Origin of the sequence: Stenotrophomonas mexicanensis (genome assembly GCF_032911605.1) — a bacterium.
GTDB lineage: Bacteria > Pseudomonadota > Gammaproteobacteria > Xanthomonadales > Xanthomonadaceae > Stenotrophomonas > Stenotrophomonas maltophilia_A.
Window position 1 is genome coordinate 1 of sequence record NZ_JAWJTG010000009.1, and the last position, 55,836, is coordinate 55,836.

Annotated in this window: 55 protein-coding genes (1 of these 55 only partly in view); 15 read left to right on the plus strand and 40 right to left on the minus strand. The window is 66.0% G+C overall.

The genetic code is table 11. The features are described from left to right. Nucleotides 1–153: 153 nt before the first annotated feature. The 16 genes from R1L06_RS06020 to R1L06_RS06095 form a co-directional block, all read right to left on the minus strand. Nucleotides 154–972 carry a carboxylesterase family protein gene (locus R1L06_RS06020; RefSeq protein WP_317217197.1) on the minus strand — a complete coding sequence of 273 codons (819 nt, stop codon included), beginning with the start codon at nt 970–972 and terminating at the stop codon, nt 154–156. Nucleotides 973–1,042: 70 nt separating this feature from the next. Then, nucleotides 1,043–1,309: a hypothetical protein gene (locus R1L06_RS06025; RefSeq protein ID WP_010483664.1), complete on the minus strand. Its 267-nt coding sequence runs from the start codon at nt 1,307–1,309 to the stop codon at nt 1,043–1,045. Between the two features lie 59 nt (nt 1,310–1,368). Beyond that, a complete protein-coding gene (gene mgtE / locus R1L06_RS06030; RefSeq protein ID WP_010483662.1) occupies nt 1,369–2,730 on the minus strand; it encodes a magnesium transporter in 1,362 nt (453 codons plus the stop codon). Between the two features lie 194 nt (nt 2,731–2,924). Then, nucleotides 2,925–4,694, minus strand: coding sequence for a phosphoenolpyruvate--protein phosphotransferase (gene ptsP / locus R1L06_RS06035; protein WP_100437450.1), 1,770 nt, complete (start codon nt 4,692–4,694; stop codon nt 2,925–2,927). A gap of 2 nt (nt 4,695–4,696) precedes the next feature. Next, complete coding sequence (locus R1L06_RS06040; RefSeq protein WP_005408385.1) at nt 4,697–4,966, minus strand: HPr family phosphocarrier protein; 270 nt, start codon at nt 4,964–4,966, stop codon at nt 4,697–4,699. Further along, the gene (locus tag R1L06_RS06045) at nt 4,959–5,351 is read right to left on the minus strand and encodes a PTS sugar transporter subunit IIA (RefSeq protein WP_049462131.1); all 393 of its coding nucleotides are present in this window, start codon (nt 5,349–5,351) and stop codon (nt 4,959–4,961) included. The genes R1L06_RS06040 and R1L06_RS06045 overlap by 8 nt, the downstream gene beginning before the upstream one ends. A gap of 393 nt (nt 5,352–5,744) precedes the next feature. Then, on the minus strand, nt 5,745–6,629 hold the full coding sequence (gene rapZ / locus R1L06_RS06050) for an RNase adapter RapZ (RefSeq protein ID WP_182267363.1): 885 nt from the start codon (nt 6,627–6,629) through the stop codon (nt 5,745–5,747). A 27-nt stretch (nt 6,630–6,656) separates the two neighbouring features. Then, nucleotides 6,657–7,607 carry an HPr(Ser) kinase/phosphatase gene (hprK, locus tag R1L06_RS06055; RefSeq protein WP_005408388.1) on the minus strand — a complete coding sequence of 317 codons (951 nt, stop codon included), beginning with the start codon at nt 7,605–7,607 and terminating at the stop codon, nt 6,657–6,659. Then, complete coding sequence (locus R1L06_RS06060; protein ID WP_032130191.1) at nt 7,604–8,056, minus strand: PTS sugar transporter subunit IIA; 453 nt, start codon at nt 8,054–8,056, stop codon at nt 7,604–7,606. Before R1L06_RS06060 ends, hprK begins: the two co-directional genes overlap by 4 nt. A 21-nt stretch (nt 8,057–8,077) precedes the next feature. After that, the gene (gene hpf, locus R1L06_RS06065) at nt 8,078–8,395 is read right to left on the minus strand and encodes a ribosome hibernation-promoting factor, HPF/YfiA family (RefSeq protein ID WP_004147311.1); all 318 of its coding nucleotides are present in this window, start codon (nt 8,393–8,395) and stop codon (nt 8,078–8,080) included. 58 nt (nt 8,396–8,453) lie between these two features. Beyond that, nucleotides 8,454–9,878, minus strand: coding sequence for an RNA polymerase factor sigma-54 (locus tag R1L06_RS06070; RefSeq protein ID WP_317217198.1), 1,425 nt, complete (start codon nt 9,876–9,878; stop codon nt 8,454–8,456). A 40-nt stretch (nt 9,879–9,918) separates the two neighbouring features. Continuing rightward, nucleotides 9,919–10,638 (minus strand): LPS export ABC transporter ATP-binding protein, encoded by a 720-nt coding sequence (gene lptB / locus R1L06_RS06075; RefSeq protein WP_049400688.1) that lies wholly within the window; start codon nt 10,636–10,638, stop codon nt 9,919–9,921. Then, entirely contained in the window at nt 10,638–11,189 is a 552-nt protein-coding gene (gene lptA / locus R1L06_RS06080) for a lipopolysaccharide transport periplasmic protein LptA (RefSeq protein WP_071228063.1), read from the minus strand. The genes lptB and lptA overlap by 1 nt, the downstream gene beginning before the upstream one ends. A 104-nt stretch (nt 11,190–11,293) precedes the next feature. After that, nucleotides 11,294–11,869 (minus strand): LPS export ABC transporter periplasmic protein LptC, encoded by a 576-nt coding sequence (lptC, locus tag R1L06_RS06085; protein WP_049462883.1) that lies wholly within the window; start codon nt 11,867–11,869, stop codon nt 11,294–11,296. Beyond that, nucleotides 11,866–12,414 (minus strand): KdsC family phosphatase, encoded by a 549-nt coding sequence (locus tag R1L06_RS06090; protein ID WP_049398160.1) that lies wholly within the window; start codon nt 12,412–12,414, stop codon nt 11,866–11,868. Before R1L06_RS06090 ends, lptC begins: the two co-directional genes overlap by 4 nt. Nucleotides 12,415–12,480: 66 nt before the next feature. Further along, entirely contained in the window at nt 12,481–13,482 is a 1,002-nt protein-coding gene (locus R1L06_RS06095) for a KpsF/GutQ family sugar-phosphate isomerase (RefSeq protein ID WP_317217199.1), read from the minus strand. A gap of 54 nt (nt 13,483–13,536) precedes the next feature. On the opposite strand from R1L06_RS06095, the gene R1L06_RS06100 reads away from it, so the two are divergent. Genes R1L06_RS06100 through R1L06_RS06110 form a run of 3 tightly spaced genes read left to right on the plus strand, consistent with a single transcriptional unit; the run spans nt 13,537 to nt 15,386 of the window. After that, nucleotides 13,537–13,767: a BolA family protein gene (locus R1L06_RS06100; RefSeq protein ID WP_021202589.1), complete on the plus strand. Its 231-nt coding sequence runs from the start codon at nt 13,537–13,539 to the stop codon at nt 13,765–13,767. A 21-nt stretch (nt 13,768–13,788) separates the two neighbouring features. After that, nucleotides 13,789–15,060 carry a UDP-N-acetylglucosamine 1-carboxyvinyltransferase gene (gene murA, locus R1L06_RS06105; protein ID WP_049462885.1) on the plus strand — a complete coding sequence of 424 codons (1,272 nt, stop codon included), beginning with the start codon at nt 13,789–13,791 and terminating at the stop codon, nt 15,058–15,060. Beyond that, nucleotides 15,057–15,386: a hypothetical protein gene (locus tag R1L06_RS06110; RefSeq protein WP_032130368.1), complete on the plus strand. Its 330-nt coding sequence runs from the start codon at nt 15,057–15,059 to the stop codon at nt 15,384–15,386. Before murA ends, R1L06_RS06110 begins: the two co-directional genes overlap by 4 nt. Nucleotides 15,387–15,508: 122 nt before the next feature. Here the strand turns inward: R1L06_RS06110 and R1L06_RS06115 are convergent, their stop codons facing one another. The 7 genes from R1L06_RS06115 to purM form a co-directional block, all read right to left on the minus strand. Beyond that, complete coding sequence (locus tag R1L06_RS06115) at nt 15,509–16,192, minus strand: DUF3108 domain-containing protein (protein ID WP_010483632.1); 684 nt, start codon at nt 16,190–16,192, stop codon at nt 15,509–15,511. A 2-nt stretch (nt 16,193–16,194) separates the two neighbouring features. Next, on the minus strand, nt 16,195–17,019 hold the full coding sequence (locus R1L06_RS06120) for a DUF3108 domain-containing protein (RefSeq protein ID WP_049398164.1): 825 nt from the start codon (nt 17,017–17,019) through the stop codon (nt 16,195–16,197). A 67-nt stretch (nt 17,020–17,086) separates the two neighbouring features. Then, nucleotides 17,087–17,746, minus strand: coding sequence for a phosphoribosylglycinamide formyltransferase (gene purN / locus R1L06_RS06125; protein ID WP_049398165.1), 660 nt, complete (start codon nt 17,744–17,746; stop codon nt 17,087–17,089). Beyond that, entirely contained in the window at nt 17,743–18,405 is a 663-nt protein-coding gene (locus R1L06_RS06130) for a DUF2238 domain-containing protein (protein WP_049398166.1), read from the minus strand. The genes purN and R1L06_RS06130 overlap by 4 nt, the downstream gene beginning before the upstream one ends. A gap of 41 nt (nt 18,406–18,446) precedes the next feature. After that, entirely contained in the window at nt 18,447–18,869 is a 423-nt protein-coding gene (locus R1L06_RS06135) for a hypothetical protein (RefSeq protein WP_317217200.1), read from the minus strand. Then, nucleotides 18,866–19,354 carry a hypothetical protein gene (locus R1L06_RS06140; RefSeq protein ID WP_180838130.1) on the minus strand — a complete coding sequence of 163 codons (489 nt, stop codon included), beginning with the start codon at nt 19,352–19,354 and terminating at the stop codon, nt 18,866–18,868. The genes R1L06_RS06135 and R1L06_RS06140 overlap by 4 nt, the downstream gene beginning before the upstream one ends. Nucleotides 19,355–19,376: 22 nt before the next feature. After that, nucleotides 19,377–20,435 carry a phosphoribosylformylglycinamidine cyclo-ligase gene (gene purM / locus R1L06_RS06145; protein ID WP_049421530.1) on the minus strand — a complete coding sequence of 353 codons (1,059 nt, stop codon included), beginning with the start codon at nt 20,433–20,435 and terminating at the stop codon, nt 19,377–19,379. Nucleotides 20,436–20,534: 99 nt separating this feature from the next. Between purM and R1L06_RS06150 the strand changes: the two genes are divergently transcribed. Genes R1L06_RS06150 through hda form a run of 3 tightly spaced genes read left to right on the plus strand, consistent with a single transcriptional unit; the run spans nt 20,535 to nt 23,547 of the window. Continuing rightward, nucleotides 20,535–21,674: a DUF2066 domain-containing protein gene (locus R1L06_RS06150; RefSeq protein ID WP_032130361.1), complete on the plus strand. Its 1,140-nt coding sequence runs from the start codon at nt 20,535–20,537 to the stop codon at nt 21,672–21,674. Then, complete coding sequence (locus tag R1L06_RS06155) at nt 21,671–22,840, plus strand: AI-2E family transporter (RefSeq protein ID WP_317217201.1); 1,170 nt, start codon at nt 21,671–21,673, stop codon at nt 22,838–22,840. Before R1L06_RS06150 ends, R1L06_RS06155 begins: the two co-directional genes overlap by 4 nt. Then, a complete protein-coding gene (gene hda, locus R1L06_RS06160) occupies nt 22,840–23,547 on the plus strand; it encodes a DnaA regulatory inactivator Hda (RefSeq protein WP_032130359.1) in 708 nt (235 codons plus the stop codon). Before R1L06_RS06155 ends, hda begins: the two co-directional genes overlap by 1 nt. Nucleotides 23,548–24,172: 625 nt before the next feature. Here hda and murU read toward each other — a convergent pair. From murU to R1L06_RS06180, 4 genes are all read right to left on the minus strand, one after another. Then, nucleotides 24,173–24,883, minus strand: a complete 711-nt coding sequence (gene murU, locus R1L06_RS06165; RefSeq protein ID WP_125894169.1) for an N-acetylmuramate alpha-1-phosphate uridylyltransferase MurU — start codon at nt 24,881–24,883, stop codon at nt 24,173–24,175. After that, nucleotides 24,880–25,905 carry an aminoglycoside phosphotransferase family protein gene (locus R1L06_RS06170; RefSeq protein ID WP_317217202.1) on the minus strand — a complete coding sequence of 342 codons (1,026 nt, stop codon included), beginning with the start codon at nt 25,903–25,905 and terminating at the stop codon, nt 24,880–24,882. Before R1L06_RS06170 ends, murU begins: the two co-directional genes overlap by 4 nt. Nucleotides 25,906–25,969: 64 nt before the next feature. After that, complete coding sequence (locus R1L06_RS06175; protein ID WP_049398791.1) at nt 25,970–26,239, minus strand: GlsB/YeaQ/YmgE family stress response membrane protein; 270 nt, start codon at nt 26,237–26,239, stop codon at nt 25,970–25,972. A gap of 70 nt (nt 26,240–26,309) precedes the next feature. Next, nucleotides 26,310–27,803, minus strand: coding sequence for a M20 family metallopeptidase (locus tag R1L06_RS06180; RefSeq protein WP_285303072.1), 1,494 nt, complete (start codon nt 27,801–27,803; stop codon nt 26,310–26,312). A gap of 199 nt (nt 27,804–28,002) precedes the next feature. Between R1L06_RS06180 and R1L06_RS06185 the strand changes: the two genes are divergently transcribed. The 4 genes from R1L06_RS06185 (at nt 28,003) to R1L06_RS06200 (ending at nt 31,153) form a co-directional block, all read left to right on the plus strand. Then, nucleotides 28,003–28,329, plus strand: a complete 327-nt coding sequence (locus tag R1L06_RS06185) for a ComEA family DNA-binding protein (protein ID WP_012510302.1) — start codon at nt 28,003–28,005, stop codon at nt 28,327–28,329. 352 nt (nt 28,330–28,681) lie between these two features. Then, nucleotides 28,682–29,767 carry a L,D-transpeptidase gene (locus R1L06_RS06190; protein WP_317217203.1) on the plus strand — a complete coding sequence of 362 codons (1,086 nt, stop codon included), beginning with the start codon at nt 28,682–28,684 and terminating at the stop codon, nt 29,765–29,767. Between the two features lie 17 nt (nt 29,768–29,784). Beyond that, nucleotides 29,785–30,510, plus strand: a complete 726-nt coding sequence (locus R1L06_RS06195; protein WP_012510304.1) for a murein L,D-transpeptidase catalytic domain family protein — start codon at nt 29,785–29,787, stop codon at nt 30,508–30,510. A gap of 34 nt (nt 30,511–30,544) precedes the next feature. After that, entirely contained in the window at nt 30,545–31,153 is a 609-nt protein-coding gene (locus R1L06_RS06200) for a HutD/Ves family protein (RefSeq protein ID WP_317217204.1), read from the plus strand. 390 nt (nt 31,154–31,543) lie between these two features. On the opposite strand, the gene R1L06_RS06205 is transcribed toward R1L06_RS06200, so the two are convergent. The 11 genes from R1L06_RS06205 to R1L06_RS06255 all read right to left on the minus strand — a co-directional run bounded on the left by R1L06_RS06205 (nt 31,544) and on the right by R1L06_RS06255 (nt 44,200). Continuing rightward, nucleotides 31,544–33,148, minus strand: coding sequence for a sulfite reductase subunit alpha (locus R1L06_RS06205; protein WP_317217205.1), 1,605 nt, complete (start codon nt 33,146–33,148; stop codon nt 31,544–31,546). Next, nucleotides 33,145–34,116: an FAD:protein FMN transferase gene (locus R1L06_RS06210; RefSeq protein WP_317217206.1), complete on the minus strand. Its 972-nt coding sequence runs from the start codon at nt 34,114–34,116 to the stop codon at nt 33,145–33,147. The genes R1L06_RS06205 and R1L06_RS06210 overlap by 4 nt, the downstream gene beginning before the upstream one ends. 52 nt (nt 34,117–34,168) lie before the next feature. Next, nucleotides 34,169–34,972: a DUF4198 domain-containing protein gene (locus R1L06_RS06215; RefSeq protein ID WP_049398797.1), complete on the minus strand. Its 804-nt coding sequence runs from the start codon at nt 34,970–34,972 to the stop codon at nt 34,169–34,171. A 76-nt stretch (nt 34,973–35,048) separates the two neighbouring features. After that, entirely contained in the window at nt 35,049–35,567 is a 519-nt protein-coding gene (locus R1L06_RS06220) for a DUF2271 domain-containing protein (protein WP_004147429.1), read from the minus strand. Nucleotides 35,568–35,593: 26 nt separating this feature from the next. Beyond that, complete coding sequence (locus R1L06_RS06225; protein ID WP_032129249.1) at nt 35,594–36,232, minus strand: PepSY-associated TM helix domain-containing protein; 639 nt, start codon at nt 36,230–36,232, stop codon at nt 35,594–35,596. 209 nt (nt 36,233–36,441) lie between these two features. Then, complete coding sequence (locus R1L06_RS06230) at nt 36,442–38,862, minus strand: TonB-dependent receptor domain-containing protein (protein ID WP_317217207.1); 2,421 nt, start codon at nt 38,860–38,862, stop codon at nt 36,442–36,444. A 146-nt stretch (nt 38,863–39,008) separates the two neighbouring features. Next, nucleotides 39,009–39,410, minus strand: a complete 402-nt coding sequence (locus R1L06_RS06235; protein ID WP_049463139.1) for a hypothetical protein — start codon at nt 39,408–39,410, stop codon at nt 39,009–39,011. Between the two features lie 164 nt (nt 39,411–39,574). After that, nucleotides 39,575–40,252: a Fe2+-dependent dioxygenase gene (locus tag R1L06_RS06240; RefSeq protein WP_121503992.1), complete on the minus strand. Its 678-nt coding sequence runs from the start codon at nt 40,250–40,252 to the stop codon at nt 39,575–39,577. 48 nt (nt 40,253–40,300) lie between these two features. Next, complete coding sequence (locus R1L06_RS06245) at nt 40,301–42,625, minus strand: catecholate siderophore receptor Fiu (protein WP_197616150.1); 2,325 nt, start codon at nt 42,623–42,625, stop codon at nt 40,301–40,303. A 706-nt stretch (nt 42,626–43,331) separates the two neighbouring features. After that, complete coding sequence (locus R1L06_RS06250) at nt 43,332–43,664, minus strand: non-heme iron oxygenase ferredoxin subunit (protein WP_317217208.1); 333 nt, start codon at nt 43,662–43,664, stop codon at nt 43,332–43,334. After that, a complete protein-coding gene (locus tag R1L06_RS06255) occupies nt 43,661–44,200 on the minus strand; it encodes a GNAT family N-acetyltransferase (RefSeq protein ID WP_121503989.1) in 540 nt (179 codons plus the stop codon). The genes R1L06_RS06250 and R1L06_RS06255 overlap by 4 nt, the downstream gene beginning before the upstream one ends. 241 nt (nt 44,201–44,441) lie before the next feature. Between R1L06_RS06255 and R1L06_RS06260 the strand changes: the two genes are divergently transcribed. The 5 genes from R1L06_RS06260 (at nt 44,442) to R1L06_RS06280 (ending at nt 53,542) form a co-directional block, all read left to right on the plus strand. Further along, nucleotides 44,442–49,760, plus strand: a complete 5,319-nt coding sequence (locus tag R1L06_RS06260) for a wall-associated protein (protein ID WP_317217209.1) — start codon at nt 44,442–44,444, stop codon at nt 49,758–49,760. Between the two features lie 3 nt (nt 49,761–49,763). Beyond that, nucleotides 49,764–50,747 (plus strand): RHS repeat-associated core domain-containing protein, encoded by a 984-nt coding sequence (locus tag R1L06_RS06265; RefSeq protein WP_317217210.1) that lies wholly within the window; start codon nt 49,764–49,766, stop codon nt 50,745–50,747. 1,165 nt (nt 50,748–51,912) lie between these two features. Further along, the gene (locus tag R1L06_RS06270) at nt 51,913–52,419 is read left to right on the plus strand and encodes a hypothetical protein (RefSeq protein WP_152593517.1); all 507 of its coding nucleotides are present in this window, start codon (nt 51,913–51,915) and stop codon (nt 52,417–52,419) included. A 308-nt stretch (nt 52,420–52,727) separates the two neighbouring features. Continuing rightward, on the plus strand, nt 52,728–52,991 hold the full coding sequence (locus R1L06_RS06275; protein WP_317217211.1) for a hypothetical protein: 264 nt from the start codon (nt 52,728–52,730) through the stop codon (nt 52,989–52,991). Nucleotides 52,992–53,008: 17 nt separating this feature from the next. Continuing rightward, nucleotides 53,009–53,542 (plus strand): hypothetical protein, encoded by a 534-nt coding sequence (locus R1L06_RS06280; RefSeq protein ID WP_235202888.1) that lies wholly within the window; start codon nt 53,009–53,011, stop codon nt 53,540–53,542. A gap of 548 nt (nt 53,543–54,090) precedes the next feature. Here R1L06_RS06280 and R1L06_RS06285 read toward each other — a convergent pair. Then, nucleotides 54,091–55,347 (minus strand): cysteine desulfurase, encoded by a 1,257-nt coding sequence (locus R1L06_RS06285; RefSeq protein WP_005408431.1) that lies wholly within the window; start codon nt 55,345–55,347, stop codon nt 54,091–54,093. Beyond that, on the minus strand, nt 55,344–55,836 hold the end of the coding sequence (gene sufD / locus R1L06_RS06290; protein WP_317217212.1) for a Fe-S cluster assembly protein SufD. It continues 770 nt past the right edge of the window; the window shows 493 of its 1,263 coding nt (coding positions 771–1,263); its start codon lies off the right edge, out of view; the stop codon is at nt 55,344–55,346. The genes R1L06_RS06285 and sufD overlap by 4 nt, the downstream gene beginning before the upstream one ends.

Sequence of the window (55,836 nt, forward strand, 5' to 3'; positions counted from 1 at the left end):
CAGAGCAGTCAATGCCAACCGAGGTTGGCAACTACCAGAGCAGTCAATGCCAACCGAGGTTGGCAACTACCAGAGCAGTCAATGCCAACCAAGGTTGGCAACTACCAGAGCAGTCAATGCCAACCCAGGTTGGCAGCTACGAGAAACTGCGGTTCAGCGCTTCTGCGCGAACAGCCACGCCCACATTGCCGGGTCGGCGTAGGTAGCGTCCCAGGCATTGTGATTGCCTTCCGGGTACTCGGTGTAGCGCACATCGCGTCCGTTGGCGCTCTGGAATGCGGCATGCAGCCTGCGGTCGTCATCCGGAGGCACCACGTCGTCCAGCGCGCCGTGGAAGATCCAGATCGGCGTGTGCCGCAGGCGCTGCGCGATCACGGCATACGGATCGGTTTCCTGGACGACCTGCTCGACGAACAGGGTCGGACGCTTTGCGCGTGGTGCAAGTACTGCGCCGCACACGGGGACGATCGCGGCAAAGCGGCGAGGGTCGTCCAGGGCGATGTTCCAGCTGCCGTAGCCGCCCATCGACATGCCGGTCAGGTACTGCCGTGCCGGGTCGGCGCCGAATTCGGCGATCGTCGCGTCCAGCGCGGCAACGGCTGCACGGTTGTTGCGGCCGCTCCATTCCTCATGGCCCGGTACCTGTGGAAACACCACCAGGGCAGGGAAGTCGGGATGCTCGCGCAGATAAGGCCCCAGCCCGGCGTGGGTCTGCTTGATGCCATCGGCGCCGCGCTCGCCCGAACCGTGCAGGAACAGGATGACCGGGACGTTGGAGGTTGCGGGCGTCTGCCCACCAGGGCTGCGGGCCTGCAGGCCCGCGGGAATGAACACCTGGTAGTAAGCCGTGTGTCCATCCACCTTCACCGCACGTGCTTCGAAGCGGCCACGCGCGCTGTCCGGCAGCGAAGTGCAACCGCTCATCATCAGAAGGGCCAGCAGTGGCAACCAGCGCGACAGCAGACGGACCATGGGGTTTTCCGAAGCGGCGAGAACGCCTGCATCGTAGTCCGCCAACGTCGGCCCGGCATCATGCGCCGCGTCACTGCGGGCGCGGGAAGCTGGCGATGATGTCCAGCTGCTCCTGTGCCTCGGCATTGCCTTCGGCGGCTGCAGCCTGCACCTGCGCCATATCCGGGTGCAGCACCACCAGCAGCGGGTTCTCGCAGACCGGGCAGTCGTACTCGGTGGCGTCCTCGTCCAGCTCCATCTCCATGGCACGCGAGCTGCCCTTCCATTCGCAGGCCGGGCAGGTGTGCTGCTGGTCGCGCCAGCCGGGCTGGAAGTAGTTTTCTATCGTTGTTGCCATGGGTGTTCCCGTTGAGTGGGGTCCGAGCCCCGCTTGGCGGGGCCCGATCCTTGATGCGGTCAGTGCAGCAGCACCAGGGTGGCCAGGCCGAGGAAGGTGAAGAAGCCCATCGAGTCGGTCACGGCGGTCAGGAAGATGCCGCTGGCCAGCGCCGGGTCGAAGCCGAAGCGTTTCAGGGTCAGTGGCACCAGCACGCCGGCCAACGCGGCGAACAGCAGGTTGCAGGTCAGCGCGATGGCGATCACCGCCGACAGTCCGGGTGAATGGAACCAGGCCAATACGATCAGGCCCAGTACCGAGCCCAGCATCACGCCGTTCAACAAGGCGACCCGCACTTCCTTCCACAGCAGCGTGCGCGCGTTGGAGGCGCCCACCTGGCCCAGCGCCAGGCCGCGCACCATCAGCGCCAGCACCTGGGTGCCGGCGTTGCCTCCGAGGCCCGCAACGATCGGCATCAGCACCGCCAGCGCCACCAGCTTGTCGATGGTGCCCTCGAAGTGGCCGACCACGCTGGACGCCAGGAATGCCGTGCACAGATTGACCGACAGCCACATCAGGCGGCGGCGCATGGCGCGCCAGACCGGGCTGAAAAGATCTTCGTCCTCGTCCAGGCCGGCGGCGCCAAGCGCCTGGTGCTCGGCCTGTCCACGGATGATGTCGACCACGTCATCGATGGTGATGCGGCCGACCAGGATGTTGTTGTCGTCCACCACCGGCGCGGAGATCCAGTCATGGTCGGAGAACTGGCGGGCGACCTCCTGGTCGCTTTCGCCGACATCGATCGCCGGTTGCTCGTCGTCGATCAGGCGGTTGATCGGGGTGGTGTCCTCGTGGGTCACCAGTGCCGCCAGCGACACCCGGCCGAGGTATTGATGGCGACGGCTGACCACGAACAGATGATCGGTGTGGTCGGGTAGTTCGCCACGCAGGCGCAGGTAGCGCAGCACCACGTCAACGTTGACGTCGGCGCGCACGGTCACCACGTCCGGGTTCATCAGGCGGCCGGCGCTGTCCTCGGGGTAGGACAGCACCTGCTCCAGGCGCTCGCGGTTCTCGCGGTCCATCGACTTGAGGACTTCGTCGATGACCGTGTCCGGCAGATCCTCGACCAGGTCGGCCAGATCGTCGATGTCCAGGTCTTCGACCGCGGCGATGATCTCGTCCGGGTCCATGTCGGCGAGCAGGCTCTCGCGCACGTCGTCGCCGACGTGGACCAGCACCTCACCGTCATCTTCCGGATCGACCAGGCCCCAGACCACCTCGCGCTTGCCCGGCGGCAGCGATTCGAGCAGGTTGCCGATCTCGGCCGGGGCCAGGGTGTTGACCAGGCGGCGCACCGGGCCCAGCCGACCGCTGTCCAGTGCGTCGGACAGCATCCGCAGTTGGCGCGCAGTCTTGTCGTGGCGTACAGCTTCAGCCATCGCAGCTCCCGCGGGATAAGAAAAGCCGCGATCCCGGCAAGGATGCGGCAACAGGGGTGTTCAGCGCGTCATTATCGCAAGGGGATGTTTCAACGCATAGCCGCCGGGCGGTGGTAGTGCCGGCCGCTGGCCGGCAAGCGGCCCCATCGAAGGCCATGAGGTTGCCGGCCAGCGGCCGGCACTACCCTTGGCGCTCAGGGCGTATCCGCCACCAGCGCCAGCCAGCGCTCGATCGCGCGGCGGTCGCGTGCGGCCAGCAGCTTCGGCGCGCGCGCGCGCAGCGCGGCCAGGTCGGCCTCGCGGATCGCGCGGCGCACCTCCAGCAGTGTGCCGGGGTGCAGGCTGAATTCGCTCAGGCCCAGCGCCAGCAGCAGCGGAGTCATCCGTGCATCACCGGCCATCTCACCGCAGACCGCCACCGGAATGCGATGCCGCGCGCCGGTCTCGATCACCATCTGCAGCAACCGCAGCACGGCCGGATGCAGCGGCGAATACAGCTCGCCCAGTGCCTCGTTGTTGCGGTCAGCGGCCAGCAGGTACTGCACCAGGTCGTTGGTGCCGATCGACAGGAAGTCGACCAGGTCGATGAAGCTCTCCAGCGCCAACGCCGCAGCGGGCACCTCGATCATCGCCCCAAGCGGCACATGGTCGGACACCATGTGGCCTTCGCTGCGCAGCTGCTCGGTCAGCTTGAGCATGCGTCGGCGCACCGCCAGCAGTTCCTCGCGGGTGCTGACCATCGGCACCAGTACGCGCAGCTTGCCGTAGGCCGAGGCGCGCAGGATCGCGCGCAGCTGGGTGTCGGCCACCTTGGGCCGTGCCAGCGACAGGCGTACGCCGCGCAGTCCCAGGGCCGGGTTTTCTTCGTTGCTCAGGGTCAGGCCGGTGCGGTCGGCCTTGTCCGCGCCCAGATCGAGCGTGCGGATGGTGACCGGTCGCCCGCTCATGCCCAACGCGGCATCGCGGTAGGTCTGGAACTGTTCTTCTTCGTCCGGCAGCTCGTTGCGCTGCAGGAACAGGAATTCGGTGCGGTACAGGCCCAGCCCCTGCGCGCCCAGCGCATGCGCCTGGGTGACGTCCTCCAGCGATTCGGCATTGGCCAGCAGGGCGATGTCGACCTGGTCGCGGGTACGGCTGGGTTTGCTGCGCAGGCGGCCGAGCTCGCGCTGCTCGCGCGCATGTTCTTTCAGGCGCGCGCGGTAGTCGCGCAGGTTGTCGGCCTGCGGGTTGGCGGTGATGCTGCCGTCGGCGCCATCGATGATCAGCACGTCGCCATCGGCGATGCGGCTGAGCAGCTGCGGCACGTTGACGATCAAGGGCAGGTGCAGGCTGCGCGCCAGGATCGCACTGTGCGACAGCGCGCTGCCGGCGGCGGTGACGATGCCGACCACCCCCTGCGCCTGCAACTGGGCAAGCTCGGAGGGCGCGATGTTGTCGCAGACCAGGATTTCACCGGCCAGGCCTTTCATCACCGGCGGGCGTTCGGGCTGCAGGAAGGCGTGGATGCGGCCGATCACATGGTCGAGGTCGTCCATGCGGCTCTTCAGATAGGCATCGTCCATGCCATCGAAGACCTTGGCCAGGCGGTCACGCTGCAGGCGCAACGCATAGCCGGCGCTGTAGGGGCCGCTGCGGATCAGTTCGTCCAGCCCGAACAACAGCTCGGGGTCGTCCAGCAGCAGGGCATGCAGGTCGAGGAACTCGCCCACTTCCTGGTTCAGGGCGCCATGCAGGCGCTGCCGCAGTTCGTGCATTTCGGTGCGCGCGGCATCCACCGCGCGGTGCAGGCGGGCCAGCTCGGCCTCGACCTGATGGGCGGCGACGCGCTGCTCGGCCACTTCCAGCGCATGTGGCAGGCGCACCCGCGCCCGGCCCATCGCCGCGCCACGGGCAGCACCGTGCCCGGCCAGCAGCTGTACCGGCCGCTGGCCGGAAGGGACCTGGCCGGCGCGCGCGCGTGGCACGCTCAGCTGTCCTCGTCGAAGCGGCGTTCGAACAGGCCGACCACCGCTTCCATCGCGGCGGCTTCGTCCTCGCCGTTGATGCGCACCGTGACCGGGGTGCCCTGGCCGGCGGCCAGCAGCATCACGCCCATGATGCTCTTGGCGTTGATCTCACGGCCCTTGGCGGCCATGGTCACGTTGCAGCGGAACGGCGCCAGGGTCTGCACCAGCTTGGCGGTGGCCCGGGCGTGCAGGCCCAGGCGGTTGCTCACGGTGAGTTCTCGTTCAAGCATCGTCGACTATCGCTCCATTACGGGTACCCGCCGCGGCTGTGGCGGGCAGTTGATCCAGTCCCTGTTCCGGATAATTCATCACCCGCAGCAACATCGGCAGGCTCAGCGCCGACACCCGGCGAACCGGGGTCCCCAGCCGGGCCAGCTGCCCGGCAAGGTTGGCGGGGCTGGCGCCGTACAGGTCGGTCAGGATCAGCACGCCTTCACCATTGTCGACCCGCCGCAGAGCGGCCGAGGCGAGCGGGAGCAGGGCGTCCAGGTCTGCGTCGAACGGTACTTCGAAAGCTTCGGTTTTCAGCGGCAATTGCCGCAGGAGCCGGGTCGCCACGTCAAGCAGGGCGGTCCCGACCCCGGGATGTGTTACGAGGAGAATGCCACAGGTCATTACTGCACGTTAACAGGTCAAGGTGAATTGGCGATAGCAGCAGATGAGGGGCACTGTGTCCCGTATTCAGCGTTGCTCGGGTCGGAGCCCATTTCCGTTGGAAAAGGATCCGACCCCATCCGTTTTTCGATGCCTGACAGAGATTCATCCACGCATGGCGTGGATCTACTGTGTCGACCAAGGTCGACACCCACCAACAGCACACGGAATCTGTCAGAGGCGGGGCGGTGTGGGTCTGCAGGACCGTTGGCGCCATGGATGGCGCCATCGAGCCCCCATGGACGGGTTTACGGCGTGTCCTGCAGACCCACACCGCCCCGCCATCCCACGTAATCCCGCTCTTGCCGTTGACGTGGCCTCTGCGGGTGCCGGGCGCAGCCCGGCCGACCACCCTCAATCCTGTTCGCGGTGGTAGGTCGCCACGTCTTCCCAGCCCATCTCGCGGGCATGCCGGGCCAGGCGCTCGGCCAGGAACACCGAACGGTGCTTGCCGCCGGTGCAGCCGAAGGCCACGGTCACATAGCTGCGGGTGCCATCCCCCAGCTTCGGCAGCCAGGTATCGAGGAAATCCATCAGCTGGGTCAGGTAGCGCTGCACGTCCGGCTGCGCTTCCAGGTAGTCGCGCACGCCCGGTTCGCGGCCACTCAGCGCACGCAGATCCGGGTCCCAGTGTGGATTGGGCAGCACCCGCGCATCGAACACGAAGTCAGCCTCGGCCGGCACGCCGCGCTTGTAGGCGAACGATTCGAACAGCAGCGACAGGCCGGTGGCATGGTCCATCGTGAACTCGGTGATGATCCGCCGCCGCAGCTGATGCACGTTGAGGCTGCTGGTGTCGATCACCGCATCGGCCTCGCGGCGCAGCGGTGCGGTCAACTCGCGTTCGCGGGCGATGGCTTCGGGCAGCGACAGGCCCAGCTGGCTCAGCGGATGGCGGCGGCGGGTGTCGGCGTAGCGTTTGAGCACGGCCTCGTCGCTGGCCTCGAAGAACAGCACCTTCACTTCCACGCCGGCATCGGTGGCCAGCTGCCGCCAGTCGCCCAGCTGGCTCAGGTCGGCCTGGCCGCGCACGTCGATGCCTACGGCCAGGCGGCGTGGTGCGCTGCCGTCGTGGTTGGCCAGCAGGCTGCGCACGAAGTCGGGCAGCAGATTGATCGGCAGGTTGTCCGAGCAGTAGTAGTCCTGGTCCTCGAAGGTCTTCAGGGCGACGGATTTACCCGAGCCGGACAGGCCGCTGACGATGATCAGGGTCGGGGCGGAGGGGGTGACGGTGCTCATGGACAGGCTCTTCGAAGGACAGGGGAATCAGGGTGTTCGCCGTTCCAGCAGGTTGCTGTGGCGGGCGATGAACATGGCCGCCGGGTCGATGCCCTTGGTGCGCAGGATGTGCAGGCGGGTCGCGGCCTCGGTCAGCACGGCCAGGTTGCGGCCGGGCATCACCGGCAGGGTGATCAGCGGTACATCCAGGTCCAGCACATGGCGGGTGCCCGAGTCGCCGGTCAGGCGCTCGTAGCCATGCGGGGTGGGTTCGGTCATCGGCTTGGTCAGGTGGACGATCAGCCGAAGGTACTTGTTCTTCTTTACAGCCGTATCGCCGAACATCTCGCGCACGTTCAGCACGCCCAGGCCGCGCACTTCCAGCAGGTCCTGCAGCAGTTCGGGGCAGGTGCCATCGAGCACGTCGGGCGCGATCTGGGTGAATTCGGGCGCATCATCGGCGACCAGGCGGTGGCCGCGGCTGAGCAACTCCAGCGCCAGCTCGCTCTTGCCCGATCCGGCCTCTCCGGTGATCAGCACGCCGATGGAGTAGATCTCCATGAACACGCCATGCAGGATCACCCGCGGCGCCAGCGTACGCGCCAGGTGGTAGGACAGATGGTTGAGCAGTTCGTGGCCGCGCTTGGGCGACAGCCACAGCGGCGTGCCGGATTCGTCAGCAGCGGCGCGCAGGTCTTCCGGGCAGGCCTGGTTGCGGGTCAGCACCAGCGCCAGCGGGTGCGACTGCATGATCTTTTCGATGGTCTCCCAGCGCTGGCGCGGTTCCAGCGCATCCAGCCAGGACAGTTCCTCGGTACCCAGGATCTGCACCTTGTTGGGGTAGATCGCATTGAGGTAGCCGGCCAGCGACGGACGCCGCGAGACCGTGTTGCCGGCCTCCAGCTCGCGCTTCTCGCCGGACTTGCCGGCAGCCCAGCGCAGCCCCAGCCGCTCGCGCTGCTGTTCGAACAGTTCACGGGCGGTGATGCTGGTATTCATGCGGCACTCGCAGGTGGGGTCATGTCCAGCGCCTCGCGCAGCGCCCGGGCATCGCCCGCTTCGCGCAGGGCCTGGCGGATGTCGGGCGCCGAAAACAGCTCGGCCAGCTCGGACAGCAGCATCAGGTGCTGGTGGGTGTAGTGGGCGGGGACGGCCATGGCGAACACCAGGTCCACCGGCTCGTCGCCACCGAAGTCGACCGGGGTGGCCAACCGCAGCAGGGCGCCGCGGGGGCGGTCCAGGGTTGGCGCGCGGCCGTGGGGAATGGCGATGCCGTGACCGATCGCGGTGCTGCCCAGCGCTTCGCGCTGGCACAGGTTCAGATAGATCTGTTCGGCGTTGGCCTGGCGGCAGGCCAGCAACCCGGCGGCGGCCTGCAGGACGCTGTCGCGGTCGGTGGCCGTGCAGAGCTGGGTCTGCACGGCCGCCAGGAGGTCAGTCAGGGGCATGTCTGCGGGGAACGGTGGCGATCAGCCACCATTGTCGCCCACCGGCAGCGGTGCGTGCTGCTGTTTTTTCTCCTTGTGCTTGATCACCAGACGGTCAAGCTTGTCCGCAAGCAGGTCGATCGCGGCATACATGGTCTGGGCATTGGCCTCGGCGTGCAGGGTCTGGCCGGGAATGTTGAGGCTGGCGTCGACGTGGTGTTCGGTCTTCTGCAGCTTGAGGGTCACCCGCGCTTCGCAGTGCTGGTCGAAGTGTTTGCCGATCCGGGCCAGCTTCTCCTCTACATAGGACTGCAGGGCCGGGGTGACTTCGACATCTTTGCCAAACGTTTCGATGCGCATCGGGTTTCTCCTGTGTTCGGATGTGCCAATGAACCTCTCCGCCGGGCGCGGCGGCGCGTCAAGCGATTCTGACCCTTTCGTGCGAGGCGGAAATGTTCATGGCTTCACGATACTTCGCCACGGTGCGTCGCGCTACTGGAATTCCCGACGATTTGAGCAGGTCAGCCAGCTTGGCGTCAGAAAGCGGCTTGCGCGGGTTCTCGTCGTCGATCAGGCGCCGGATCATCGCCTGGATGGCCGTGCTGGACGCCTCGCCACCGCCCTCGGTATCGATGCCCGAGGCGAAGAAGGCGCGCAGCGGCAGGGTGCCGCGCGGGGTACGCACGTGCTTGCGGGCGATCGCGCGCGAGACCGTGGATTCGTGCAGGCCGAGCTCGGTGGCGATCTCGCGCAGGGTCAGTGGACGCAGCGCCTGCTCGCCGAATTCGAGGAAGCCGGCCTGCTGCAGGATCAGGCTGCGTACCACCCGCAGCAGGGTTTCGCCACGCTGCTGCAGCCCTTTCAGCAGCCAGCGCGCTTCCTGCAGCTGGGCACGCAGGTAGCCGGCATCGGCGTCGCCACAACGTCGGATCAGCTGTTCGTAGCCGCGGTGGATCACCACCTTCGGCCCGGCATGCGCGGCCAGCGCTGCGCGCCATACGCCGTTCTGCCGCCACACCACCACATCCGGCACCACGTAGGTGTCCTGCGACAGCGGTGCGATCTGCGTGCCCGGGCGCGGGTCCAGCGAGCGCAGCAGGGTGACTGCGGTCTCGACCTCGTCCAGGGGCTGTTTCAGTTCATGGGCCAGCCCGGCGACGCCGCTGCGCGGCAGCCGTTCCAGCGGGCCTGCGGCAATCTGTCGCGCCAGCACCAGGCCGGGCGTGTCACCGGCCAGCACATCCAGCTGCAGCAGCAGGCATTCGCCCAGCGTGCGTGCAGCCACACCGACCGGATCGAAACGCTGGATGCGATGCAGCACGGCGAGGATCTCGTCCTCGTCGGCGTGGATCGCCGGCAACAGGGTTTCGGCGATGGTGGCCAGCGGCTCGCGCAGGTAACCGTCGTCGTCCAGCGCATCGATCAGTGCGGCACCGATACTGCGATCACGCGAGGACAGATGCGACAGATGCAGCTGCCACAGCAGATGGTCGGCCAGTGTTTCGGTTTCGGCTACGCGCTCGGCGGCGCTGCCGTTGTCGTCGTCATCGTCGAAGCTGCCGCCGCTGCCGGCCGCGCTCCAGTCCAGTTCGGCCGGTGCCCAGTCGTCACCGGCATCGGTACGTTCTGCGGGCGCGTCACCGTCGTTGCCATCGCTGCCTTCGTTGCTGGCGCTGCTGCTGTCACTGCTGTCGGCCCAGTCCAGCAGCGGATTGCTTTCCACCGCCTGGGCGATCTCCAGCTCCAGCTCGGTGGTGGACATCTGCAGCAGCTTGATCGCCTGCTGCAACTGGGGCGTGAGCACCAGCTGCTGTCCCAACGATGTCTGCAGCCGAGTCTTCATGCCTGTGCCGAAAGGAAGGAGAGGGACCCGGCGCTTGCCGTCACAGCTTGAAGGAATCCCCAAGGTAGACGCGACGCACGTCGGCATTGTCCAGGATCGCTTCCGGCGAGCCCTGGGCCAGCACGCTGCCCTCAGCGAGAATATACGCGCGGTCGCAGATACCCAAGGTCTCGCGCACGTTGTGGTCGGTGATCAGCACGCCTATGCCACGCTGCTTGAGATGGGTGACGATGCGCTGGATCTCGCCGACGGAAATCGGGTCGACGCCGGCGAACGGTTCGTCGAGCAGGATCAGGCGCGGCTGCGCGGCCAGGGCACGGGCGATCTCGCAGCGGCGACGTTCGCCACCGGACAGGCTGGCGCCGAGCTGGTCGGCGACGTGGCCCAGCTGCAGTTCGTCGAGCAGGCTGTTCAATTCACGCTCGCGGCCAGCCGAATCCAGGCCCTCGCGCAGCTCCAGCACCAGGCGGATGTTGTCGGCCACGGTCAGCTTGCGGAACACCGACGGCTCCTGCGGCAGGTAACCCACGCCCTGCTTGGCCCGGGTATACATCGGGTCGCCGGTGATGTCCTTGCCGTCGAGCACGATGCTGCCAGCATCGGCGGCAACCAGGCCGACGATCATGTAGAAGCAGGTGGTCTTGCCGGCGCCGTTGGGGCCGAGCAGGCCGACCACTTCACCGGCGTCGAGGGTCAGCCCGAAGTCCTTGACGACTTCGCGTTGCTTGTACTTCTTGCGCAGGCCCTTGGCGACGAGCATTACTTCCTGCTCCCGGCCGGCTGTGCCGGCGTGGTGGCCTTGGGCTGTGCCGCAGGTGCGGCCGGGGTCTTGTTCTTCGGCGGGATGACGGTGCGCACGCGGCTGCCGTCACCACCGGAGTTCATTTCGCCGGTGCGGGTGTTGTAGATCATGCGCTGGCCGGCATTGGTGCCGCGCGCGCTGGTGACCTTGTAGTTGCCGGTCAGGGTGATGATCTCGGTCTTGATGTCGTAGTCGATGCGATCGGCCAGCGCGTCCATCCAGGTGCCATCATCGAGCTGCTGCTTCATCTTGGCCTGCTTGCCGGTGAACACCACACGCACCGCTTCGCCGTCCTTGAGGTAGATCTCGGCCTCGGACGAGCGCAGGTCCAGCGTGCCCTGGGTGATGATCACGCCCTGCGACAGCACGGTCTTGCCGTCGCCGGTGAGCGTGCCCGACTGGGCGCCGGAATCGATGTGCATGTCTTCGTTGCGGTCGGTGGACTTGGCGAAGGCGGCGCTGGGGACAAGAAGACCAAGCGCGAGTACGGCGGCAAAGGGAATCTTCATCGGGGTCCGTTCTACCGGTGGGGGCCTCCCGGGTGGACCGGGGGCGGGCGGGTGGGGCTGCCGGCCTTGCGCCTGTCCGGAGACGTCGCAGGCTGGCGGCGGAATCAGCGTTTGGGCGTGTAGCGGCCCTTGGACTGGCTGAGGAAATGATACGTGTTGTTCTTCGAATCCACTTCGAAGCCGACGCCGGACTGTTCCATGCCCGGGCGGGTCATGGTCACCAGGGCGTCGGTGCGGGCGCGGTTTTCCTTCGGGAACACGTCCAGATGGTCGGTGCGGAAGGTGGTCGGCACCGTGCCCGGGCCGACCGGGCTGTCGCCGGCGACATTGCCGCGCAGCTTCATCTCGTCGCCCTTGGCGCTGAGCCAGCCGGTTTCGGCACGCAGGGTCCAGTGCCTGCCATCCTTGTCCGGCATCTCGAACAACGGCGTGGCGATGTTGATGGTCTGGTCACCGCGCTGGCGTTCCAGCAACGGTGCGCGCAGCGTGGTCGATTCCTTGCCGTGCTCATCCAGGGCGACGATCTGGAAGTCGTGCAGGATGTAATCCACGCCCACTTCCTGGCCGCCACTGGCTGGCCCCTTGTCGCGGTTGCGCAGCGCCGCCCAGCTGCTCAGCAGGGCCGCCAGCAGCAGGCCGATGCCGAGCAGGGTGCGCCAGTTCACGGTCGGCAGGTTCATGCGCCGAACCTCGCCAGCACCGCATCCACATGCCCCTGCGCGGCCAGCAGGATGTCGCACAGCTCGCGCGCGGCGCCACGCCCGCCATCGGCACGGGTCTGCCAGTGCACGCGCTCGGCGATCCACGGATGGGCGTTGGCCGGCGCCACCGCCAGGCCGACCGCGCCCAGCGGCGCCAGGTCCGGCAGGTCATCGCCCATGAAGGCCACCTGTTCCAGGCCGATGCCATGCTGCGCGCACAGCGCCTGCACGCTGGCCAGCTTGTCGCCCACGGCGATCTGGGTGTCGATGCCGAGGTCGGCGCCGCGCTTGAGCGCGGACTGGCTGTTGCGCGCGGTGATCAGCACGGGGTGGATGCCGTGCTGCTGCAGCAGTTTCAGGCCCAGGCCATCCTGCACGAAGTACGCCTTGCTCTCGTTGCCGTCCTTGTCGTAGTACAGCCGACCGTCGGTGAGGGTGCCGTCCACGTCGAAGCAGGCCAGGCGGATACGGGCCGCGGCGGCATGCAGGTGGGCAGGGAAGGCGGGCAGGGGGGACCAGGGCATCAGGGCGGCAGGCTCGGTGGGTTCGGGTGGGGCAGTACAGACTGAATGGGGTCTACGGACTGTCGGTTAAACCACCCGGGCCCGCAACAGGTCATGAATGTTCAGGGCGCCGACCGCACGGCCCTGGCCATCGACCACGATCAGGCCGGTGATCTTGTGGGTCTCCATCAGCCGGGCCGCCTCCACCGCCAGCTGGTCGGCGCCGATGGTGCGTGGGTTGCGGGTCATCACATCGGCGATCTTCGCCGTGCGTACGTCCAGCGCGCTGTCCAGCGCACGGCGCAGGTCGCCGTCGGTGAACAGGCCGATCAGCACGCCGTCCGCGTCGACCACGGCGGTCATCCCGAGCCGTTTGCGGCTCATCTCCATCAGCGCTTCACTGAGACTGGCGCCGGCGCCCACGCTGGGCAGGTCGTCGCCGGTGTGCATCACGTCGGTGATGTGCAGCAGCAGGCGGCGGCCGAGGCTGCCGGCCGGGTGTGAACGGGCGAAATCGTCGGCGGTGAAGCCGCGTGCGTCGAGCAGGGCCACGGCCAGCGCGTCGCCCATCGCCAGCGAGGCGGTGGTGCTGGAGGTCGGCGCCAGCGCCAGCGGGCAAGCCTCGGCCGGCACGCTCACGTCCAGGTGGATGTTGGCGGCGGTGGCCAGGCTGGACTGTGGGCGCCCGGTCATGGAAATCAGCACGTTGCCCTGGCGCTTGAGCACCGGCAGCAGCATCAGCACCTCGTCTGACTCGCCCGAATAGGACAGGGCCAGCACCACGTCGTCCTCGGTGATCATGCCCAGATCGCCGTGGCCGGCTTCACCCGGGTGCACGTAGAACGCCGGCGTACCGGTGGACGCCAGGGTGGCGGCGATCTTGCGGGCGATGTGCCCGGACTTGCCCATGCCGGTGGCGACCACCCGGCCGCGGCTGCCCAGGATCGCCTGGCAGGCCTGCTGGAACGCCTCGCCGAGGCGGTCGGCCACGGCGTCCAGCGCCTGCCGCTCGATCTCGAAGACGCGGCGGCCGCTGGCGACCAGGCCGGCAGGGTCGACGGAACGGGGGGGCAACAGGGATTCGGCCATGCGGACGCCACGCAGCGGAAGTAGAATGGAGGCACATTTTATTAGGAAAGCCCGTTGGACGCCGACACCATCCGCAATCTGATCGAAACCGGCCTGCCCGGCGCCCGCGCCGACGTGCGGGGCGACGATGGCGTGCATTTCGAAGCGACCGTGGTCTGCGAGGCCTTCGCCGGCAAGATGCCGCTGGCCCGCCACCGCATGGTGTATGCCACGCTGGGCGACCTGATGGGCGGCGCGATCCACGCGCTGGCGCTGAAAACCGTGACCCCGGCCGAAGCCGGCTGAACCGCAGAAGATCCCGAATACATGGCCAAGATCGTTGTGACCGGCGGCGCTGCGCTGCACGGTGAAGTGAGCATCTCCGGCGCCAAGAACGCCGTCCTCCCCATTCTCTGCGCGACCCTGCTGGCCGATGCGCCGGTGGAGATCACCAACGTGCCGCACCTGCACGACGTGGTCACCACGGTGAAGCTGCTGGGCGAGCTGGGCGCCAAGGTCACCATCGACCAGGGCACGCTGTCGCGCGGCAGTGCGATCGTGGTCGACCCGCGTTCGGTCAACCAGCACGTGGCACCGTACGAGCTGGTCAAGACCATGCGCGCCTCGATCCTGGTGCTGGGCCCGCTGCTGGCCCGCTTCGGCGCGGCCGAAGTATCGCTGCCGGGCGGCTGCGCGATCGGTTCGCGTCCCGTTGACCAGCACATCAAGGGCCTGCAGGCGCTGGGTGCCGAGATCGTGGTCGAGAACGGCTTCATCAAGGCCACCGCCAAGCGGCTGAAGGGGGGGCACTTCACCTTCGACATGGTCAGCGTCACCGGCACCGAGAACGTGCTGATGGGCGCGGTGCTGGCCGAAGGCACCACCATCCTCGACAACTGCGCGATGGAACCGGAAGTGACCGATCTGGCGCACTGCCTGATCGCGCTGGGCGCGAAAATCGAAGGCCTGGGCACTGCCCGCCTGGTGATCGAAGGCGTCGAGCGCCTGTCCGGTGGCCGCCACGAAGTGCTGCCCGACCGTATCGAGACCGGCACCTTCCTGGTGGCCGCAGCGATGACCGGTGGCAAGGTCACGGTCAACCGTGCGCGCCCGAACACCATGGACGCGGTGCTGTCCAAGCTGGTCGAAGCCGGTGCGAAGATCGAGACCACCGACGACAGCATCACCCTGGACATGCAGGGCAAGCGGCCGAAGGCGGTCAACCTGACCACCGCGCCGTACCCGGCGTTCCCGACCGACATGCAGGCGCAGTTCATGGCGCTCAACTGCGTGGCCGACGGCGTGGGCGTGATCAACGAAACGATCTTCGAGAACCGTTTCATGCACGTCAACGAACTGCTGCGCCTGGGCGCGGACATCCAGGTCGAAGGGCATACCGCCATCGTGCGTGGCAACGAGCACCTGAGCGGCGCGCCGGTGATGGCCACCGACCTGCGCGCCTCGGCATCGCTGATCCTGGCCGGCCTGATGGCCAGCGGCGATACCACCATCGACCGCATCTACCACCTTGATCGTGGCTACGAGAACATCGAAGAGAAGCTGTCTTCGCTCGGTGCCACCATCCGGCGCGTGCCATGATCCTGCGCGGCAAGTTCAGCCCGCGTCGCAAGGCGCTGCTGGCCCTGGTGCTGATCGTGCTGGCGTGGCTGGGCTATGCCTGGTACGCCAACATCGCCATCACCCAGGGCATCGAGCAGAAGGACATGGACTGGAACGGCGACGGCACGGTCTCGCGTGACGAGATCATCGAGTCGTTCTATGCGGTCGCAGTGAACGACAGCCAGGACGGCAACCGTCATTGCCGCACCTTCGTCTGGCGCAGCACCGGTGAGCAGATCCGCGTGGACTGCCGGACCGAGTTCAAGCCGGCCGAGGAACAGAAACCGGCTGAAGCGAAGAAATAAGAAAACGCCCGCGAAAGCGGGCGTTTTCTTTTCGGTAGTGCCGGCCGCTGGCCGGCAACCCCATCAACCTCGTGGAGCATCGCGAGAATGCCGGGCAGTGGCCGGCACTACCGGTTCGCGCGTCAGTTCATCGCCTTGATGGTCAGGTCCAGCGCATCGCGGCCGCTCTCACGCTGCAGCATGCGCGCCGGCACCGGGAATTCCGGCACGATCCAGGCGATCAGCTCCTTGTTGCCGTCGGCGCGCGAGACCTTGGTGGCCTCGTAGCTCTTGCCGCCCACGGTGATCGATTCCTTGCCGATCACACGGTACGTCATGTTCTTGATGCGGCCTTCGTCGACCATGCGATAGGTCAGCGGCTTGCCCGCCGCCAGGTCACGGGCGATCGCCAGGTTGATCAGCAGCGCGTCCATGTCACCGGCTTTCAGCGCAATCGGGCCAGCGCGATCCGGCTTGATGTCACCGGTCCAGGTGGCCTGGTTGCTGGTCCAGTTGTAGTTGGCCTGCACGTTGCGCTTCTTCACCAGCAGCGCCGAACGGTCCTGGCTGCTGAGCGGGCGCAGCTGGCCACGCACTTCCTCGAACACCGTGCTCTGGCTGAGGTCGGCCAGCTGGTTCTTCACCTGCAGGCTGTAGCGCCACTTGTTGCTGCCTTCGCTGGCCAGGGTCATGGTGCCGTTGGCCTGCATGCCCATGTAGCTGGCCAGGTAATCGGCCTTGAACGGTTCCAGCGCCATGGCCGGCAGGCTGGCCACGGTCAGGGCAGCGGCTGCGATCCAGGTGAGGGGGCGGGTCAGGGTATTCATGCTCAGACTCCTTGGTATTCGATCAGGCGCAGATCGACGCGGTCTTCGCCGTCTTCGCGTTGCAGGATGCGCACCGGGGTGGGGACACCGTTGGCGATCCAGAGAATGGTTTCGTTTCTGCCACCGTTGGTCCGGTAGACCCGCAGTGCGTTGTAGGACAGGTCGCCGACCTCGACGTTCTCGGTCTGCGGCGCGGCCTGGTAGTCGTGTTCGCGGACCTTGCCCATGTCCACGTAGCGGTAATGCATGGAGGCGCCTGGACGCGCATCGCGCATGATCGCCAGGTTGATCAGCAGCGCGCTCTGGTCGCCTGCCTGCAGCGGGATCGGTTGCGCGCGTTCCTTCTTGACGTCACCGGTCCATTGCGCGGTGCCGGCCTGCCAGTTGTAGGTGCCGACCGCCTTCTTGCCCAGGAACAGGCCCTTGCGCACCGTGCTCTGGCTGAGCGGCGCATACACGCCGCTGCGCTCCTCGAACACCGTGCTCTGTTCGATGTTCAGGCCCAGCACGCTGGCAAAGCCGCGGCGGCCGACCACCTGCATGTCCACCCGCCACTGGCTGCCGCCGGTGTGGGTGACCTGCATGCTGGCATCGCCCGCTTCCTTGCCCTTGTAGAAGGCCTGGTAGGTGGCGCTGAACGGTTGCAGCGGCGGTGGCTCCCAGGCCAGTGCCGGTGGCATCGGTACGGCCGGCGCATCGGCTGGCGGCTGCGCTGCGGGCACCGGTGCCGGCGGGGGGGCGGGCGCCTGTGCCTGGCCCCAGCCCACGCCGGGGAACACGGCAAGCGACAACAGCAATGGAGTGGACAGCAGGGTCGTGGTCTTCATGGAGGACAGGGACCGCAGGAGGGGGCAGGATGCCAGCCCCGCAGTCAGCGGGGCGTGTGCATGGGGACTACCGGTTCAGGTTCCCGGCGGAATCTAGGGCCAACGGGCTAAACAGGGGGTGACCGTCCAGTTGCGGCTGGCCCTCCCGTTCAGCCAGGCGGCCGGCGCACAACAGCTGCAGGGTGGCGATCAGCAGCGGATGCTCCACCGCCAGCACGCGCGCGGCGAGGCTGTCGGCGTCATCGCCGGGCAGCACCGGCACCCGCACCTGCGCCAGCACGGCGCCCGCATCCAGCTCGGGCACGACCAGATGCACGCTGGCACCGTGCTCGGCGTCGCCCGCCTGCAGCGCCCGTGCGTGGGTGTCCAGGCCCTTGTGCAGCGGCAGCAGCGATGGATGGATGTTGACCAGCCGGCCATTGAAGCGCTGTACGAAGGCCGCGCCGAGGATGCGCATGTAGCCGGCGCAGACGATCCAGTCCGGTTGTACTGCGGCCAGCGCATCGCCGAGCGCCTGCTCGTAGCTGGCGCGGTCGCTGAAGGACTTCGGTGCATGCGCCCAGCGCAGGTTCGGTGCGACGCGCTGCAGGGCCTCTGCGGCGGGGCGGTCGGAAAACACGCCGACCACCTCGGCGGGCAGTCGGCCGTCGGCAATGGCATCGAGGATGGCCTGCAGGTTGCTGCCGCGACCGGAGGCGAGCACGGCAATGCGGGTGGTCGCGGTCACTGCTGGGCGCTCCGGCGGATCAGCGGCCAGATCAGCAGGCTGCCGAGGGTGGCCATCAGCATGTCGGCGTGCGCGTCCCACATGTCGCCCTGCTGCCCGTTGTAGGCCTCGGCAGCATCCGGTGACAGCGCCAGCGCGATGGCCCACTCGAACCATTCGTAGACCAGGCTGGCACACATCACCGTCATCACCGCCAGGGTGAATGCCTGGCCCAGGCGGAGCGCCGGCCACGCATGACGGGCAAGCTGCAGCAGCGCAGGAGTGAAGCAGACGCCGAACAGGAAGTGGATGAGGCGATCGAAATGGTTGCGCTGCCAGCCGAAGGCCGCATTCGGCGACCAGCCGCTCAGCGTCTGCGCCCAGGCGTCGTAGGGCACGTTGGAATACAGCCAGCGCGCGGCCACGCAGTGCAGGGCGATGAAGCCGCAGATCGCGATGAAGGCACCGTTGCCCAGCCAGCCGCCGCGACGGTCGACCCACAGCAGCGCGGCCAGCCCGATCACGGTCAGGGTGCTGTGCAGGGCCTGTTCGGTAGGCCACAGCGGGTGGACCCAGCTGATTGCGAACACCGCCAGCACGGCGGCAAAGGCCAGCTTCTTGGGGCCCGAGAAACGGTGGGTGGTGGGCGAAGCGGACGTGGGGAGGGCAGGCGCGGACATGGGAAATCGATCAGGAAAGGACGGGGCGTCTGCCGGCAGGTTCAGACACTGAGGTGGTCGCCGCGGTCGAACAGCGCGGCCATGTCAGGTTTGGACAGGAACACCCAGGCATAGGCGGCCAAGGCCATGCCCAGCGGGCCGGCCAGTACGCCCAGCCACGCCGCGCGCCGGCACCAGGTCAGCCCGGTGCGATGTGACAGCTGGCGCGCGGTATACAACTGCACGAACCCCAGCACGGCCGCCAGCACGGCGATGGACGCATAGACCGTGGTCAGCATCCAGGCATCGTCCAGTCCGCGCGAGTGGGCCACCCATCCGCTGAGGCCAAGGAACGCCACTGTGGCGAACCAATGGAAGCCGGCCAACGCGTAGAACAGCACTTTCAGCGTCTGCAGATGGCTGTTCAGCTGCAGCTGCGCCAGGGTCTGATGCGGCAGCGGCGGCGGATTGCCGGAGGCGGTCATGCGGGCGTGGCGGGAAGGTCGAAGGCGGCCTTCACCTGCGGGCGCAGCAGGGTGATCAGGCTGAACACCCCCAGCACCGTGCCGACGGGGGTGAACAGGCAGGCCAGGCCGGCCGCGATCAGGCACAGCAGGTAGCGGCGTCTCTGGGCCAGGCAGCGGCCGGCATAGGCGACGAACGCGCCCAGGGTGACGCCACCGAATACGGCGACGCAACCGATGAGGGTGAACATCCAGCCGAACAGGCGCTGTTCGGCCGGCGACGACGGCTGGCCGCCGGAATTCATCGGCAGGTTGCCGGTGAGCGCGGTGATGCCCAGCACGATGTGGATGATGAAGATCAGCGAGAACAGCACGATCAGGCCGCCGACCACGTAGTGCGCGATGGCCAGCATGCGCAGGTGGTCGGCATCCTGCGCGTTGAACACCGGTACCGTCGCCAGCGGCGGCGGCACGGGGGCGGGCGACAAGGGGGGCGTTGCGTCCATGCGGGCTCCTGGGTTGTCGGGATCAGGCGATGTGGACGCGCTCGGCGCCTTCGGCGGTGACCACCTGGCCGATGGTCCAGTGCTCCAGGCCCTGCGCCTTGACCGCATCGGATACCGCGGCCACCTGGTCCGGCGCCACGATCAGCACGAAGCCGATACCGCAGTTGAAGGTGCGCCACATCTCGCTGTCGGCGACCGCGCCTTCCTTCTGCAGCCACTGGAACACCGGCGGCAGGGTCCAGGACGAGGCCTGGATGTCCAGGCCGAGGCCGTCGGGCACCACGCGGATGATGTTCTCGGTCAGGCCGCCACCGGTGATGTGGGCCATGCCGTGGATGGCCGCGCCGTGCGACTTCAGCAGCGACAGGATCGGCTTCACGTACAGGCGGGTCGGCGCCATCAGCGCATCGACCAGCTTCACGCCGCCTTCCAGCTCCAGCTCGGCCGGGCGGCCGGCTCGGTCGTAGATGCGGCGCACCAGCGAGTAGCCGTTGGAATGCGGGCCGGACGAAGCGATGCCGATCAGCACATCGCCGGCAGCCACGCTGGCGCCATCCTTCAGCTCGCTCTTCTCGACGGCGGCGACGGTGAAGCCGGCCAGGTCGTACTCGCCCGGGGCATACATGTCGGGCATTTCAGCGGTTTCGCCGCCGATCAGCGCGCAGCCGGCCTCGGTGCAGCCGTTGGCGATGCCGCCCACGACCGCCGCGGCGGTGTCGATGTCCAGCTTGCCGGTGGCGAAGTAGTCCAGGAAGAACAGCGGTTCGGCACCCTGCACCAGCACGTCGTTCACGCACATGGCGACCAGATCGATGCCGATCGTATCGTGGCGGTTCAGCTGGTGGGCCAGCTTCAGCTTGGTGCCCACGCCGTCGGTGCCCGACACCAGCACCGGCTCGCGGTACTTGTTGGACAGGTCGAACAGGGCGCCGAAGCCGCCCAGGCCGCCCATCACTTCCGGGCGGAAGCTGCGCTTGACCAGGGGCTTGATCCGCTCGACCAGTTCGTTGCCGGCGTCGATGTCGACACCCGCGTCACGGTAGGTGAGGGGGGAGGGGGCGGAAGACGGGGTGTTGGTCACGGGCGTCGGCGCTGGCAGGGGTTGAACGGGCGATTTTAACAGGCCGCATTGGCGCAAAGGCCGTATTCGGGCAACAATTCCCCCGGATACGTCGAGCCAATGGATGTCCTGATGCGCCGCAGCCTGATTCTGACCCTGCTCCTTGCGCTGAGCCTGCCGGTGGCCACGATGGCCCAGAGCGGCCTGCGCACCGAGGGTGATGTTGCCACCGCCACTGGCGCGTACGAGGCCGAAGTGCCCGTCAACAGCCAAGCCGAAGCCGACCGCAACGGTGCGCTGGCCCGCGCCTTGAGCGTTGTACTGGGCAAGTTGTCCGGCGATCGCAGCGTGATGTCGCGCCCTGGCGTGGCGCAGGCGCTGCGCAATGCCAAGGATTACGTGGCCAGCTACGACTACAAGCAGGACCAGAGCGTGAGCGCCAGTGGCGCCCCCAGCTTCCGTACCCTGCTGGTGGCCCGCTTCCGCGAGGACGATGTCGATTCGCTGGTGTCGGCGCTGGGCCTGCCGCTGTGGCCGCAGCCGCGACCGAAGCCGGTGCTGTGGCTGGCCGTCGATGACGGCAGCGGTCCGCGCCTGGTCAGCGTGCAGCAGGCCAACGCCGCCCGCCCGTTGCTGAACCGCGCCATCGAGCGCGGCTACAAGCTGGGCCTGCCCAGCGGTGGTGCCGCCGAACAGGCGCTGGCCGGTGCCATCTGGCGCCAGGACAGTGCCGCCGTGGCCCGTGCCTCTTCGCGCTACTCGCCGCCGATGCAGCTGATCGGCAAGCTGTACCGCGCCAATGGCGGCTGGCAGGCGGACTGGGTGTTCGTCGACAACGGCCGTGAGCTGAACAAGTGGACCAGCAAGGACGCCAACGCCATGCGCGCGATGGCCGCCGGTGCCGATGGTGCCGCCGATGCGCTGGTCAAGCGCTATGCCAAGGCCGGCGCGGCCGTCGGCCAGGCCGGCACCTATCGGGTGGTGGTCACCGGCATCAACAGTGCCGACGACTACCTGCGCCTGGCTGCCGGCCTGCGTGAGGTGCCGGTGGTGCGCAACGTCACCCCGCTGCACGCTTCGGCCGGCCAGCTGGAGCTGAGCCTGGAGATGACCACCGGCCTGGCCGGCTTCAACCGCATGCTGGGCGACAACGGCGTGCTGGTGCCGAGCGCACCGCTGCCGGCCCTGCCGACGCCGATCGACGACACCACCGGTGCCCCGGTCGCTGCGCCGGTCAGCAACGAGTACCGCCTGCGATGAACCTGACCCCGGAAGCGGAAATCGCGCAGTTTCTGCGCCGCCTGAAGTACATCCTGTTCGCCGGCCTGATCGGCTGGGTGGTGTGGTTGCTGGCGCCGATCCTGACCCCGTTCGTGCTGGCGCTGGCGCTGGCCTGGCTGGGCGATCCGCTGGTGGACCGCATCGAGGCCACCGGCCGTTCGCGCATGACCGGCGTGGTGCTGGTGTTCGCGGCGATGGTGCTGGTGATCGTGGCGCTGCTGCTGGTGCTGGTGCCGATGATCGAGCGCCAGATCACCACCCTGATTGCGGTCGCGCCGCAGGCACAGGCGTGGCTGATGGAAAAGGGCATTCCCTGGTTCGAGCAGAAGACCGGCCTGGAAGTGATGCAGTGGCTGGACCCGGACCGCCTGATCGAATGGGTGCGCAGCCACTGGCAGCAGGCCGGCGGCTTCGCCACCACGTTCATGGGCTACGTCTCGCGTTCGGGCTTTGCGATGGTGACCTGGGTGGTCAACATCCTGCTGCTGCCGATCCTGGCGTTCTACTTCCTGCGTGACTGGGACAAGCTGGTCGAGCGCGTGGCGTCGGTGATTCCGCGCAACCAGATCGGCACCATCAGCGCATTGGCGCGTGAGTCCAACGAGGTGCTGGGCGCCTTCATCCGCGGTCAGTTCCTGGTGATGCTGGCGCTGGGCGTGATCTATGCCGGCGGCCTGTCGCTGGTCGGCCTCAAGCTGGGTCTGCTGATCGGCCTGATTGCCGGCCTGATCAGCTTCATTCCCTACCTGGGCGCGACCACCGGCATCCTGATGGCGGTGGTCCCCGCACTGGTGCAGGCACAGGGCTTCGACCTGAAGCTGCTGATCCTGGTCGGCGTGGTGTTCACCGTGGGCCAGCTGCTGGAAAGCTACGTGCTGACCCCGCGGATTGTCGGCGACAAGATCGGCCTGCACCCGGTGGCAGTGATCTTCGCGGTGATGGCCGGCGGCCAGCTGTTCGGCTTCCTCGGCATGCTGCTGGCGCTGCCGGTGGCAGCGGTGACCAACGTGCTGCTGCGCTACGCGCACCAGCGTTATCGCCAGAGCGAGCTGTACGTGGGTGAGAAGCCGGCGATCGTGCTTGATGGCGTGGTCGATGCCCCCCATATCATCATTCCGAACGACAAGGGCCCCGACCTGAAGTGATGGGTGTGCCGCAACTGCCGCTGGCCCTGCATTACCCGCGGGACCAGCGCCTGGAGACCTTCATCGGCGCGCCGGACGGCGCGCTGGCGCAGCTGCGCGCGATCGCGGTGGGTGCCAGCCACGATTGGGTCTATCTGGAAGGTGCGGCGGGCACGGGCAAGACCCACCAGGCACTGGCGATGTGCTCCAGCGCCGAGCAGGCCGGGCGACTGCCGACCTACGTACCGCTGGCCAGCGCCGCCGGCCGCGTACGCGCGGCGTTGGATGGGCTGGAGGCGCGCGAGCTGGTGGCGCTGGACGGCCTGGACGAGGTGGCCGGCAACCGCGAGGACGAGATCGCGCTGTTCGATTTCCACAACCGCGCGCGCGCTGCGGGCGTGACCGTGCTGTACACGGCGCAGAAGGCGCCGGAAGAACTGGGCCTGGTACTGCCCGATCTGCGTTCGCGGCTGGGCCAGTGCGTGCGTGTGCTGCTGCAGCCGCTGGATGAGGAAGGACGGGCAGCGGTGCTGCGTGAGCGCGCGCTGCGGCGTGGGCTGGCGATCGACGAGGCCTCGATCGAGTGGCTGCTGTCGCATACCGGGCGCGAGCTGGGTGGGTTGATCACCCTGCTGGACTGGCTGGACCGGGAGTCGCTGGCGGCGAAGCGGCGGATCACCGTGCCGTTCCTGCGCCAGGTGCTGGAAGAAGGCCGGCCGCGTTACTGAGGGTGGGGTTTGCTTTGCAGGGCTGCCGCCCTGCACCCGCCGTAGTGCCGGCCGCTGGCCGGCAACAGCAAGAGCCGAAGCAACAGCAGAAGCTGGCTTCCTGAGGGGAGGCGGGGTGGCTCAGGTTGCGGGGGACGGCGCAAGTACGTCCCTGTAGCCTCGATCGCGCCATCCATGGCGCTCACGCCCCCGCAACCTGAGCCACCCCGCCTTCGACAGGTTCCCGCGATCTGCCGGGACTGCATACTGCACTGCTGTTGGTGGGTGTCGACCTTGGTCGACACGTGCCTTGCTTGTGGTGGGTGACGACCGTTGGTCGTCACCAGAGCAAGCGCAGCGAAGCGACCCGCTTTTGCTTTTCTTTCTTTCTTCCGTGGCTGGACGCCCACGGAAACTGTCAGAGGCCGGGCGGGTGGGCCATGCAGGGGCGTGAGCCGCATGGATGCGGCGACCGAGCTTACAGGGGTGAAGGCGCTTTGCTTGCGAAGCACTGCTTCGCAAGCGCCTGAACGCACAGCCGCCAGCGGCTGGGCCGGGCCCCGGAGGGGGACTTGCAGCGTCCCCTGCATGGCCCACCCGCCCGGCCAAACACGCGATCCGCTCTACGCGACCAGCCACGAGGGGCTCAGCCGTTCGCGGCCAACTCAGCATCCAGCGCGCGCAGGCGATCTACCGTCCCGACATCGGTCCAGCGCCCGCGATGGTGCTGCCCCGTCATCAATCCCTGCACCATGAAGTGCTTCTGCAGCGGCACCACCGAGAACTTCGGCGGCAGCCGCTCGCTGCCCGGTGCATCACCGATCACCGTGCGCCAGTCGGCCACGATGGAAGGGCGATACACGCCGATGCCGGCATAGGTCAGGCACGGTCCTTCGCGGTCGTGGTGCAGCAACCCCTGCGCATCGAGGCGGTAGTCACCGTTCGGGTGCTGAACCGGATTGTCGACCAGCACCAGATGCGCCTGGCCCTGCGGCTCGCGCGGCAGCGTGGCGAAATCGAAATCGGTCCAGATGTCGCCGTTCACGACCAGAAACGGGGCGTCGCCCAGCACCGGCAACGCGTTGAGGATGCCGCCGCCGGTTTCCAGCGGGGTCTGCCCTTCGTACATGAAATGCAGGCGCAAGCCCCATTGGCTGCCATCGCCCAGCGTCGCTGGAAACTGTTCGGCCAGCCATGCGGTGTTGACCACCACCTCGCGCACGCCGAGTGCGGCCAGGCGTTCCAGGTGCCAGACGATCAGCGGTTTGCCGGCCACGTCCAGCAGCGGCTTGGGCGTGTGCAGGGTCAGCGGGCGCATGCGCTCGCCGAGGCCGGCAGCAAAGACCAGTGCCTTCATCGGGCCACGCGCATCGGTGTGGTCAGGTCGGCCAGCGCCGGCTTGATGCGGTGTTCCAGCAGCTGCTGCAGCGGTGCCAGCTCGCGGTAGCGCGGCAGCACTTCATCCAGATAGGTGATGAAGCGCGGCGCGTCGTCCAGGTAATGGCCCTTGTTGTCGCGATAGCGCAGGCGGCAGAACAGGCCGAGGATCTTCACGTGGCGCTGGATGCCCATCCAGTCGGCATCGCGCAGGAAGGTGGCACGGTCGGGCACCGGCAGGCCGGCGTTGCGGGCGCGCTCGTGATACTGCGCCAGCCACTCGTCCACACGCTGCAGCGGCCAGCTCAGGAACGCGTCCTTGAACAGGCTCATCGCATCGTAGGCGATCGGGCCGCGCACCAGGTCCTGGAAATCCAGCACTGCCGGACCATTCTCGACCGGCATCAGATTGCGCGGCATGTAGTCGCGATGGGTCATCAGCTGGGCCTGGCCCAGCGCGTTGTCCATCAAGCGGCGGTGCACCAGCTGCAGCCCTTCAATCTCGCCGCAGTCCAGTTCCAGGTTCAGGTGGCGCTGCAGGAACCATTCGTCGAACAGGCCGGCATCGCGCTGCAGCAGTGCTTCGCCGAACTGGCCGAAGTCGGCCGGCACCGGGATCGCCTGCAGGCGCAGCAGCTGTTCGATCGAACGGCCGAACCATTCATCGGCGTTGCGCTCGTCGAGGATCTTCGCCAGGGTCGGGCCGCCGAGATCTTCCAGCAGCAGGAAGCCGGCATCCAGATCCTGTGCCAGCAGCGCGGGCACACGCAGGCCGTTGTCATCCAGCAGGCCGCGCATGCGCAGCCACGGGCGCGGATCTTCCAGCCCCGGCGGGGCGTCCATCACGATGTGGCTGCCGCGCGTGCTGGTGGTGCGCCAGTAGCTGCGCATGCCGGCATCGACCGAGGCGCGTTCGACCACCGCACTGGAATCATCGAGCTGGGTACGGGCCCACTGCAGGCGCTGCGCGCTGCGCTGGGGATCGGAGGCGGGTTCGGTCATGCAGGCATATCCGGGCGCGCCGGGCGCGCCTACGTCGGGAACAGGAAGGGAAGAGGGTGCGGGATCAGCGGCGACCGCTGAACAGACGCAGGACGGCCAGCACGGCCACCGCGCCCAGCACCGCACCGAGGAAGCCGGCCGGCTCACCGGGGGCGTACCAGCCCATGTACTGGCCGAACCACCCGGCCAGCAGCGCGCCGATGATGCCCAGCACGATGGTCAGCAGGCAGCCCATGCGGTTGTTGCCGGGCATGAAGAATCGCCCGAGCAGGCCGACGAAGAAGCCGACCAGGATGATGTAGAGCCAGCTGCTGCTGCCGAACAGACCATTCATGCGCGCGATTTCCACCAAGGGTGGACGCAGCCTAGCAAGGCCAGGCTGCGTCCGTCACGGTGTGCCGGATTCAGCAGCAGCCGTGGTCGCCGTGGCGGGTGCCACTGTCGGCAGCCACCGGCGAACCGCTGGTCTCGCCGCGCAGGCTGGCGGCGTAGTGCTCGCTGATCACCTTGGACACGCAGGCGGTGACCTTCTTGCCCATCGGAATGTGCAGGAACTCGTTCGGGCCGTGTGCATTGGAGTGCGGGCCGAGCACGCCGGTGATCATGAACTGGGCGCCCGGGAACTTCTCACCCAGCATGCCCATGAACGGGATCGAGCCACCTTCGCCCATGTACATCGCCGGCTTGCCGAAGAAGGCTTGGCTGGCGTCGTCGATGGCCTGGGTCAGCCACGGCGCCATGGCCGGGGCGTTCCAGCCGGTGGAGGCCTTTTCCAGATCCAGAGTGACCTGCGCGCCGTTCGGCGGATCGCGCAGCAGCGCTTCCTTCAGCAGCTCACCGCAGGTCTTGCCATCGGCGGTCGGCGGCAGGCGCAGCGACAGCTTCACCGAGGTCTGCGGGCGCAGCACGTTGCCGGCCGATTCCAGCGCCGGCATGCCACCGACGCCGGTGACCGACAGTGCCGGGCGCCAGGTGCGGTTGAGCACCAGCTCGGTCAGGTCCTCGTTCATCGGACGCAGACCGTCGACCATCGGGAACTTCTCGAAGATCTCGGTATCGACCACTTCGGCGGCGCGCTTGGCCTGTTCCTGGCGCTGGGCCGGGATCTCAACGTTCATGCCGTCGATCAGGATGCGGCCGGTGTCCTGGTCCTCGATGCGCGACAGCAGCTGGCGCAGCAGGCGGAAGCTGGACGGCACCACGCCGGAGGCATCGCCGGAGTGCACGCCTTCGTTGAGCACCTTCACGGTGAAGTTGCCGCCGGTCAGGCCGCGCAGCGAGGTGGTGCACCACAGCTGGTCGTAGTTGGCGCAGCCCGAATCCAGGCAGACCACCAGCGACGGCTTGCCGATGCGGTCGGCGAGGTGGTCGACGTAGGCCGGCAGGTCATAGCTGCCCGACTCTTCACAGGCTTCGATCAGCACCACGCAGCGGGCGTGCGGCAGGCCCTGGGCCTGTAGTGCCAGCACCGCGGCCAGCGAGCCGAAGATGGCGTAGCCGTCGTCCGCACCGCCGCGGCCATACAGCTTGTCGCCGCGCAGGACCGGGGTCCACGGGCCGAGGTCGTCGTCCCAGCCGGTCATTTCCGGCTGCTTGTCGAGGTGGCCGTAGAGCAGGATGGTGTCGTCGCCGGTTTCGGCGCCGGTAGCCGGAATTTCCAGGAAGATCAGCGGGGTACGGCCTTCCAGACGCACCACTTCAACCTTCAGGCCGGGCAGCTGCTGGGCCTTGGCCCAGTTCTCCATCAGGGTGACCGCCTGTTCCATGTAGCCGTTCTGCACCCAATTGGCGTCGAACATCGGCGACTTGTTGGGAATGCGGATGTAGTCGACCAACTGCGGGACGATTTCGCTGTCCCACTTGTCATTGACGAATTGGCCGAGCTTGGCGCTGTCCATCTGAAACTCCGGTTGCATGGGCTGATCCGGCCATTCTACGCCTGTGCCGCGGGTAGGGTTTTTCCTACATCACGTCGGGTATTTGGCTGGCTTTTAGAAATCCAGGAAACCGATAGGCTGTGTGCATGTGGTGACGGACACTGTTCCTACCGACGGGATTGCCGGTCGGGACGGCCAGAATCACAAGGAGATACACGTCGTGCCTTGGAGTGTCGTGTTGAGGGCACTGGTGCTGGTCGTGTGGATCGCTGGGGCGCATGCCGCCGAACCGATCGACATCAACCGCGCCGATGCCCAGGCGCTGCAGCAGGGATTGACGATGGTCGGAGCCGCCAAGGCCGAGGCGATCGTCGAGCACCGGCGCAGACACGGCCCGTTTCATCGCGTCGAGGACCTGACGCAGGTGAAGGGGATAGGGAAAGCAATCGTCGAACGGAATCGACAGCGGATCACCGTAGGCAACAGGTTGTTGCCGGCGGATCCGGTACCCGGATCGGTACCGGTGCGAACCGTACCGAGGCGCTAACAGCAGGAATCGTCGGAACCGGCAGGAGGCTGGTTCACCGGTCACGGACAGGAAGGCCGTGACCACCGACCGCCGCAGGACGCGGCACCAATCACCAGGATGGTGGCATCACAGACCTGTGGAAGGGGCTGAGATACAAACAGGACAGACGCGGCCGCGTGCAGGATGCAACGCTACCCCCACAGCGCAGGATGCGAGGGGGCGGCAGCAGGCCGACAAGGACGTAACGATTGCCCGGTACGACACATGGCTGTGTCGCCGGGCAGTTTCATTTCCGGCGCCTGGTTTTGCCGCGGCCACCACGGGTCGATGGTGTACGGTGGCCGCACCGCATGGAAAGGACCCCCGCTGGATGCTTCTGCACCGCCCCACCACCCTGATGCTCGCCCTTGCACTGGCCCTGCCGCTGCTGGGCCATGCCGCTGCGCCGACGCCGGCCGCCAAGCCTGCCGCTGCCGCAGCCAGCACCGCCGAAGTGCGCGGACCGACCGACCTCAAGCCGGGCGAATACCTGTGGCATCCGGAAATTTCACCGACCGGCCCGATCGTGCTGGTGGTCAGCCTCGATGAGCAGCGCGCGTACGTGTACCGCAACGGCATTGCCATCGGCCTGACCACGATCAGCTCGGGCAAGGCTGGGCATGAGACGCCGACCGGCGTGTTCACCATCCTGCAGAAGGACAAGGACCACAAGTCCAACCTCTACAACAGCGCGCCGATGCCCTACATGCAGCGGCTGACCTGGGACGGCATCGCCCTGCATGGCGGCAGCCTGCCTGGTCATCCGGCCTCGCATGGCTGCGTGCGGCTGCCGCAGGCCTTCGCGCAGAAGCTGTTCAGTGAAACCCAGCGTGGCGACACCGTGGTCGTGGCCGATGCCAAGAGCTCGCCGATGACGCTGGCCTATCCGTCGGTGTTGGCGCCGGTCAACGCGCGCGGCCAGGCCCTTCCGGAAACCGAGGGTGGGGCCCCGGCGCAGGCCTGGTGGGATGACGCCGCGGCGCCGGCCGGGCAGGTCGGCATCCTGGTCAGCCTGCACGACCAGCGCCTGTACGTGCTGCGCGATGGCGTGATGATCGGCGAGTCGCCGCTGAAGGCCGACGCCCTGCCGGCGTTCCAGGGCACCACCCTGTTCGTGATGGGGCAGGGCTACAGCGATACGCCCAGCCCGCTGGACGCGAACAAGCGCCTGCACCAGTGGACGGCCTATCCGCTGCTGGGCCAGGACCGTGCCCAGGCCACGCCGGACCTGCTGGCCACGCCCTCGCTGCCGATGGCGTTGCCGGCCGATTTCGCCCGCCAGCTGTACCAGGTGCTGGTACCGGGCACGACCCTGCTGGTGACCTCGCTGCCGGCGGTCCGCCCAAGCCCGGCTGAATCCGGAATGCAGCCGGTCTTGGAATCCGAGCCGCCAAGGTCCACCCTCAAGGGCAACTGAGTCCCTTCGTTGTGCCCATGACTGCATCCCGCCTGTGCCGGCTGGCCGCGTTCGGCCTGCTGGCGACCTCGGCCAGTGCTCCGGCGCTGGCACAGACGCCCGCCCTTGCCACCAGTGCCGATGATCTGGCCGCCTTGCTGTCGCGCAGTGCGCCCAAGGCCGACCGCCACGTATTGCAGCTGGCGGCGCACGCCATGCGCTGCGCGCTGCAGCGGCCGGAGCTGGGCATCAATGGTGATCGCCTCAGCGTGATCGATTATTCGCGGCCGTCCACCGAGCCGCGTCTGTGGGTGTTCGACCTGGCCCACCAGCGCCTGCTGTTCGAGGAATGGGTGGCGCATGGCCGCAACAGCGGTGAGAACCGCACCGAACACTTCTCCAATCGCGATGGCAGCTTCATGTCCAGCCTCGGCGCGTTCACCGCGCAGGAGACGTACATGGGCGGCAACGGCTATTCGCTGCGCCTGGCCGGGCTGGAACCGGGCTTCAACGACCGCGCGCGTGACCGAGCCATCGTCATCCATGGTGCGCCGTACGTGAACCCGGCTACCGCGCAGCTGCAGGGGCGGCTGGGCCGCAGCCTGGGTTGCCCTGCGGTGCGGCTGTCGGTGGCCAAGCCGCTGATCGATGCGTTGCGTGGTGGCACGATGGTGTTTGCTTACTACCCCGACCAGGATTGGCTGAAGCACTCGCAGCTGCTGGCCGGCGAGTGCGGTGGCCAGGGCACGCTCGCCACGCGGTGATGCATGACGGCGCGCGGCATGATGCAATGCGCCGATGAACATCGACTCCCTGTTGCACACTCCGAGCCAGGTGATCTCCCGCCTGGACTATCGCCGCGAACGCTGGCGCAACGGCCTGGGCTGGACCCGCGAGATCCTGCGACTGCCGGCGCAGGGTGATGACTGGGCGCTACGCCTGTCGGTGGCCGAGATCGAGCAGGATGCCGCGTTCTCCGCCTTCCCCGGCGTGGAGCGCGAGCTGGTGCTGCTGCAGGGCAATGGCGTGCGTCTTCGCTTCGACGATGGCCGCGTGGCCGAGGTGCTGCCGCCGCACGGACGCGTGCGTTTTGCCGGTGAGGAAGCGCTGCACGGCGAACTGGTCGATGGCACCACCCACGACTTCAACCTGATGTGGAAGCGCGAGCTGCTGCAGGCCGAGCTGCTGCACCGGCCGCTGGTGGGCGCCATGTTCTTCTTCTGCGAACCGGGTGTGGCCTGGGCGCTGCATCTGCTGGCCGGTCAGGCGGAGTTCGGTGCAGATAGTGGCCTGCCGGCGTTGCAGGCGGGAGACACTGCGTGGTTGGCGGCCGGTGAACGGCAGCGTCATGCGCTCAGCGGTGGTGGCGAGTTGTTGGCGATCCGGATCAGTGCGGCGGCGGGATGATTCCTGGGCGCCGGTTGGCACCATCCACGCATGGCGTGGATCTACTGGGGTGCGGTTGCCACCATGCCTGGACACGCCGTTGTAGATCCACGCCATGCGTGGATGCGGCCACCGACGCCGGGTCATGGTGCGAACCAGGGTTCGCACCCACCGAATCCGTCCGGTAGATCCACGCCATGCGTGGATGCGGCCACCGACACCGCGTCATGGTGCGAACCAAGGTTCGCACCCACCAGAAGGCGGTTCGCGCCAGCCGAATCTGTTCAGTAGATCCACGCCATGCGTGGATGCGGCCACCAACACCGCGTCATGGTGCGAACCAAGGTTCGCACCCACCAGAAAGCGGTTCGCACCCAGGAATCGGTTCGCACCCACCAGGATGCGGTGGCCTCAATACACATCGCGCCGGTAACGACCGGCCAGCAACAGCGCTTCCTTGCCCGCGGTACCCAGCACCTGCTCGATCACTGCATCCACCGCCGGGGCCATGCCCTGCAGGCTGCCGCAGACCAGGATCGTGGCGCCTTCATCCACCCATTGGCGCAGCGTTGCCGCTTCCGCCAGCAGCCGGTCCTGCACATAGAGGTGCGCACCGCCATCGCGGCTGAACACTGCATCCAACCGCGCCAGCGTGCCGTCGGCCAGCATCGCCTGCAGTTCTTCACCGAAGTGGAAGTCGTGCGCGGCGGTGCGCTCACCGAACAGCAGCCAGGTGCGCCGTGCGCCACTGCGTACGCGTTCGTGCAGATGCGCGCGCAGGCCGGCGATGCCGGTGCCGTTGCCGATCAGCAGCAGCGGCACGTCGGCGGCCAAGCCATGGAAATTGTCGTTGCGGCGCAGACGCAGCTGTACCGGTTCGCCGATGGCAGCGTGGTCGCACAGCCAGCCGCTGCCGATGCCGGGTGTACCGTCAGCGCGCAGCTGGCGGCGCAGCAGCAGCTCAACCGCACCGTCGGCCATGACCGAGGCGATCGAGTACTCGCGATGCGGCAGCGGTTGCAGGGTCGCCAGCAAGGCAGGCAGATCACCCGGGGGAACCAATGAGGGCAGGTGCGAGCGCGCGACGCGTGCCAGCAACGTCTGCCCATCATCCAGCACGGTGTCCGCGTCGAAGCGTTGTGCATCCAGCCAGGCACGCACGGTGTGCGATGCGTGCTGCGGGCCGATCTCGGCGATGTCACCGGCCTGCCACTGCGCATTTGCATCGGCCGGGGGCTGCAGGCGCAACCAGTACACCGGACCACCGGGGCTGCCCGGGTTCAGATGCTCGCGTTGCAGCAGCGTCCACGGCTGGTACTCGGCCGGGCTCCAGTCGGGCAGTTCGCTGGCGTTACCGCCGAGTTGTCCCAGCAACTGTTGCCAATGACGCAGCGCTGCTGGATCGGCATTGTCGACCTCGATGGCGTCGAACAGCGGATGCGCGCCGTGCTGGCGCAGCCAAGTGTCCAGCTGGTGGCCGAATCCGCAGAAGTGGCCATAGCTGCGGTCGCCCAGCGCGAGCACGCCGTAGTGCAGGTGCTGCAGCGGGGGCGGGGTGGCCATCACCCCGCGCAGGAACGGCAGGGCGTGGTCGGGTGGATCGCCTTCGCCGGTGGTGCTGGCAATGAACAGCGCGCGCTGGCTGGAAGCCAGCAGTGCTGCATCCACCTCATGCAGTCCGCGCACGCGCACTGGCACGCTGGCACCGCGCAGGGCCTCGGCGCTGCGTTCGGCCAGTTCGCGGGCGAAGCCGGTCTGGCTGGACCAGACCAGCAGGATGGGCGCGGTGTCTCCGGTTGCGGCGTCGTCGCGCGGGCGCCCACGCCACCACAGGGCCGCGCAGGCCAGCGCATACAGCACCGTGGCGAGCACCGCGATCTGCGAGTGCCGCGCCGGTGGTGCGCCCCGCCACCACGCTTCGCCGAGATGCAGGCGAAGCAGTGCCCAGCCGATCGCTGCCAGCAGGAGCAGAACCAGTGCGTTGCCGAGCCAGGCGCGCGATGGACGTGCGCTCATGCGTCCTGCTCGTCGAGCAGGCGCTGGAAGGCGCTGCTGAGAAATTCCTGCGGGTCGTCTGCCGCACGCTGCAGGTAGCGCGCAGCCAGTCCTTCGCGCTCGGCCAGTGCCATGCCCTGTTCGCGACCGAGTACGGTCAGTGCGGTGGCCCAGGCATCGGCGTGCATGGCGTCGTCGGCCACCACGGTTACTGCCGCGGCAACCTGCCGCACCGGTCTGCCTGAGCGCGGGTCCAGGCTGTGACTGTAGGCCTCGCCATCGGCCTGGTACTGGTGCCAGCGATCGCCGGAGGTGGCCACCGCCTTGCCGTCCAGCGCCAGTACCCGTGGCGGGGTATCGGTGTGGGCGTCTTCTTCGGGTGCGGATTCCACCAGCACGCGCCACGGCTGGCCGTCCGGTTTGCGGCCGTAGCCGGCCAGTTCGCCGCCGACTTCGATCAGCGCGGCAGTGATGCCTTGTCCACGCAACCAGGCGGCCACGTGATCGACACCGAAGCCCTTGGCGATCGCAGAGAGATCCAGTTCCAGTCCACCCGGTTGCAGCAGCGCATCGTCCTGCCACTGCAGGCGCTGCCAACCGCAGCGATCACGCGTGGCCTGCAGGGTAGCGTCGTCGGGCTGGCGGCGTTCGCCGGCATGTGCCCCGAAGCCCCACAGTGCAACCAGCGGACCGATGGTGGGATCGAAGGCGCCGCCACTGGCGGAAGCGATGGCCTGTGCGCAGGCCAGAATGTGACGGGTTTCGGCCGGCAGCACGCACCATTGGCCGGCGTCGGCGCGGTTGTAGCGGCTCAGATCCGAACCACGCTCCCAGGTGCTCATCTGCGCGACCACCCCGTCCAGCCGCGCCTGGATGCCAGTATGCAGCGGGTGCAGGTCGCGCTGGCGTGATGCGACCAGCGACACGCTCCAGGTGGTGCCCATGGTGGTGCCGCCGAGGCGGGCGATGTCGAGCAGGGGATCGGTCATGGTGGTGTGCTGCAGGCGCGATGCCGGGGGCTGCCCGGCATCGCAGTCCACATTACTGCGGCAGCACTTCCAGCGTGGCGACGTAGCTCAGGCGGCGCTTGGCGGCCTGCTTCACCGAGGTCTTGTTGTCCTCGGTGCCGGTTTCCAGCCAGTACATGCCAGCTTCCGGCCAGGTCACCTTGATCTCGCCCTTGGCATCGCTGGTGACCTTCAGCTCGTCCTGCGCGTTGCGGTAGCGGGTGGCGCCACGCACGATCTCGAACTCCAGGCCGGCGGTCGGCTTGCCGTCGACCAGCACGCGGAAGGTGGCTTCCTCGCCGGCGAACAGATCGTTCGGGTGGCCGACGGCGACCAGCTCGATGCCGCGGTTGGTCGGCTTCAGCGCGGTGTCGTTCGGGGCGCCGTTGGTGACGAAGGTCTCCACGCGGCCGACCGACTGGCTCACTTCCAGCTTCTTCGCATCCTTGGGCAGTTCGCCGAAGGTGGCGACGCTGCCGCGCCAGCGCTTGCGCTCGCCGTTCTGCTCGTAGGTGGCGAACAGGCCGTCATTGACCGACGCGATGCGGTAGGTGCCCGGCTGCTTCAGCTCAACGTCGAACACGCTGCGGTACTTGCCGGTGGACGCGTTCTGCGGCTGCACGGTGCTGCCGTCCGGCGCGGTGATCACCACCGACTCCAGGCGCAGCGGCACGTGGTTGAAATAGAACAGGTCGTTGGAGACCGCACCGTCGACGGTGATCCACGGCGCATTGCCGGCGATCACGGTCTGCGAGGGCAGCAGCCAGGCCTTGTGGGCCAGGGCGGAGAAGGGAAGGGCAGCGGCCAGAGCGGCGGCGAGGACGAGCGTGCGCTTCATGCGGAAGACTCCAGGTGGATGCAGGGTGGTGCGGCGAGAGGAGGGGAATTACGACTTAATCCCCTCCGTCCCCTTTTCAGGGTTTGACGGCGAGGGTGACCTGGCCCAGTTCGGTGGCGCCCTGCGCCTTGCCGTTCTGTGCGGCGGTGGCCGGCCAGGTGAAGGGGATCTTCAGCAGCTCGCGGCCGCCGACTTCGCGCACCGCTTCCACCACCAGGGTGTAGTTGCCCGGGGCCAGCTGCTTCAGCGCCGGCTGCTTGTCGTTGAACGACAGCGCGTGCTTGCCGGCCGGGCGGGTCGGGCCGGTCACGCCGTCCACCGGCACCTGCAGGGTGCGGCCGCTCTTGCGCCACCACTGGCGCAGGTCGGGCAGCCACTTGGTGCCGTGGCCTTCGCTGTTGCTGGTCTGCTGGTACCAGACCGACAGGTTGGCCGCGACCTTCTGGTCGGCGCCTTCCAGCCACACCGCCACGTACGGGCGGTGGTACTCGGCCACGTTGAGCTTGGGCACTTCGACGTTGATGTCGAGGGTGGTGGCATAGGCCGGCGAGGTGGCCAGCAGGCCGCTGAGGGCGATGGTCAGGGTGACGCGCATGGGGCGGCTCCGGAAACGAAGGAAAGTCAGTGGATCAGCAGCAGGGCGATCAGCAGCGGGATCATCAGGCCGAGGCCGACCAGCGGCCAGGTCATGCGCCGCTGCCGTGCATGCAGGTGAAGCAGGAACAGGCCGGTGATGCAGAACACCAGGCAGGCCACGGCGAACAGGTCCAGGAACCAGCCCCACGCTGGGCCCGCGTTGCGGCCCTTGTGCAGGTCGTTGAGGTAGGACACCGCGCCGCGCGAGGTTGATTCGTACTCCACCGCGCCGGTCTCGCGATCGATGCTCAGCCAGGCGTCGCCACCCGGGCGTGGCAGTGACAGGTAGATCTCTTCAGCCGACCACTCGGCCGGGCGCCCGCCGATGGCGATGCCCAGCTGCGTGTCCAGCCATTGCCGGGCCGGGCGCGGGATCGGCGCGTTGCCGTCCTCGCGCGTGCCCAGCTGGCCCAGCAGCGCGGCCGGCAGTTCCAGATGCTGGTTTTGCACCTCGGGCTTGGCCTCGATCTTCGCGGCATGGTTGAGGGTCAGGCCGGTCACCGCAAACAGCAGCATGCCGATCAGGCAGACCGCCGAGCTGATCCAGTGCCACTGGTGCAGCGTCCGCAGCCAGAAGCCACGGTTCTGTTGCTGCTGCACGGTGGAAGAGGCAGGACGGCTCACGGCACGGTTCGAGGCGGACGGGGACTCCCCATTACATCATTGATGAGAATAGCTCGCAATTGCGTGTCGTTCTGTATCCCTGGGGGAATTGCCGGCCAGCGGCCGGCACTACCGACTGGCCGGCAATCCCACGGATCAGTAGATCCACGCCATGCGTGGATGGAGCGGTGCCGACCAAGGTCGGCACCCGCCAGGGCAGGGCGCAGAGATCAGAACTTCGCGTTCAACGAAATCCAGTAGCTGCGGCGCTGGTCCTTGGTCGCGTAGTCGTCCACGCAGCTGAACTCGCTGGGATTGAGCAGCAGGCACGACTGCGAAACGAAGTCCTTGTCGAACAGGTTGTTGACCCGTGCGTTGACCGTCAGCCACGGCGTGGCCTTCCAGCTGCCACCGAGATGGAAGATCGTGTAGTCCTCGTAATAGCGCACGTGGCGGGCGCCGGCACTGTCGATGAGGGTGTCGCGATAGCGGTCGTAGCGGCCTTCGCCGATCAGCGACAGGCTGATCGCTTCGTTGATCTGCCAGTTGAGGCTGGCGTTGGCCATGTGCTTTGCCGGCGTGGTGCCAGAGATCGGGCGTCCCTTGTCGGGGCCGCTGGTCTGCTCGCTCTTGGTCCACGTGTAGTTGCCGCGCAACTGCAGGTTGTCGAGCAGGTCGACATGACCGGCCAGTTCTGCGCCGCGGGTCTCGGCCTTGTCGATGTTCACGCTCTGGGTGAAGGTGCTGTAGCCCAGTGCTGCCCAGCCCGGGCCGATGTCCACGCAGTAACCGCTGCCGGCGCGGGCCACTTCGCAGTTCGGGAACGTGCCGCCGCTGGCGATCTTGTCTTCGAACTTGTTGAAGAAGCCGGTGACATTGAAGCCCCAGCGCTGGCCTTCGTAGTACGCGGCCAGCTCGTAGTTGGTGCTGGTTTCAGGCTTCAGGTTCGGCGAACCCACCAGCGGCAGCACGCCCTGGCCACCGAAGCCGGTGATGCCCGGGAACAGCTGATCCGGTCGCGGGGTCTTGTAGCCGGTGCTGACGCCACCCTTGAAGGTCCAGGCGTCAGTGGCGTTCCACACCAGGTAGCCGCGCGGGCTGACATGGCTGCCGAACACGTTGTGGTCGTCGTAGCGCAGGCCGAAGGTGGCGGTGAGGGTGTCGGTCAGCGACCAGTTGTCCTCGGCGAACAGCGCCCACATGCGGTGCTTCTGCTTGGTGTTGCTGCGGTAACCGGCGCCGTCCATGCCGAACACGCCGTCGATCATGTCAGTGTTGTTGTACTGGCCGCCGACGGTCAGCTTGTGCGCGCCGAAGTCGAGGTCGAGCATGGTGTCGAGCACGTAGCCTTCCAGCTCCATGGTGCGCAGCGGACGCGGCAGGAATGCCTGCAGGCGTGCCATTTCACTTGGGTTGAGGGCGGCCAGTGCATTGCCGCGGCCGGCCGCGCAGTTGTTGGCGCCGCCGGTGCGGCGGCAGACGTCGTTCCACAGGGTCTGCAGGTTGGCGCGTTCGTCCAGGGTCAGCGGCAGCGAGCGGCCCAGGTTGCTGCTCTTGCTGTGGGTCAGCGAGGTCTGCCAGGTGCCGAAGCTGTAGCGGCCCTGGTGGGTCAGCGACAACTGGTCGCGCTCGTAGCGCTGGTAGGCGGTGTAGCCCACGCGCGGCTGCACCACGCGGCGGGTGACGGTACCGCTGCCGTTCGGGTTGGGGATGACGGCATTGCCGACGCGCCACAGGCTGGCCAGGCTGTCGAGGGTGCCGGTCTGGCCCTCGCTGTTGTCGTACTTCTGCCGCGACACGTCGTAGTCCAGCCACAGTTCGTGGTCATCGTTGACGTGGAAGTTCAGCCGCACACCGGTGTTCCAGTTGGTGTTGGCCACCGACTTGCCGCCGCCACCGAAGCCGATGCTGCGTTCCCACAGACTGCCGTCGGGCAGGGTCAGTGCATCCCACTCCGGATTGGAGGCCTTGGCGTCGTAGTAGCTGCCGCGTACTGCCAGGCCGATACGGTCCTTGACCAGCGGGCCGCTGAGGTAGACGTCGGTGGTGCGTGCATCGCCGAACTGATCGTCCTGCTGCACGGTGAAGCCCTGGGTGAGCGCGCCGTGCCAGCTGTCCTGGTTGCGACGGGTGATGATGTTGATCACGCCGCCCATTGCATCCGAGCCGTACAACGTGGACATCGGGCCGCGCACCACTTCAATGCGCTCGATGGCATCCAGCGGCGGCAGGTAGGCGAACTGGCCACCGCCGAAGTTGTTCGGATACAGCTGGCCGACATTGCTCTGGCGGCGGCCGTCGATCAGCACCAGGGTGTACTCGGAGGGCAGGCCGCGCATCGAGATGGTGGCACGGCCGTTCTTGTCGCTGGCTTCCAGGCCGACGTCGATGCCTTCAACGTCGCGCAGCGCGTCGACCAGATTGGTGTACGGGCGCTTGCTGAGTTCTTCGCGGCTGACCACGCTGATGCTGGCGGGTGCATCGACCACCTTCTGCTCAAAGCCGGAGGCGGTGACCACCACCTTGTCCAGCGTCTGTGGCGCGCCGGAAGCGTCACCGTGGGCGAAGGCCGGGGCGGTCATGGCTGCCAGCACGGCGCTGGTCAGCAGGGTACGGGACAGGGACGAACGGACACGATGGCGCTGGGCCATGGCAGTAACCTCGAAGGATGCAGGGTGGCGCAATGCCAGGCGCGAACGGCGCGGCATGCACGGGGAGGCCCGGTCAGGGGCGGCAGGGATGAAGCAGGCAGCGGCGTGCGGGCACGACCGCGCAGGCGGTCACGCGGGGCCGTGAATCAGGCGAGCGGCGGCGCCTGGCCGCGTTGCTGGCGGCGCCCGGGCGCGTCGGCCCAGGGCGTGTCCGGAGCGGCCAGCGGCCAGTCCGGGCGCACGCCGGGCATGGCCGGCGTGGCGGGTACGAGTTCAAGCTCGGTGCGCAGCCATTGGCTGGCCAGCAGCAACGGCGGGCGCGCCTTCTCGGCCGATTTCACCGGGGCGGCAGCACAGCGGCGCAGTTTGGCCGGTGCTTCTTCCTGCGGGGACGCTTCGCCACCGCGCTCTTCCAGCGGCATCTGCACGGCCATTCCGGCCTGGCCGTGTGGCAGCAGCGGCAGGGTGCCCAGCAGCAAAGCCAGCATCGCCACCCACGCCAGCAGACTGGCCAGCGCAGGACGCTGGCCGCGCATGGCGGTGCCCATCTTTCGATGGATGAGTGGGCGAGGGCGAAGCGGGCGCAGCAAGCAGGGGTCCCCAAGGGTCTGCCGGCAGCGGCCGGCATCAACGGGGCGTGATTGTAATGAGAGCTGTTAGCTGTTGCAAATGAGAATGATTGCCAAATTGTCGCGGGTCGGCCGGATGGGGCTCAGACTTCGCTCCAGCGTCGCAGCAGGTTGTGGTACACGCCGGTCAGCTGCAGGATCGCCTCGGCGTCACCGCCGGTCTGCCGCAGGCGCTCGATCGAGCCATCCATTTCCCACAGCAGGCGGCGCTGCACATCGTCGCGGATCATGCTCTGTACCCAGAAGAACGAGGCCACGCGCGCGCCGGCCGTGACCGGGCGCACCTGATGCAGGCTGCTGGACGGGTAGACGATCAGGTCGCCAGCGGGCAGCTTCACTTCGTGCTCGCCGTAGGTATCGCTGATGATCAGCTCGCCGCCTTCGTATTCGTCCGGATCGGACAGGAACAGGGTGCAGGAGATGTCCGAGCGCAGCTGTTCGCCGTTGGCCAGGTTCATCACCGCGCCATCGACATGGAAGCCATAGGTGCCGCCACCGCTGTAGCGGTTGAAACGCGGCGGCAGGATCTTCAGGGGCAGCGCGGCAGCAAAGAACAAGGGGCTGCGGCTCAGCGCGGCCAGTAGGTCCCTGCCCAGCTCCGCTTTCAGGGGAGATGCATCGGGTAGCTGCAGATTGTGCTTGACCATCGCGCCCTGTGCACCGACGGTCTCGCGACCGTCGGTCCAGTCTGCAGCGTCGAGTCGCCTGCGTGCCTGCGCCACGTCCTGGGGTGAAAGCACGTCGGGAATGTGCAGCAGCATGGCGGTTCCTTTGGGGGCGCGGGGGAGTGGGCTCCCCCGCGTGCTGCATCAGAAGCGGATGTCCGCGCTGAGCAGGAAGGTGCGCGGGGCACCCGGGGTGTAACGGTAGCCGCTCTTGTTGATGCTGGCCACGTACTGCTTGTCGAACAGGTTGTAGCCGTTCAAGCGCAGCGAGATCGTCTCATTGATTGCCCAGGACACGACCGCGTCATACACCACGTAGGACTTGGTGAACGACGGGGTGCCCACCGCGCCGTCGGTGCCGCGGTGCATGCCGGCGGCATAGCGTACGCCGCCGCCCACGGTGATGCCGTAGGGCAGGGTGTAGCTGGTCCAGCCGGTGAATGTGTCGTCCGGGGTATAGGTCAGGTTGGTGGTGCCATCGGCGGCCACCTTCGCGCCTTCCCTTACGTCGGTGTCCAGGTGGCTGTATCCGGCGCTGACCGACCAGTTGTCGGTCAGGCGGCCGACTGCGGAGAGCTCCACGCCCTTGACCCGCTTGCTGCCGGTCTGGGTCGGGTTGCCGGCATCGTCGAGCACGGTGGTGTTGATCTCGTTGTCCACGTCCGTCTGGAACAACGCAAGGTTCACTGCCAGAGCGTCATCCAGGAAGGCCCACTTGCTGCCCACTTCGAAGGTCTTGGCCTTCTGCGGATCCAGCTTGGGATTGTCGGCACTGCTGGCCGAGCTGCTCAGCTGGAAGTTGGCGCCACCCGGGGGTTGCTGCGAGATAGCATAGTTGGCGTAGACGCTGACGGTATCGCCGACCTTGTAGAGGGCGCCGAGCTTCCAGTTCAGCAGCGTATCGGACGCGTCCAGCGTCGGGTTGCGCAGCACCGTGCCGGCAGGATTGCTGCCACACGCCGGGCCGCCGCGGCCACCACACACCGACGCGCTGGCGTACTCGGTCTTGTAGTGGTCCGCACGCACGCCAGCGGTCAACAGGAAGCTTTCGCCGAAGGACAGGGTATCGAACAGGTACACCGAGGAGGTGGTGGTCTTGCCATGTGCATCGGCGCCGTTGTGCGCCCAGTTCAGGCCGCTGACGTTCCAGTCCGGGTTGTACAGGTTCGCAGCGGGCCAGCTGGTGCCGGCAGCGGCGGCCTGGCCGTAGCTGTCCAGTTCTTCACGGGTGAATTCCAGGCCAGCGCTCAATGCGTGCCCGACCGCGCCGGTGGCGAAGTCGGCGCGCAGGTTCAGCTGATCGGTGAGGATCGTGTTGCGCTGGTCCTTGAAGGTCGGCAGGCTGCGCGCGATGGCGTAGCTGGAAAGGTCGGCCGGGTTGGCATAGGTGATGTTGCCGGTCGGGCGGCCGCCTGCGCCGCGCACGCCGGTGCCCATGAAGGCGGTGAGCAGGTAATCCTGTTCGGTGCGACCCCAGCGGGCGGTGTTGGTCAGGCGCACGCTGTCGTTGAAGTCGTGCTCGAAACGGAACGTGGCCATCTTCGCGGTCACGTCATCGTGGTCGGCGCGGGTGCCGTAGAAGTTCTCCGGATCGACCGGGTGCCCGGCCAGCGCTTCCAGCGTCGGCTGCGGCGTCCAGCCCGGCAGGCCCAGGGTGGGCACGCCACCATCGGGCACGTTGTCCTGCTTCACATACAGCAGGTTGAGGTAGTAGCGGGTGGCGGTACCCAGACCGAAGGCCAGCGACGGTGCGATGCCCCAGCGCTTGTTCTGCACGTGGTCGCGGCCGGGCTGGTCGCTGTCCTGCCACATGCCGTTGATGCGCAGCGCGCTGGTGGTGCCCAGCGACTGGTTCCAGTCGGCGGTGGCGCGGCGCTGCTGGTCGCTGCCCAGCGAAATGCTGGCCGACGTCGCGTCCTGCAGGTTGGCCTGCTTGCTGACAAGGTTGATCGCGCCGGTCGGCGCCGAACGGCCATTGTCGGTGCCGGCCGGCCCCTTGGTCACTTCCACCTGTTCGATGTTGAACACATCGCGCGAGATCGAGCCCAGGTCGCGCACACCGTCCACATACAAGCTGTTGGAGGTGTCGAAGCCGCGCATGAACAGCGCATCGCCGGTGGTCGTGTTGCCGTTCTCGCCGGCATAGAAGGTGCCCACGCCCGGGCTGTTGCGCAGCGCCTCGGTCAGCGTGGTGGCACCCTGCTGGTTGAACAGGTCGCTGGTAATCACTTGGATGGTTTGCGGCGTGTCCTGCAGGCGCTGGGTGAACTTCGGCGAGGCCACCTTGTCGGCTTTGTAGCCCCGGGTGGCGTGCACGTCGATCTTGTCCAGCGTGCGGGCGTTGTCGGTGGCTTCAGCGTGGGCCAGCGCGGGCAGGGTGGCCAGGCCGAGGCCGGCGGCAAGACTGGCGGTGGCCAGCGGCAGGGTACGAAGCGGCGAAGCGTGCTTGCGGCTCTTGATCGGGTTCATGGGCGTCTGCAGAAGGGGAACAGGGAGAGGCGGCCGGCGCGGGCCGCGCGGCAGCAGTACGTAGAACGAGGGGGGACGTGCGGATGCGGCTGCGCATGGCGCAGCAGAGCGTCAGGCCAGCAGCGCGGGCGGTGCGTGGGATGGGGGCTGGCGCCGGCCCGGTGCGAGCACCGGAGGGGTCGGTGTCACCGGCGCCGGAGCGTCTGCAGGTGCATTGTCAGGGTGCTGCAGGCAGAGTCGCCGCAGGGCACGAGGTTGGTCACCGCGACTGCCATCGGGTTCGGATTCAGCGGGGTGCATCGCCTGTTCGTGCGGCAGCACGTGTGGCGGGGACGCGGGCGACACATCATGAGCATACAGAGTCGGCGCATCGGCGGTCGCCGTGTGCCTGCCTTCATGCAACGCAGACCAGCCCAACACCAGCGTCAGCAGCACGGCCACGAGCAGCGGCCACCCTTGACGGGCAAGCTGGCACAGCGTGGCGGTTGGCGCGGGCGAAGCCATGGCGCGGGGGCGGAGTCGTTACGAAGATGTTACGTAGAATAACATCAACGATAATGATTCGCATGTACGGGTCGTTCCGGGCCACCGAGATGGCCCGGGGACGCCCTGGGGAGGCTCTAATGGCCTTTCGGTAGATCCACCCCATGAGTGGATGCTCTCCCGCGGGGCGCCCTCTGCGGGGCTCTCTGGGCCGAGCGCCGCCTCAATCCCGGTCGTCGCGGGTCCAGACAGCGTCGTGCTCGCGCTTCACCGGAAACTTGGGCACAGGGCTGTAGGCCGGGGCACACAGGGCGCGGCCGTCACGCACGTCGAAGCGCGCGCCGTGCAGCACGCACTCCACGCTGCCCTCGATGGTGTTGAACTCGCCCGAGGACAGCTCGAACTCTTCATGTGTGCACTGGTCTTCCAGCGCGTACAACTCACCGTCGAGGTTGAACACCACGATCGGCGTGCCGGTTACCTCGTCGAACACGCTCTTCATTTCACCCGGCAGCAGCTCGGTGCCGGCACAGACGAAGGTCCAGATATCGCTCACGCGGCGGCTCCGGCCAGCGGCTTTTCCAGGATCTCGAAGCGCAGGTCGTCGCGCTTGGGAATGCCGAAACGCTCGTCGCCGTACGGGAACGGCTTCTTGATGCCGGTGCGCAGATAGCCGCGGCGCTCGTAGAAGGCGATCAGCTCGTCGCGCACGTCGATCACCGTCATCTGCATCACCGGCACCTTCCATTCGCGTGCGGCGTGCGCTTCGGCGGCGTCCATCAGCTGCTTGCCGACGCCGCCACCCTGCTGGGCCGGGTCGACCGAGAACATGCCGAAGTAGCCCTTGCCGTCGACATCGGCGACGTGGGCGCAGGCTACCAGTTGGCCGTCGCGTTCGGCCAGCAGGATGGTGGAGCGCGGGCGGTCCAGGTCGGCCTGGATGCCCTCGGCATCGATGCGGGCGCCGTCCAGCAGGTCGGCTTCGGTGGTCCAGCCGGCGCGGCTGGCGTCACCACGGTAGGCCGAGGTGACCAGGGCGATCAGGGCGGGGATGTCGGCCGACGTGGCGGCGCGGAAGGTCAGGGTGCTCATGGGGACATTCTAGGTGGAGCGGGGAAGGGCGCGGGAGGCAGCCGATTGGGGTGGCTTTGCCGAGTTTGGCCAATGCGCGGGGTTGACGCCATCTTCATTATTCGTTCATATCCATGGTCAGCACCCGCCCACCGTGAAGCAACGCGTGGCTGTCTGCCGGAGTGGGTGCCGCCTGGTCGAAGGCCAACTGCCGTTCGGCGCAGGTGGGGCACACAGGGACGTCGATCCAGGGAGGATCTTCATGCAGTCTGGCCTCATTTCTCATCCGCGCGCCGCAACGGCTGCCAAGGGTCTGCTTCTGGGTGTCTTTGCCCTGTGCGTGCTGGCACCGGTCGGCGTTTCCGCCCAGATTGTTCCCACCTGGCGCCAGGAGTACGACAAGCGGCTGAAGTACGGGGACATTGTCGAACCGCTGAAGGGCGAGATCTTCGGCGAGCAGGTCAACCTCTATGACGGTTCGATCAGCTTCAAGGCCACGGATGTTTCGATTCCGGGCAATGGCAGCCTGACGATGACCTTGGGCCGCAGCTATCGCGATGGCGATCGCAGTAGTGAGAGCCCATTCTCGGATTGGGATCTGGATATCCCGTCCATGTCCGGCGTCTATGGCGATCTGCCGGAGACCGCTGCTGTCGGCTATTGGGCGCCCGCTGCGCGCTGCAGTACGGTGGCGGCGCCTCCGTCACTGGAGGTCTGGAACCGTCGCCGCACCCAGACCGTAAATTTCTATCCCAATACTTTCTGGGATGGCGTGCGCCTCTCCCTGCCAGGTGGTGGCGGTGAGCCGGTCCTGGGAGGCAGCGGTGATGCGCGTCAGCCGCAGCCACAGTTTGGCGAACCGGCGCCTTGGAATACCAAGGGCGGCTGGACGTTCAGTTGCCTGACCGCCCTGAAGAGTGGACAGCCGGGACAAGGCTTCCTTGGCCATGCTCCCGACGGCACTAAGTACTACTTCGACTGGATGGTCGCCAAGCCCCACAACGGTGCAACGCTGCAACCCTACGGACCTGAAAGCAATGCACTGCTGAATCGAAAGCTTGTGTTCCTGTACCCATCGCAGGTTGTGGATCGCTTCGGCAACTGGGTGCGCTACGAGTGGAGCGGCGACCGGCTGTTGCGCATGGTTGCCAACGATGGCCGCGAGATCAGCCTGGCCTACAACGCGAAAGGACTGATCGCATCCGCAACCGCTGCAGGGCGCACCTGGATTTACGGGTACACGGAGGCCGATATCCTGCGGACAGTGACGCTGCCGGACGGAACCCAATGGGTCTACAACCTGCCGCCGCTGTCAGTCACCCACAAGTACGCCGACTACATCGGGCAGGGCATCTGGGAGTACATGGACTACCCGGCCACATGCTCGCGCGTCAACAAGATCGTGGCCAGCGAGATCACCCTGAGTATCCAGCATCCGTCGGGTGCGTTGGGAACGTTCCTGTTCCGTCCGTTCCGCCATGGGCGCAAGAATGTGAAGCTGGATTGCCAGACCTCTGGTGACAATCACCTGTTTGCCGATGGCTGGAACTACACGCCGGTCTACCGTGACGCAATGTCGCTGGTGGCCAAGACCATCAGCGGTCCGGGGATGCCTACTGCACAGTGGACCTATCAATACACCAATCTCAATGGTGCCTACGCTCAGGACCTGGGCGGTCCAGTAATCCCGGTAGGCCAGGCGGAGCCGAAGATCACTACCGAGACGTTGCCCGATGGTGTCGTTCGCGTCTACGAGTTCGGCAAGGAAGTTGCCTACAACGACGGCCTGTTGCTGTCCACGACAACGCGTGCGGGTGGCTCGGTCGTGCGCGTTGACCGCAACAATTACTATCCGGATGCCCAGCTGGATGCGGCGCCCTTCCCGAAAGAGGCCGGCAAGGACTTCAAGTACGGTGCGAGCGATCTCAAGGCCCATTACAACCGCCCCGTTCAATCCACTGTTGTGGAACAGGATGGCGTGCAGTTCACGCGTACTGTGCAGGCCTTTGATGCCTTCGTCCGCGAAGTCACCGTCGCAGAAGCCAATTCCGCAGGCCAGAGTCGCACCACCAGCACCAGCTACTACGACAATCCCGCGCTATGGGTGAACGGCCAGACGGCGCGCAGTGTGCTCAATGGCATCGAACAGTCCCGCACCGAATTCGATACGGCCAAAGCACTGCCGCTGCGCGCCTACGCATTTGGCCGCCTGGCGCAGCAGGTGACCTATGCAGCCGATGGCACGGTTGCCTCGGTGGCCGATGGCCGTGGAAATACCAGCCATCTGTCGGGATGGAAGCGTGGTGTTCCGCAGCAGCTCCGCATGCCGGCCACGCCCGAAGCGCCCAATGGTGCGGTGCGCACCGTTGCCGTGGACGACAACGGTTGGATCACCTCGCTGACCGACGAAACCGGCGCAACCACCAGCTTCAGCTACGACAGCATGGGCAGGCTGCGCAGCCAGCAGTTCCCTGGCGGCGACAGCGTGAACTGGAATGGCGTAACCATGGACCTGCAGCGGCTGGGTGGCGCGCAGTTGGGGGTGCCCGCCGGCGCATGGAAGCACTCGCGCACGCAGGGCGGGCGGCGCACGGATACCTACCTGGATGCGATGTTCCGCCCGGTGCTGGTGACCGAGAACGCCAACAACGTGCTGGACAGCGCCGTGGTGACCCGCTACGACACCAGCGGCAAGACCGTGTTTGCCTCGTATCCCACGCGGCAGCTCTCCGATATCAATGCCGCCCTGACCGGCACCACGACGCAGTACGACGCGTTGGGCCGCCCCACCGTGGTCAGTCAATCGTCCGAGCTTGGGGCACTGGTTACCCGCACCGAGTACGTGGGCAACCTGTCGGTGAAGGTGACCACCCCCCGCGGCCAGGCCACGACCACTCGTCACCTTGCCTACGACCAGCCCAGCTACGAGATGCCGCTGACGCTGCAGCACCCGGAAGGCGTGGTGACCGAGATCCAGCGCGACACGCTGGGCAAGCCGCTGGCGATCACCCGCCGCAATGCAGACGGCAGCCAGTCGCTTACCCGCCGCTACGTCTATGACGGCTACCAGCAGCTGTGCAAGACCATCGAGCCGGAAACCGGTGCGACCGTGCAGGACTACGACGCGGCAGGCAACGTGCTGTGGTCGGCGGCCGGCACGGGTTTGACCAGCACGACCGACTGCAACCGCAGTGAAGCCCTGGCCAGCGGACGTGCGGTGAAGCGTAGTTATGACGCCGCCAACCGCCTGTCGACCCTGATCTTCCCGGATGGGCGCGGAAATCAGAACTGGTCCTACGCGCCTGATGGTCTGCCGGCCGAGATCAGCACGCAGAACGATCCGGCCCGGCCGATGGTCGTCAACCGCTACCAGTACAACCGCCGCCGCCTGCTCAGCGGCGAAACCCTGCAGCATCCGGATCTGGGAAGCCTGAGCCTGGTATATGGCTACGATGCCAACGGCACACTGGCCAGCAATACCTATCCGGGTGGGCGTGTCGTCAGCTATACGCCGGACGCACTGGGTCGGGCGACGACGGTCGGCGGCTATGCGAAGGAGGCCAGTTACTTTGCCAATGGCGCGTTGGCCCGCTTCGTGTATGGCAATGGGATCGTGCACACGTTGACCCAGAATGCCCGCGGGCTGCCCGACCGCAGCCGCGATGCCACCGCAGCGGCCGCAGTGCTGGATGACAGCTATGACTACGATGCTGGCGGCAACGTGATGGCCATTTCCGATGGCCTGCCCGGGGCGCCCGGTAACCGGGACATGACCTATGACGGCCTGGACCGGTTGCGGACGGTCACTGCACCGGGCTTCGGCAACGCATTGTATGAGTATGACGCGCTGGACAACCTGCGCCGTGCCAAGGTCGGCAGCCGCGATCGTACGCACTACTTCGATCCGACCAATCGGCTGGTCAACGTGATCGAAACCGGAACCGGGGCAACCGTGACCGGTCTTGGCTATGACGTGCAGGGCAATCTTTCGGTGCGCAATGGTCAGGCTTTCGCGTTTGACTACGGCAACCGGCTGCGCGCGGCGGGAACAGCAGAGAGCTACGAGTACGACGCCCACGGTCGCCGGGTGAAGGCTGGTGCCAGTGGCAAGGGGGCAATCTACTCGTTCTACGACAACGGCGGCGTGCTGCGATTCCAGCGCAACGAACGTACCGGCAAGCAGACCGACTATCTCTACCTGTCAGGCAGCCTGGTTTCCCAGGTGCATGGTGAAGCGGCACCCAGCGTTCCCGCGCTGAGTGCGCCGGGCTACATCACCCAGGGCAGCGTGAACCTGACCTGGAGCCCGGCCGGTGGTGCCAACCGCTATGAGTTGCAGCGTGCCCTTGCGGGCACCTGGAGCACGGTCTTCGATGGCGCGGCGCAATCGTTCACCAGCACCGGCCTGGTCACGGGGACCTATCAGTTCCGCGTGCGCGGCTGTCGTGCGGTGTGTGGCGGATGGAGCAATGTCGCGTCAGTGGCCGTGGCATTGGCGCCATCCACCGTGCCGACCCTGAACGTGCCTGCCACAGCCTTCAACGGCAGCTACAACGTAGCTTGGTCTGCGGCTTCCGGTGCCGAGCGCTATGAGCTGGAGGAAAGCGCCAATGGTGGCGCCTGGGTCCAGGTGCATAACGCCATCGGTCAGTCCAAGGCCTTCAGTGGCAAGGCAGCGGGAAGCTACAACTACCGGGTTCGCGCATGTAACCCGGTGGGGTGCACGGGATACAGCGCCACGGCTGCGGTGACGGTCGTATATCCGCCTGCCACTGCGCCCGGACTCTCTGCGCCGGCACGCGCTGCGCCGGGCAGTATCGGCATTGGCTGGAACGGGGTGGCTGGTGCCACGCGTTACACCCTGCAGGAGAGTAGCAATGGTGGCGGATGGGTCACGCTGTTCGACGGCAACGCGGGTTCCTATGCCACCGCTGCGCGCGGTGTGGGCAACTATGGCTATCGGGTTGCCGCCTGCAATGGCGCGGGCTGCGGACCGTGGTCGGCTACGTCGACGGTAGCGGTGATCGGGCCGCCGACGATCGAGCCGGTGATCAGTGCGCCGGGCCTGGTGAACGTGCCGCAGTACAGCCTGAGCTGGTCGGTGCCGGCCAACAGCGAGAGCTTCGTGCTGGAGGAGAGTGCCAACGGTGGTGGCTGGACGGTGGTGCATAACGGCGGCGGGAAAAGCTTTGGTGCCAGCCGTGGCAAAGGCAGCTACGCCTATCGCGTGAGGGCGTGCAATTTCGCGGGGTGCAGTCCGTACTCGGGAGTCGTGACTGTCGCGGTGGTGCTGCCGCCGGGGGCGACGAGTCTCTATCTAGCAGAGTGGTTGACGACCCGCAGGCCGCCCTATCAGGTCCAGTGCTCTGCAGGATGGAGTCTGGTGGCAGACGCAACCGAGTATCAGCTTGAAAGCGGTGGCGGTGGCAAGCGTCTTTACACGGGCCCCAAGACCTACGTGCAGTCGAATGGCGGGACCTACTGCGCGCATGAGTATCGCGTGCGTGCCTGTAATGCAGGCGGTTGCTCCCCATGGTCGGCCGAACGGCCGGTCACCCAAGGTGTACTGAGCTGGGACTAAGCCATGAATGGACTCTCTTCGCTGTTGATTCGGGCGGTACTCGCGGTGGTGGTGCTGGCGGCCTGCGTGGCTCCGGCAGTCGCCCAGGAAGTGGTCGAGTACATCCACACTGATGCACTGGGTTCACCGGTGGCGATCACCGATGCCAGCGGAAACGCCATCGAGCGTACGGTGTATGAGCCGTATGGGGCGGTGGTGAATCGGCCGTTGAAGGATGGGCCGGGATATACGGGGCATGTGACGGACTCGGGGACCGGGCTGAGCTATATGCAGCAGCGGTACTATGATCCGGGAGTTGGGGTATTTCTATCGGTAGATCCAGTCACTGCCATTCAAAGTCATTACGCGAACTTCCAGAGATATAGGTACGGAGATGGGAATCCATACAAATTCGTGGATCCTGATGGTGCAGATGCAATCTATTTTTCAGATGTAAATGTCCTGGTAATCCCGGTTCATTTTACAGGGCCATCCGCAACCAAGACCAACGTGGAGGCAATTAGGAGTCGAGTGGATTCGATTGCTTCCGAATACCGTGGTATTAAAGTGAGACTGCAGGTGTTGGGTGCTCCCGGCGGGGCTGGGCAAAATTCAATGAACCTTGGGCCCGGAAAGGACTACGCCAATTACCCTCGTGCCGGTCAGGGGGTCTATGGTGGTATTGGGGGTAGGACGGCCCATATTGACAGCTCTGAGGAGAACTGGATTGGTGCGGCTGTCCACGATATTCTGCATTTTGCAGGCGCGCGTGAGGGCTATCGCGACTCCGGGTCGCGAGACGGTCGTACGTCGAGTCCGATTGAGGGCTATTCTTCCGATCACATTATGGCTGATCGAAGTGGTACGCGAATTAACGCGCGAGACGAGGATGCGATGCTGAGTAACGATACGACGTCTCGACATCGACTTAGCGATTTCAAGGGGTTCTTCAGGGTCGAAGGGCGACTTGACGCAAAGCGTCTTGATAAGCAACTCTCGGGGAATTGACTGGGTTCGGTTTCGATGAAGATCATAATTTTCCTATCTGCTGCCTTATCGATGCCGCTTCTTGCCTCCTGTGTGCAGGACCGCGGTTGTCTTCTTCGGGTGGCCAGCCAAGACCACGACAGCTCCTCATCTCAGAAGATTCATGCTGATATGGATGAGGTAATACATTCGCGCCCTGTGGATGGGGCGCGGGAAGTGAATGCAGAGTTGGTGGTATCGCAGCTCGAACTCTCTCGGGAGGGTCAGAGAAATAGAAGGATCTTCTATGTATTGACTGATGGCGGCGGGAAGTTCTTGACTGCGGGGACTTGCGGCATTGAAGAAGACCAGTGTGCCTCGGTCATTTTGAAGCGAATGATCGGGTTCTGTGAAAGGATGTAGATTGCGGGTGCGCTAAGTTTTGGGAGGTATTTCAGTGAAAAATTCCCAAGTGCTTGATCGCTTTGGGCGGCTGGTCGATATTATTGTAGCGGCGCTTTGCTTGTTAGGGCTTACAGCCTGTGGCGGAAGAGATGAAGGTTTGGGTGTGGTCATAAATCATGAGCCGGGAAACGCAGCGGCTAATCACTACGCACTTGCGCTCGAGTCAGTTTTTAGTTCTTCCGGGAGCGTGCCAGAAGCGCAAATATGCAGGGTACATTTAATTGATGTCAGGAAATCATTTGATCAGGCTGGAAGCGAAAGGGTGAGGGTATATTTCGTCTTGGCCGATCATCAAGGTGTCGTCAGGTCGGCGGACACCTGTGGGCTTCCTATGAATGAGTGCGTGATGACTATTGCCGAGAGGTCGAGGGTGAGCTGTCGGCTGGAAAAAGGGCTGGCTCCCCACTGATTCGGACGGCACTCGCGGTATTGGTGCGCGTGGCCCGTATAAGGCGTCGCGGCGGTCGGATGGGATGTATACGGCACCGCTACTGAGGGGCAGTGAGAGGGCGGCGCGGATATGCAGTAATGAATCGTTCGGACAATGGGAAACTGCAGTCCGATGAGCTGAAGTCATTTCATGTCGATTGGGATTCCAAGTGCAGGGCTTTTGTTGATGAGCTTGGCTATCAATGATTCAGTGAATTTTTCGGCTGACAGGGGGGGCTTGGGGTTTGTGGGTGTGGAGCGAAGAAAGTGAGCGGGTATCCATGGCGCTGTATGGCGACGCGGAAGTGTGGGCATGAATTTTAATTTCCGGTTTTTCATGGTTATTGTTTTTATTTTCTATGGGGCTGGTTGCAGGTATCAAGAAGGTGGGGGCGCACCGTCTGGAAAGACCTGTGGGGTCGAGGGCAGCTCCGCTTGCCGAGTCAGCTTCCGGGAACTAGCTGCTACGCCCCGGCTATTCGATGGAAAGTTGGTGCGGATGGAGGGCTATCTCGGGGTGAGCCGGGAGCTTTTTGTACTGAATTCAAGCAAGGAGCTGTTTGAGGCCGGAGTGACTGAGGAGACCCAAGTTCGAATTAGAGGGCCAATAGATCTGCAGCAAATCGTATTTGACGAATACGCGTATTCATGGGTTTCGATAATTGGGGTGTTCAGGATAAGAGAGAGTGACAATTCGACAGGTGACCTGCTGCTTGGCGAAATTCACGCCCCCCTTGAAGTTCGCTCCCTACGAATCCCTGGTCCCGTGCCACGTGCGAGATTTGGAGATGTGCTCGTCAATCTTGAAGATCTGAAGTGAGTGATAGGTTGCGGAAATGGCGTTATGTGCTTTCATTTCTGCCTCCGTGGCAGAAAGGCGGGATGATCCACAGGCGCGCCAAACATGTGATCGCATGGTCCCCATGTTAGGGTTGACACTTGTCACAAAGGGGCTCGGGCACAATCTCGATGGCTTGCAGAGTCGCAGATGTCACGGTAGGTCATAGCACTCCTGGGCTGTTCAGTTTTCCAAGTTGCGCGGTTGCGTCTGTGTCATTGCGAACTGATCGATCACGTCGATAGGCTTTGGGGGAATTTCCCCTTGGTTGATGAATATGAGGTTTCGAATTGAGCGCTGTCGATGAAAAGAATCTCGTTTTAGCCTGTCTGCGGAGACTGTTTGAATCCGAGCCTGCTTCCGTGGAACAGGCGTCTGGCTGGTACCAGAGGGCGGAATTTATCAAGGACGTGCTTAGGTCAGTTTCGTATGAAATCGGGGTTTCTCACGTGATATGGCACTATCTTGATGACGCCGATATCCGTATTCGCGATCCCCGCTATGCCGAAGCACAGGTGTTGGCCGTTAGGCAGAGTATTGATGAGTGGGCTTGAGTGCAGTCAGAGAAGCCATGAGCAATAAATGTTGCTTGCCAGACTTCATTGCGGCATCCCTCTCGGATGCTACCCCTCCGGATCTCCCTCTTCTCCGGGAAGACTGGGCGGGGATGGCGTTTGATCGCAACCTGTATGAGGATTTTGCTCCGAATGATGTTTGGGTGGCGTGGCTGAGCGCACTTTCGGAGCACTTTGCAGATATCGCGATGTGCGCGGTTCGATGTTCAGAGTGCTCCGACGGGGGGAGCCCCGTGGAAATTGAGCGAGGTCTGGATGGCCTGCGCTCGTACTGGCTGGCAGATGGGAACTTCATGCGTGATCATTTTTTGTTCTCGCGTAATAGTCGCTGGGTTGTAAAGCTGGATCAGGACGTGACGTTGTTTGCGGGAGATGTCACTTTCCTTGCGAATGTTGTCGCGCGACTTGGTGGTGTAGAGCACGTCGAGAAGATGATGCGACGGGACCTGATTGGCACAGCTGAGGACGTAGTTGGCCTCGGCGGGTACGTCAAGGGTCTTCTTGCGCCATTGAGCGCATCGACTCCATAGCTGATTGCTGCGTAGAAGATTGGGTGTGCAGGTGCTATGTGATGGAGTAGCCTCAAAAGGAAGAGCTGAGTGCCAGGGTTTATTGAAAGCTTCCCCATTTTGGCTTCCATTATTCTAGGTGCCATGTGGATAAACGCATTTGCGGCTCACAGGATGTTGCTTAAAATCGAGCGTGAACGGCCGGAAGTACTCGCTGCAGTCGGAATCATCAAGGTTGATTGGTGGCTTAGGTGCTTGCGCGGTATTGCAGTGCTTGCCCTTACTTCCAAAGGACAGACGCTCCATCAGGGGGCACGGTGGGTGTTGAGGGGCGTCGTGATGATGTACGTCTTCTTGATTGCCTCCGGGGTATCCATGCTTGTTGGCATGTAAAAGACGGTGCCTCAAGGCCGTTGATGGTGGATGGATCGGCATTACGGTGAGATTGCCCGTTCCTGGCATCACTCGGTGTTTCCAGGTCACACCTCTGCTTGCTTGCGTCCAGCGCGCAATAAAAAACGCCGCAGTTTCCTGCGGCGTTCTCATACTTCCCCGATTCTGGCGAATCCTCAGCCCAGCAGCTTTCGCACCTTCGTCAATGCCGTCATGAACCGCTCGATCTCGGCATGCGTGTTGTAGAACGCCAGCGAAGCTCGGCAGGTAGCCGCGACGCCGAAGTACTGCAGCAGCGGGTGTGCGCAGTGTTGGCCCGAGCGCACGGCCACGCCTTCCAGGTCGAGCAGGGTCGCCAGGTCGTGCGCATGCGCGCCATCGATCAGGAAAGAGACCACCGCAGCCTTCTCCGGCGCTTCGCCGATGATACGCAGGCCGTCAACGCGGCGCAGCTCTTCGGTGAAGTGCGCCAGCAGTTCGGCTTCGCGGGCTTCCACGTTCTCCTGGCCAAGCTGCTGCAGGTAGTCGGCAGCCACACCCAGGCCGATGAAACCGGCGATGTTCGGGGTGCCGGCTTCGAACTTGTGCGGGGCATCGTTGAACACGGTGCCGTCGAAGCTGACTTCCTTGATCATCTCGCCGCCGCCGAGGAACGGCGGCATCGCGTCCAGGTGCTCGCGACGGGCCCACAGCGCACCGGTGCCGGTCGGGCCGCACATCTTGTGGCCGGTAATGGCGTAGAAGTCGCAGCCGATCGCAGCGACGTCGACCTTGCGGTGCGGTACCGCCTGCGAGCCATCGACCACGGTGATGATGCCGCGCTTGCGCGCTTCGCGGCAGATCTCGCGCACCGGGTTGACCGTGCCCAGCACGTTCGAGACATGGGTGACCGCCAGCAGCTTGACCTCCGGGGTCATTGCCGCGCGCAGCGCATCCAGATCGAGTGCGCCGTCAGGCGTGATCTCGGCCACGCGGATGGTGGCGCCGGTACGCTGCGCGACCAGCTGCCACGGCACGATGTTGGCGTGGTGCTCCATGCGCGTGATCAGGATCACGTCGCCGGCCTTCAGCCGTGGCAGTGCCCACGAGTACGCCACCAGGTTGATGGCGAAGGTGGTGCCACTGCACAGCACCAGGTCGCTGGGGCGCACGTTGAGGAAGCGCGCCAGCTTGTTGCGCGCGCCTTCGTAGGCATCGGTCGCTTCGCTGCCCAGTGCATGCACCGCGCGGCTGACGTTGGCGTTGTAGCGGCGGTAGAACTCGTCCACCGCGCCGATCACCTGCACCGGCTTCTGGCCGGTGTTGGCATTGTCGAAATAGACCAGCGGCTTGCCGTGCACTTCGCGCATCAGCAGCGGGAAGTCGAGGCGGACGCGGTCCCAGTCGGGGGCGCCGGTGCGTTCTTCGATCGGGCGCGGCGTGGACAGGTTCATGCCACACCCGCCTCGGCGAGGGCCTTGTCCAGCCGACGTGCCAGCTGCGCACGCAGTGCGTCGGGCAGGATCTTCAGCGGCTCGTGGCAGAACGCGGCGCTCAGCAGTGCCTGCGCCTGGGCCTGCGGCAGGCCGCGCGAGCGCAGGTAGAACAGCGCATTGGCATCGAGCTGGCCGACGGTCGCGCCGTGCGCGGCCTTCACTTCATCGGCGTCGATCACCAGCGTCGGCTGGGTGTCGATCTCGGCATCGGCCGACAGCAGCAGGTTCTTGTTGGACAGGTTCGCGTCGGTGCCATCGGCGCCTTCGCGGATCTGGATGCCACCATGGAACACCACGCGGCTGCGGTTGGCGGCGACGCCGCGCCACAGCAGTTCGCAGGCGGTATCGCGTGCGATGTGGTCGATGCCCAGGCGGGTTTCGACGTGGCGGCGGCCATTGCCAAGCAGCACGCCGTTGGCGGTCAGCTGGGCATTGTCGCCTTCCAGG

Excerpts from the sequence above, each read along its gene's own strand:
- R1L06_RS06020 (WP_317217197.1), bottom strand. The coding sequence starts at position 972 with ATGGTCCGTCTGCTGTCGCGCTGGTTGCCACTGCTGGCCCTTCTGATG.
- R1L06_RS06025 (WP_010483664.1), bottom strand. The coding sequence starts at position 1,309 with ATGGCAACAACGATAGAAAACTACTTCCAGCCCGGCTGGCGCGACCAG.
- mgtE (WP_010483662.1), bottom strand. The coding sequence starts at position 2,730 with ATGGCTGAAGCTGTACGCCACGACAAGACTGCGCGCCAACTGCGGATG.
- R1L06_RS06040 (WP_005408385.1), bottom strand. The coding sequence starts at position 4,966 with ATGCTTGAACGAGAACTCACCGTGAGCAACCGCCTGGGCCTGCACGCC.
- R1L06_RS06045 (WP_049462131.1), bottom strand. The coding sequence starts at position 5,351 with ATGACCTGTGGCATTCTCCTCGTAACACATCCCGGGGTCGGGACCGCC.
- rapZ (WP_182267363.1), bottom strand. The coding sequence starts at position 6,629 with ATGAGCACCGTCACCCCCTCCGCCCCGACCCTGATCATCGTCAGCGGC.
- hprK (WP_005408388.1), bottom strand. The coding sequence starts at position 7,607 with ATGAATACCAGCATCACCGCCCGTGAACTGTTCGAACAGCAGCGCGAG.
- R1L06_RS06060 (WP_032130191.1), bottom strand. The coding sequence starts at position 8,056 with ATGCCCCTGACTGACCTCCTGGCGGCCGTGCAGACCCAGCTCTGCACG.
- hpf (WP_004147311.1), bottom strand. The coding sequence starts at position 8,395 with ATGCGCATCGAAACGTTTGGCAAAGATGTCGAAGTCACCCCGGCCCTG.
- R1L06_RS06070 (WP_317217198.1), bottom strand. The coding sequence starts at position 9,878 with ATGAAGACTCGGCTGCAGACATCGTTGGGACAGCAGCTGGTGCTCACG.
- lptB (WP_049400688.1), bottom strand. The coding sequence starts at position 10,638 with ATGCTCGTCGCCAAGGGCCTGCGCAAGAAGTACAAGCAACGCGAAGTC.
- lptA (WP_071228063.1), bottom strand. The coding sequence starts at position 11,189 with ATGAAGATTCCCTTTGCCGCCGTACTCGCGCTTGGTCTTCTTGTCCCC.
- lptC (WP_049462883.1), bottom strand. The coding sequence starts at position 11,869 with ATGAACCTGCCGACCGTGAACTGGCGCACCCTGCTCGGCATCGGCCTG.
- R1L06_RS06090 (WP_049398160.1), bottom strand. The coding sequence starts at position 12,414 with ATGCCCTGGTCCCCCCTGCCCGCCTTCCCTGCCCACCTGCATGCCGCC.
- R1L06_RS06095 (WP_317217199.1), bottom strand. The coding sequence starts at position 13,482 with ATGGCCGAATCCCTGTTGCCCCCCCGTTCCGTCGACCCTGCCGGCCTG.
- murA (WP_049462885.1), top strand. The coding sequence starts at position 13,789 with ATGGCCAAGATCGTTGTGACCGGCGGCGCTGCGCTGCACGGTGAAGTG.
- R1L06_RS06110 (WP_032130368.1), top strand. The coding sequence starts at position 15,057 with ATGATCCTGCGCGGCAAGTTCAGCCCGCGTCGCAAGGCGCTGCTGGCC.
- R1L06_RS06115 (WP_010483632.1), bottom strand. The coding sequence starts at position 16,192 with ATGAATACCCTGACCCGCCCCCTCACCTGGATCGCAGCCGCTGCCCTG.
- R1L06_RS06120 (WP_049398164.1), bottom strand. The coding sequence starts at position 17,019 with ATGAAGACCACGACCCTGCTGTCCACTCCATTGCTGTTGTCGCTTGCC.
- R1L06_RS06130 (WP_049398166.1), bottom strand. The coding sequence starts at position 18,405 with ATGTCCGCGCCTGCCCTCCCCACGTCCGCTTCGCCCACCACCCACCGT.
- R1L06_RS06135 (WP_317217200.1), bottom strand. The coding sequence starts at position 18,869 with ATGACCGCCTCCGGCAATCCGCCGCCGCTGCCGCATCAGACCCTGGCG.
- R1L06_RS06140 (WP_180838130.1), bottom strand. The coding sequence starts at position 19,354 with ATGGACGCAACGCCCCCCTTGTCGCCCGCCCCCGTGCCGCCGCCGCTG.
- R1L06_RS06150 (WP_032130361.1), top strand. The coding sequence starts at position 20,535 with ATGGATGTCCTGATGCGCCGCAGCCTGATTCTGACCCTGCTCCTTGCG.
- R1L06_RS06155 (WP_317217201.1), top strand. The coding sequence starts at position 21,671 with ATGAACCTGACCCCGGAAGCGGAAATCGCGCAGTTTCTGCGCCGCCTG.
- hda (WP_032130359.1), top strand. The coding sequence starts at position 22,840 with ATGGGTGTGCCGCAACTGCCGCTGGCCCTGCATTACCCGCGGGACCAG.
- murU (WP_125894169.1), bottom strand. The coding sequence starts at position 24,883 with ATGAAGGCACTGGTCTTTGCTGCCGGCCTCGGCGAGCGCATGCGCCCG.
- R1L06_RS06170 (WP_317217202.1), bottom strand. The coding sequence starts at position 25,905 with ATGACCGAACCCGCCTCCGATCCCCAGCGCAGCGCGCAGCGCCTGCAG.
- R1L06_RS06175 (WP_049398791.1), bottom strand. The coding sequence starts at position 26,239 with ATGAATGGTCTGTTCGGCAGCAGCAGCTGGCTCTACATCATCCTGGTC.
- R1L06_RS06180 (WP_285303072.1), bottom strand. The coding sequence starts at position 27,803 with ATGGACAGCGCCAAGCTCGGCCAATTCGTCAATGACAAGTGGGACAGC.
- R1L06_RS06190 (WP_317217203.1), top strand. The coding sequence starts at position 28,682 with ATGCTTCTGCACCGCCCCACCACCCTGATGCTCGCCCTTGCACTGGCC.
- R1L06_RS06195 (WP_012510304.1), top strand. The coding sequence starts at position 29,785 with ATGACTGCATCCCGCCTGTGCCGGCTGGCCGCGTTCGGCCTGCTGGCG.
- R1L06_RS06200 (WP_317217204.1), top strand. The coding sequence starts at position 30,545 with ATGAACATCGACTCCCTGTTGCACACTCCGAGCCAGGTGATCTCCCGC.
- R1L06_RS06205 (WP_317217205.1), bottom strand. The coding sequence starts at position 33,148 with ATGAGCGCACGTCCATCGCGCGCCTGGCTCGGCAACGCACTGGTTCTG.
- R1L06_RS06210 (WP_317217206.1), bottom strand. The coding sequence starts at position 34,116 with ATGACCGATCCCCTGCTCGACATCGCCCGCCTCGGCGGCACCACCATG.
- R1L06_RS06215 (WP_049398797.1), bottom strand. The coding sequence starts at position 34,972 with ATGAAGCGCACGCTCGTCCTCGCCGCCGCTCTGGCCGCTGCCCTTCCC.
- R1L06_RS06220 (WP_004147429.1), bottom strand. The coding sequence starts at position 35,567 with ATGCGCGTCACCCTGACCATCGCCCTCAGCGGCCTGCTGGCCACCTCG.
- R1L06_RS06230 (WP_317217207.1), bottom strand. The coding sequence starts at position 38,862 with ATGGCCCAGCGCCATCGTGTCCGTTCGTCCCTGTCCCGTACCCTGCTG.
- R1L06_RS06235 (WP_049463139.1), bottom strand. The coding sequence starts at position 39,410 with ATGGGCACCGCCATGCGCGGCCAGCGTCCTGCGCTGGCCAGTCTGCTG.
- R1L06_RS06240 (WP_121503992.1), bottom strand. The coding sequence starts at position 40,252 with ATGCTGCTGCACATTCCCGACGTGCTTTCACCCCAGGACGTGGCGCAG.
- R1L06_RS06245 (WP_197616150.1), bottom strand. The coding sequence starts at position 42,625 with ATGAACCCGATCAAGAGCCGCAAGCACGCTTCGCCGCTTCGTACCCTG.
- R1L06_RS06255 (WP_121503989.1), bottom strand. The coding sequence starts at position 44,200 with ATGAGCACCCTGACCTTCCGCGCCGCCACGTCGGCCGACATCCCCGCC.
- R1L06_RS06260 (WP_317217209.1), top strand. The coding sequence starts at position 44,442 with ATGCAGTCTGGCCTCATTTCTCATCCGCGCGCCGCAACGGCTGCCAAG.
- R1L06_RS06265 (WP_317217210.1), top strand. The coding sequence starts at position 49,764 with ATGAATGGACTCTCTTCGCTGTTGATTCGGGCGGTACTCGCGGTGGTG.
- R1L06_RS06270 (WP_152593517.1), top strand. The coding sequence starts at position 51,913 with ATGAATTTTAATTTCCGGTTTTTCATGGTTATTGTTTTTATTTTCTAT.
- R1L06_RS06280 (WP_235202888.1), top strand. The coding sequence starts at position 53,009 with ATGAGCAATAAATGTTGCTTGCCAGACTTCATTGCGGCATCCCTCTCG.
- R1L06_RS06285 (WP_005408431.1), bottom strand. The coding sequence starts at position 55,347 with ATGAACCTGTCCACGCCGCGCCCGATCGAAGAACGCACCGGCGCCCCC.